This is a genomic window from Neoroseomonas eburnea (assembly GCF_018129005.1).
GTDB classification, from domain to species: Bacteria; Pseudomonadota; Alphaproteobacteria; order Acetobacterales; family Acetobacteraceae; genus Neoroseomonas; species Neoroseomonas eburnea.
Genome location: NZ_JAAEDL010000019.1, coordinates 56614 through 114284, shown reverse-complemented (window position 1 = coordinate 114284; position 57671 = coordinate 56614). Strand labels below are relative to the sequence as shown.

42 protein-coding genes and 1 tRNA gene (2 of these 43 only partly in view) are annotated in these 57671 nt (G+C 72.5%); 26 read left to right on the top strand and 17 right to left on the bottom strand.

Translation table 11 applies throughout. From position 1 onward, the window contains the following. The 6 genes from GXW74_RS18575 to GXW74_RS18550 all read right to left on the bottom strand — a co-directional run. On the bottom strand, nucleotides 1-196 hold part of the coding region annotated (locus GXW74_RS18575; protein ID WP_211848031.1) for a serine/threonine-protein kinase (this coding region is incomplete at its 3' end). Its footprint begins 1231 nt before the window's first position; 196 of 1427 annotated nt are visible. 123 nt (nucleotides 197-319) lie between these two features. Continuing rightward, entirely contained in the window at nucleotides 320-3319 is a 3000-nt protein-coding gene (locus GXW74_RS18570) for a CHAT domain-containing protein (protein WP_211848030.1), read from the bottom strand. Nucleotides 3320-3323: 4 nt separating this feature from the next. Continuing rightward, nucleotides 3324-14513 (bottom strand): two-partner secretion domain-containing protein, encoded by an 11190-nt coding sequence (locus GXW74_RS18565; protein ID WP_211848029.1) that lies wholly within the window; start codon nucleotides 14511-14513, stop codon nucleotides 3324-3326. A gap of 4 nt (nucleotides 14514-14517) precedes the next feature. Beyond that, entirely contained in the window at nucleotides 14518-16281 is a 1764-nt protein-coding gene (locus GXW74_RS18560) for a ShlB/FhaC/HecB family hemolysin secretion/activation protein (protein ID WP_211848028.1), read from the bottom strand. A gap of 182 nt (nucleotides 16282-16463) precedes the next feature. Further along, nucleotides 16464-17042: an OmpA family protein gene (locus tag GXW74_RS18555; RefSeq protein WP_211848027.1), complete on the bottom strand. Its 579-nt coding sequence runs from the start codon at nucleotides 17040-17042 to the stop codon at nucleotides 16464-16466. Between the two features lie 69 nt (nucleotides 17043-17111). Next, on the bottom strand, nucleotides 17112-20006 hold the full coding sequence (locus tag GXW74_RS18550) for an FAD-dependent oxidoreductase (protein ID WP_211848026.1): 2895 nt from the start codon (nucleotides 20004-20006) through the stop codon (nucleotides 17112-17114). Between the two features lie 250 nt (nucleotides 20007-20256). On the opposite strand from GXW74_RS18550, the gene GXW74_RS18545 reads away from it, so the two are divergent. Both GXW74_RS18545 and hydA read left to right on the top strand, forming a co-directional pair. Further along, nucleotides 20257-21618, top strand: a complete 1362-nt coding sequence (locus GXW74_RS18545; RefSeq protein WP_211848025.1) for a cytochrome P450 — start codon at nucleotides 20257-20259, stop codon at nucleotides 21616-21618. A 59-nt stretch (nucleotides 21619-21677) separates the two neighbouring features. Then, nucleotides 21678-23165 carry a dihydropyrimidinase gene (hydA, locus tag GXW74_RS18540; protein WP_211848024.1) on the top strand — a complete coding sequence of 496 codons (1488 nt, stop codon included), beginning with the start codon at nucleotides 21678-21680 and terminating at the stop codon, nucleotides 23163-23165. A gap of 4 nt (nucleotides 23166-23169) precedes the next feature. On the opposite strand, the gene GXW74_RS18535 is transcribed toward hydA, so the two are convergent. The 4 genes from GXW74_RS18535 to GXW74_RS18520 form a co-directional block, all read right to left on the bottom strand. Next, entirely contained in the window at nucleotides 23170-23967 is a 798-nt protein-coding gene (locus tag GXW74_RS18535) for a hypothetical protein (RefSeq protein WP_211848023.1), read from the bottom strand. 276 nt (nucleotides 23968-24243) lie between these two features. After that, nucleotides 24244-25041, bottom strand: coding sequence for an SDR family oxidoreductase (locus tag GXW74_RS18530; protein WP_338148271.1), 798 nt, complete (start codon nucleotides 25039-25041; stop codon nucleotides 24244-24246). Beyond that, nucleotides 25038-25724, bottom strand: coding sequence for an FkbM family methyltransferase (locus GXW74_RS18525; RefSeq protein WP_211848022.1), 687 nt, complete (start codon nucleotides 25722-25724; stop codon nucleotides 25038-25040). The genes GXW74_RS18530 and GXW74_RS18525 overlap by 4 nt, the downstream gene beginning before the upstream one ends. Before the next feature lie 82 nt (nucleotides 25725-25806). Next, nucleotides 25807-25882, bottom strand: a tRNA-His gene (locus tag GXW74_RS18520). Nucleotides 25883-26021: 139 nt separating this feature from the next. Between GXW74_RS18520 and GXW74_RS18515 the strand changes: the two genes are divergently transcribed. From GXW74_RS18515 to GXW74_RS18505, 3 genes are all read left to right on the top strand, one after another. Continuing rightward, on the top strand, nucleotides 26022-27245 hold the full coding sequence (locus GXW74_RS18515) for an MFS transporter (RefSeq protein ID WP_211848021.1): 1224 nt from the start codon (nucleotides 26022-26024) through the stop codon (nucleotides 27243-27245). Nucleotides 27246-27505: 260 nt separating this feature from the next. Next, on the top strand, nucleotides 27506-27949 hold the full coding sequence (locus tag GXW74_RS18510; protein ID WP_211848020.1) for a hypothetical protein: 444 nt from the start codon (nucleotides 27506-27508) through the stop codon (nucleotides 27947-27949). After that, entirely contained in the window at nucleotides 27946-28590 is a 645-nt protein-coding gene (locus tag GXW74_RS18505; RefSeq protein ID WP_211848019.1) for an aspartate/glutamate racemase family protein, read from the top strand. Before GXW74_RS18510 ends, GXW74_RS18505 begins: the two co-directional genes overlap by 4 nt. On the opposite strand, the gene GXW74_RS18500 is transcribed toward GXW74_RS18505, so the two are convergent. Further along, the gene (locus GXW74_RS18500; protein WP_211848018.1) at nucleotides 28591-29751 is read right to left on the bottom strand and encodes a M48 family metallopeptidase; all 1161 of its coding nucleotides are present in this window, start codon (nucleotides 29749-29751) and stop codon (nucleotides 28591-28593) included. A 12-nt stretch (nucleotides 29752-29763) separates the two neighbouring features. Next, nucleotides 29764-30327: a LemA family protein gene (locus tag GXW74_RS18495; RefSeq protein WP_211848017.1), complete on the bottom strand. Its 564-nt coding sequence runs from the start codon at nucleotides 30325-30327 to the stop codon at nucleotides 29764-29766. 422 nt (nucleotides 30328-30749) lie between these two features. On the opposite strand from GXW74_RS18495, the gene GXW74_RS18490 reads away from it, so the two are divergent. Genes GXW74_RS18490 through GXW74_RS18480 form a run of 3 tightly spaced genes read left to right on the top strand, consistent with a single transcriptional unit; the run spans nucleotide 30750 to nucleotide 33665 of the window. After that, nucleotides 30750-31232 (top strand): TadE/TadG family type IV pilus assembly protein, encoded by a 483-nt coding sequence (locus GXW74_RS18490; RefSeq protein ID WP_211848016.1) that lies wholly within the window; start codon nucleotides 30750-30752, stop codon nucleotides 31230-31232. Further along, nucleotides 31219-31872: a TadE/TadG family type IV pilus assembly protein gene (locus GXW74_RS18485; protein ID WP_211848015.1), complete on the top strand. Its 654-nt coding sequence runs from the start codon at nucleotides 31219-31221 to the stop codon at nucleotides 31870-31872. The genes GXW74_RS18490 and GXW74_RS18485 overlap by 14 nt, the downstream gene beginning before the upstream one ends. After that, entirely contained in the window at nucleotides 31869-33665 is a 1797-nt protein-coding gene (locus tag GXW74_RS18480; protein WP_211848014.1) for a pilus assembly protein TadG-related protein, read from the top strand. Before GXW74_RS18485 ends, GXW74_RS18480 begins: the two co-directional genes overlap by 4 nt. A gap of 210 nt (nucleotides 33666-33875) precedes the next feature. Here the strand turns inward: GXW74_RS18480 and GXW74_RS18475 are convergent, their stop codons facing one another. Together GXW74_RS18475 and GXW74_RS18470 are read right to left on the bottom strand one after the other, a co-directional pair. After that, nucleotides 33876-35222, bottom strand: a complete 1347-nt coding sequence (locus GXW74_RS18475) for an ATP-binding protein (RefSeq protein ID WP_338148270.1) — start codon at nucleotides 35220-35222, stop codon at nucleotides 33876-33878. Beyond that, nucleotides 35215-35931, bottom strand: coding sequence for a response regulator (locus tag GXW74_RS18470; protein ID WP_211848013.1), 717 nt, complete (start codon nucleotides 35929-35931; stop codon nucleotides 35215-35217). The genes GXW74_RS18475 and GXW74_RS18470 overlap by 8 nt, the downstream gene beginning before the upstream one ends. Before the next feature lie 214 nt (nucleotides 35932-36145). Here GXW74_RS18470 and GXW74_RS18465 point away from each other — a divergent pair, with 214 nt between their 5' ends. Genes GXW74_RS18465 through GXW74_RS18450 form a run of 4 tightly spaced genes read left to right on the top strand, consistent with a single transcriptional unit; the run spans nucleotide 36146 to nucleotide 39606 of the window. Continuing rightward, nucleotides 36146-36805, top strand: coding sequence for a DNA-3-methyladenine glycosylase family protein (locus GXW74_RS18465; RefSeq protein ID WP_211848012.1), 660 nt, complete (start codon nucleotides 36146-36148; stop codon nucleotides 36803-36805). A gap of 60 nt (nucleotides 36806-36865) precedes the next feature. Further along, entirely contained in the window at nucleotides 36866-38035 is a 1170-nt protein-coding gene (locus GXW74_RS18460) for a patatin-like phospholipase family protein (protein WP_211848011.1), read from the top strand. A gap of 27 nt (nucleotides 38036-38062) precedes the next feature. Further along, nucleotides 38063-38800, top strand: coding sequence for an acetoacetate decarboxylase (locus GXW74_RS18455; RefSeq protein WP_211848010.1), 738 nt, complete (start codon nucleotides 38063-38065; stop codon nucleotides 38798-38800). A gap of 26 nt (nucleotides 38801-38826) precedes the next feature. After that, nucleotides 38827-39606, top strand: coding sequence for a 3-hydroxybutyrate dehydrogenase (locus GXW74_RS18450; RefSeq protein WP_211848009.1), 780 nt, complete (start codon nucleotides 38827-38829; stop codon nucleotides 39604-39606). A 61-nt stretch (nucleotides 39607-39667) separates the two neighbouring features. On the opposite strand, the gene GXW74_RS18445 is transcribed toward GXW74_RS18450, so the two are convergent. Further along, entirely contained in the window at nucleotides 39668-40027 is a 360-nt protein-coding gene (locus GXW74_RS18445) for a nuclear transport factor 2 family protein (RefSeq protein WP_211848008.1), read from the bottom strand. Nucleotides 40028-40303: 276 nt separating this feature from the next. Between GXW74_RS18445 and GXW74_RS18440 the strand changes: the two genes are divergently transcribed. The 3 genes from GXW74_RS18440 to GXW74_RS18430 all read left to right on the top strand — a co-directional run bounded on the left by GXW74_RS18440 (nucleotide 40304) and on the right by GXW74_RS18430 (nucleotide 43117). Next, the gene (locus GXW74_RS18440; RefSeq protein WP_211848007.1) at nucleotides 40304-41455 is read left to right on the top strand and encodes an aminotransferase; all 1152 of its coding nucleotides are present in this window, start codon (nucleotides 40304-40306) and stop codon (nucleotides 41453-41455) included. Nucleotides 41456-41939: 484 nt separating this feature from the next. Beyond that, on the top strand, nucleotides 41940-42257 hold the full coding sequence (locus GXW74_RS18435; RefSeq protein ID WP_211848006.1) for a hypothetical protein: 318 nt from the start codon (nucleotides 41940-41942) through the stop codon (nucleotides 42255-42257). A gap of 50 nt (nucleotides 42258-42307) precedes the next feature. Then, nucleotides 42308-43117 (top strand): aspartate dehydrogenase, encoded by an 810-nt coding sequence (locus GXW74_RS18430; RefSeq protein WP_211848005.1) that lies wholly within the window; start codon nucleotides 42308-42310, stop codon nucleotides 43115-43117. A gap of 134 nt (nucleotides 43118-43251) precedes the next feature. Here the strand turns inward: GXW74_RS18430 and GXW74_RS18425 are convergent, their stop codons facing one another. Together GXW74_RS18425 and GXW74_RS18420 are read right to left on the bottom strand one after the other, a co-directional pair. Continuing rightward, entirely contained in the window at nucleotides 43252-44856 is a 1605-nt protein-coding gene (locus GXW74_RS18425) for an alkaline phosphatase D family protein (protein ID WP_211848004.1), read from the bottom strand. 147 nt (nucleotides 44857-45003) lie between these two features. After that, nucleotides 45004-46221 carry an acyltransferase family protein gene (locus GXW74_RS18420; protein ID WP_211848003.1) on the bottom strand — a complete coding sequence of 406 codons (1218 nt, stop codon included), beginning with the start codon at nucleotides 46219-46221 and terminating at the stop codon, nucleotides 45004-45006. A gap of 281 nt (nucleotides 46222-46502) precedes the next feature. Between GXW74_RS18420 and rpsB the strand changes: the two genes are divergently transcribed. The 11 genes from rpsB to lpxD all read left to right on the top strand — a co-directional run. Beyond that, on the top strand, nucleotides 46503-47303 hold the full coding sequence (gene rpsB, locus GXW74_RS18415; RefSeq protein WP_211848002.1) for a 30S ribosomal protein S2: 801 nt from the start codon (nucleotides 46503-46505) through the stop codon (nucleotides 47301-47303). Nucleotides 47304-47370: 67 nt separating this feature from the next. Continuing rightward, nucleotides 47371-48309: a translation elongation factor Ts gene (tsf, locus tag GXW74_RS18410; protein ID WP_211848001.1), complete on the top strand. Its 939-nt coding sequence runs from the start codon at nucleotides 47371-47373 to the stop codon at nucleotides 48307-48309. A 110-nt stretch (nucleotides 48310-48419) separates the two neighbouring features. Next, a complete protein-coding gene (gene pyrH, locus GXW74_RS18405; protein WP_211848000.1) occupies nucleotides 48420-49148 on the top strand; it encodes a UMP kinase in 729 nt (242 codons plus the stop codon). A gap of 13 nt (nucleotides 49149-49161) precedes the next feature. Then, nucleotides 49162-49728, top strand: coding sequence for a ribosome recycling factor (gene frr, locus GXW74_RS18400; RefSeq protein ID WP_211847999.1), 567 nt, complete (start codon nucleotides 49162-49164; stop codon nucleotides 49726-49728). 117 nt (nucleotides 49729-49845) lie between these two features. Beyond that, nucleotides 49846-50589 carry a polyprenyl diphosphate synthase gene (gene uppS, locus GXW74_RS18395; RefSeq protein WP_211847998.1) on the top strand — a complete coding sequence of 248 codons (744 nt, stop codon included), beginning with the start codon at nucleotides 49846-49848 and terminating at the stop codon, nucleotides 50587-50589. Beyond that, nucleotides 50505-51443 carry a phosphatidate cytidylyltransferase gene (locus GXW74_RS18390; protein ID WP_408903880.1) on the top strand — a complete coding sequence of 313 codons (939 nt, stop codon included), beginning with the start codon at nucleotides 50505-50507 and terminating at the stop codon, nucleotides 51441-51443. Before uppS ends, GXW74_RS18390 begins: the two co-directional genes overlap by 85 nt. Then, a complete protein-coding gene (dxr, locus tag GXW74_RS18385; protein ID WP_211847997.1) occupies nucleotides 51440-52621 on the top strand; it encodes a 1-deoxy-D-xylulose-5-phosphate reductoisomerase in 1182 nt (393 codons plus the stop codon). Before GXW74_RS18390 ends, dxr begins: the two co-directional genes overlap by 4 nt. A 31-nt stretch (nucleotides 52622-52652) precedes the next feature. Then, nucleotides 52653-53753, top strand: a complete 1101-nt coding sequence (gene rseP, locus GXW74_RS18380) for an RIP metalloprotease RseP (RefSeq protein WP_211847996.1) — start codon at nucleotides 52653-52655, stop codon at nucleotides 53751-53753. A gap of 408 nt (nucleotides 53754-54161) precedes the next feature. After that, complete coding sequence (bamA, locus tag GXW74_RS18375) at nucleotides 54162-56474, top strand: outer membrane protein assembly factor BamA (RefSeq protein WP_246523631.1); 2313 nt, start codon at nucleotides 54162-54164, stop codon at nucleotides 56472-56474. An 18-nt stretch (nucleotides 56475-56492) separates the two neighbouring features. Continuing rightward, the gene (locus GXW74_RS18370; protein ID WP_211847995.1) at nucleotides 56493-57278 is read left to right on the top strand and encodes an OmpH family outer membrane protein; all 786 of its coding nucleotides are present in this window, start codon (nucleotides 56493-56495) and stop codon (nucleotides 57276-57278) included. 3 nt (nucleotides 57279-57281) lie between these two features. Next, nucleotides 57282-57671: the start of a UDP-3-O-(3-hydroxymyristoyl)glucosamine N-acyltransferase gene (lpxD, locus tag GXW74_RS18365; protein ID WP_211847994.1), read on the top strand. It continues 633 nt past the right edge of the window; the window shows 390 of its 1023 coding nt (coding positions 1-390); its start codon is at nucleotides 57282-57284; its stop codon lies off the right edge, out of view.

Here is a 57671-nt window from a genome sequence, read left to right as displayed (position 1 = left end):
CGGCGGCCTGGGCTTCCCGCCGGAAGCGGGCATGCGCCTCCACCGCCTCGGGGTCGTTGGCCGAGGGGACCTTGACGACCTTGATGGCGACGCGCCGCTCGATGATGCGGTCCACCGCGTCGTAGACCGTGCCCATGGCGCCGGCGCCGAGCGTGCCGCGCACCTCGTACTTCTGGTTCAGCTCGGCTGGAAGCATGTGTCCCTGGGCTCTCCGGCGTCCGGCATGCGTATCCGCATTGGCATGCGGGCTGATGCTACAGCCTCATGGTGGAGATGTCGTCACCGGGCAGCATGACAAGCCGGGGACCTGTCCGCCGGATCACAGTCGCGCCGGTGCGGGGGCCTGCGCGCCGGCCCCGGCCGCGCTGCCGCTGCGCCGCCCGTCGCCGATCAGCACGAAGGGCGCCCAGTAGTAGGGGTGCGCGAAGGCGGCCGGCAGGTTCCGCCCGGCCTCGTCCAGGATCAGCATTTGCGCCCCGCGCAGCGAGGCCGCCGAACTCGCCCCGCCCTGCTGGCGCCGCAGCGTGTCGGCCACCGTCAGCGCCGCCGCCGCGTCGTCCACCGCCCAGTGGGTCACCATCAGCCCGCGCGCCCCGGCGTAGAAGAAGGCACGCGCCAGGCCGGACAGCGCCTCGCCGCCGCCCTCGCCGCCCGGCCCGCCGGTGTTGCAGGCGGACAGGATGACGAGGTCGGCGTCCATCTTGATGTCGAGCACCTCGCTCGCCTTGAGGAAGGCCGGGTCGGCCGAAGGCGCCCCTGCCGGCGGCGAGGCGACGATGGAGGGTTCCGTCAGGCAGGACAGTTCGCCCGGCAGCAGCGCGTGCGTCGCGAGATGGACGACGCGATACTGGTCGAGCCGTTGCCGCCGCATGTTGGGCAGGGTGAAATCCGCCCCGAGGATGGCGCGGTCCGGCGCCGCACCGAGCAGCGCGCGGGAGGCCGTCACCTCCGCCCGCGTGCCCGGCAGGCGTCCGAGTCCGGTCGCCAGCCGCGCGTCGCGCCCGCAGCGATCGGCGGGGAAGGAGCGCGCGAACTGCGCTCCGGAGGGCGGCACGAAATCGCCGAAGCCGACATAGGGCAGGGGGGCGGTCGAGCCCGTGCCCGCCGCGCGCAGCGTCACCAGCGTCTGCGGGCTCGGCACATGGACGATGGCGTGGCGGCGGATCAGCCAGGGCGCCGCCCCCAGCGCATCGCCCTGCACCGGCCCGGCCAGCAGCAGGCCGAAGGGCAGGGCGAGCAGCGGCCCGTCCGGCGCCACCACCAGAGTCTCCGCCCCATCCAGCGTGCCGGCGAGCGGCGCGATGAGCAGCCGGTGCAGCTCCTGCGCCGACTCGGCGTCGAAGCGCGGCACGCCGCCCGGGCCGATCTCGGAGGAGCGTCGAACCCGGCTGACCAGCGCGGCCACCGCTTCCTCCCCGACCGGGATGCGGCGCGCATCCACCCGCCCGTGGCGCACGGCGATGACGAAGCCCTGCTGCGGCCCCAGCAGCATGGTCACCAGCGCCTCGTTCGGCCCGAGGGCGCGGGCGACCGAATCGGCATCCACCGCGGCGAGCAGGAGCTGCCGGTAGCCCGGCGCGGCGGCGGCGACCTGGCTCTCGGCCTCCGCCCGGCGCTGCTGGGCGGCGGCGATGCGGTCGTCGAGGGCGGCATTCTGCGCGCCGGAGGCATCGCGCTCGGCGAACAGCTCGCGCAGCTCGCGGTCGGCGTCCTGCAGGCCGCGCACCGCGCCCTGCACCGCCTGGTTGCCTTCGGAGACGCCGAGCCGCGCCGAGGCCTGCTGCACGTAGCGCGCCGTGCTGCTGCGCTGGGCGAGCTGCGCGGCGCCGAACATCTCGGCCCGCAATGCCAGGGTCGCGCCGCCCCCGACGGCGGCCTCCTGGTCGAGCGCATCGAGGTAGGGGATCACCAGGCCGACGGGCAGGCCGATCTGCCGCGCGCGCAGGATGTCCGCGCCGGCGCGAAAGGCGCTGAGCGCCTCCGCCCGTCGCCCGGCACGCAGCCGCTGCTGGCCGGCGAGGAACAGCGTCACCGCCTCCGGCCGCTCGCCGGGGGCGGCGATGCCGAAGCGGCCGGCCGCGCGCTCCAGCAGCCCCGCGGCCGCGTCGCTGCGGCCAAGGCGGATGTCGGCGCCGGCCTCGGTGCGCAGCGAACGGCCGACCATCATGTTCGGCTCCAGCCCGGCGCGGCGCAGAACCTGCCGCGCCTCGGCCGCCAGCGCCGAGGCCTCCTGCCCCCGGCCGGCGCGGGAGAGCGCGACGGCGCGGTTGCGCTTGGCCTCCGCCAGGCCGAGCACGGCCGATTGCTGCAGCGGGTCGGCGAGCAGCTCGGAGGCATCCCCCTCCCGCGGGGCGGTCAGGTTCGGCACCAGGGCGATGTAGCCGGCCTCGGCCTGCTGCAGCAGATCGACCGCGGCGGCCGGCTCGCCGGCATTGAGCGCGTGCAGGCCGCGGTAGTGCAGCACGCGGGCCGCCGTCGCCGGGTCGGCCGCGCGCGGCGCGAGCGTGGCGGCACGGTCGAGCAGCATCTGCGCCTCGGCCAGCCGCTTCTGGTTGGAGAGGTTGACCGCGAGGTGCAGCATCGCCGTCGCGGCATTCGGGTTGTCGCGCCCGAGCACGCGTTCCTGCACCGCGAGCGCGGCGCGGTAGGCGTCCTCGGCGGCGGCGAAGTTCTCGGTCTGGTTGAGGTCGCGCCCGAGCGCCATGAGCTGTTCGTAGCGTCCGACATCGGAGGCGCCGAAGGCGCCGGCCGAAAGCCGGGCCACCGCGAGTTCCAGTGCCGCGGAGCGGCCGCCCGCGCCGCCGCCGCCGCTGCTCTGACCGGCGGCGAGGCGCTCGATCACCGGCATGGCGGTGGCGACGCCGTCCGCGACCACCGGGCCCGACGGGCCGGCGGCGACCACCGCGACATGCGGCCAGCCGCCGGCGCGGCGGGTGCAGGCCAGCAGCCTTGCGGAGGCGCCGCCGGCAATGGTGGTGCGCGTCGGCGGCCCGCAGGTCACTCGCTGTTCGAGCCAGGACCGCCACAGGCCGGAGGCGGCCAGCGCGTCGAGATCTGCTTCCGAGGCGCTGCCCTGAAGTTCCACCACGCGCGCCGCCGGCTGTGTCCAGCCGCCGCAGAAGACCTCCCGCGCGCGGAGCACGGCGCGGTCGGCGGGGGTGGCGCGGCCGGGCTGCACCTGGCAGGCCTCGTTGCGCGCGTCGGTCCCGGCGGGCTCGCCCGCCGTCGCGCTGGCCGAGCGCGTCACATAGGCGTCGGGCGACGGCTCCGTGCAGGCGGAAAGGCCGGCGAGCAGCAGGGCGGCGAGCGGCACGCGCACGGCGTCAGTAATCCTCTTCGGCGACGTTCGGGATCTGCACGTCGGGGTCGGTGATGCGGCCGCCGCCGAGGCGGATGTCCACCCGCTGCGGCGGCGCCTGCGGGATGGTGATGACCTGGCTCGGCACGATGCAGTTGATCGAGGAGACGACGCAGCCGTTGATCCGGTAGCGCGTCAGCGCGCCGGAGGCGGCCGGGCGCGTGCTGTCGGCGAAGCGCGCCGCGGCCGCGCCGCTCACCAGGTTGCCCGAGCTGTCGGCGATCGAGCCCAGGAGCTCCGCCGAGCCGCCCGTGCCATGGATGCCAAGCCGCCCGGCGGCGTGGATGGTGCCGGTCGCCGTGCCGCCATCCAGCAACAGGAAGACCGCGCTGCGGCCGGCATCGATGTCGAGCACCATCAGCCCCGCCGGCCCGCCGCTGGCGGGGCCGAAGCTGCCGGGCGCCTCGCTGCCGGGGATGCGCACCTGCGTCGCCTGCTGGCGCGGCTGCAGGCCGGGGATGTCGGGCTGCACCTGGGTGAGCGGGTCGGCATAGCCGCCGGAAGCGCGGGTATCGAACACCACGGCGGGCAGCACCCCGTCGCGCGGCACCACCGTGACGCGGTTGGTGGCGACGATGCCGCCCGGTGCGCTGAAGGCGACGGCGCGGCCGATGACGTAGCGCCCGCCATCGAGGTTCAGCGTGCCGGATGAATCGACGCCCAGCGTGCCCGTGGTCATGCTGCCGCCGCGGATGGAGATGGCCCCTCCCGTCAGGGTGATGCTGTCGCTCGAGACCAGGGTGTTGTCGGTCAGCACGATCGCGCCGCCCGTCTGCAGCAGGATGCTGGTCGGGTCGATCTGGAAGCCCTGCATCGTGATGCCCTGGCCCGCCGCCAGGCGCACCGCGGTGCCGGCGGTGATCTTGCCGCCGGTGAGCGTGGCCGCGGCCGGCGTTGTCAGGTCGAAGGCCGTGCCCGCCGTGGTCTGGCCCGAGATCGTCACCGGGCCGCCGGCCGCGAACGCAGCCTGGGCGCCGGCCACCGCCACCCCGGTATGGGAGAAGGCGCCGCCCGCGGCGAGCGCCAGCGCGCCCCCGGCCGACAGCGTGCCGGTGTTGACGAGGCCGCCGCCGGCAGTGAGGCGCAGATCGCCGCCCGCGGCGACCGTGCCGGTCTGCGAGATGCCGCCGCCGGCGCTGAGCAGGGCCGTGGCCGCCGAGACCACGCCGCCATGCAGCAGGCTGCCGCCATTGGCGGCGAGCGTGACCGCGCCCGCGGCCTGCACCGTGCCGTTCGCGACCAGGTCGCCCCCCGCCGTCGCGGAGAGATTGCCGCCTGCGACATGCGTGCCGCCGAGCGTCATCGTCGCGCCGGAGGCGAGCGTCATGGCGGCACCCGACCGGACTTCGCCGCTGCTGCGCAGCGTTCCGCCGGCGGTGACCTCGGCCGTCGTGCCGGCGCTGAGCCGGCCGGCGAGGCTGGCCGAGCCGCCGGCCAGGAGCCGCGCCGCCTGGGCGGCGGCCAGCGTCCCGGAGGCATCGAGCCCACCCGCGCCGCTCAGCACGAGGTCGCCGCCGGTGCTCTCGATGCGATTGCCGGCGGTGAGGATGCCTCCGGCCGTGAAGCGGGCGGTGCCGCCTGCCGTGACCTGCGCGGTGGTGCCGAGCGCGCCGCCGGCCGAGACGTCGATGGTGCCGCCGGCGGTCAGCGTGCCGGACAGGCTGAGGGCGCCGTTCGCCGCCCGCAGCGTCGCCACGCCGCCCGCGAGGAAGTCGCCGCTGGCCGTCAGGCCATTGCCGCCGGTCAGCACGAGGTCGCCCCCGGAACTCGTGATCCGGTTGCCGGCGGTCAGCACGCCGCCGGCCGAGAGCATCGCATCGTCGCCGGCGGTGATCTGCGCCGTCGTGCCGAGCGCGCCGCCGGCATGGGCCTCGAAGGCGCCGGCGCTGCCGATCGTGCCGCCCAGTGTCATCGCCGCGCCGGAGGAGAACTGAGCCGCGCCGCCGATGCTGCCGGTGCCGGTGAAGGAAAGCGTGCCGTTCGCCGCCAGCGTGGCCGTCCCGCTGGTGGTCAGCAGGCCGAGATAGGTCAGGTTGCCGCCGGCCGTCAGCGTCGCCGTGCCGGGCCCGCCGGTGACGGTGACGCTGCCGCCGGAAGCGACCGTCAGCCCCTGGTCGGTCGAGAAGGAAAGGCTGCCATTGGCCGAGACCGCCCCGCTGACCAGCAGCGGCAGGACCGTGTTCAGCGCCAGCACCGGGCCGCTCGCCACCAGGTCGCCGAGCTCGAGGATCTGGTTGTCCTCGGGCAGCGAGACCTGCCCGCCGTTCAGCGTGAAGAGGTCGGTGATGATCAGCGCGCCGGCCTGCTGGGTCACGGCGCCGGCGCTCTCGATCGCGACCGAATCCGCTCCCTGGATCAGGCCAGTCAGCGTCACCGCGGCGCCCTGCAGCAGGATCGCGGGCGCGGTCACGCCGCCCGCGGTCAGCCCGGCACCGGCGGTCAGCCGCACCGAAACCGGCGCGGTGATGCCGCTTGCCGCGAGCGCGCCCGCCGTGCCGAGCGCGACGGCCCCAGTCGCGCCGGTGGCCGGCAGCGTGCCGGCGGTGATGCCGGTCGCGGTGTCGTAGGCATTGCCGGCGAGGCCGAGCTGGAAATCGCCCTGCGCCGTGCCGGTGACGGCGGCGACGTCCACCGAGCCCGCGGTCTGCCGCACGCTGCCGCCGGCGATGCCGGGCGCGCCGGCGACCAGCTCCAGGGTGCCGACGCGGACCGAGGCGCCGTCCCGCAGCGGCACGTCGCCGGTGACCAGGATGTCCCCGGCGCTGCGCGTGCTGCCGTCCGAGCCGATGACGAGCCGCAGCGCGCCCGGTGCGTCGAGCGCCGCCCCGGCACCGCCGAGGCGTGCGATCTCCGTGCTGTCGAGCGCCAGCGTCCCGGCGCCGGCACCGCCGAGCGTCACGGTCCGGCCCGGTGTCTCGGGCAGGATGGCGATGGTCCCCGCCGGCGCGCGCACCGGCGCCTGGATGTCGAGATCGTCGGCCCGCAGCACGACGCGCGTCCCGGCAGCGGCGGAGACCGCGCCGCGCACTTCCATCAGGCCGGCGCCGCCGCGCAGCAGGACCTCGCCGCCGGCGGTCACGCCCTCGATCGCGGCGATCCGGTTGCCGGCCACGCCCGGGTCCAGCCGCACCGCGCCATTGGGGAACTGCGCGGAGAGCGCGGCGACGTCGAGCCGCGAGCCGGCCGCCTGGGTGAGCGCGCCGTCGCCGGCGAGCGTCAGCCGCCCGACGCGCGGCCCGTTGGCGCCGTCCACCAGGTCCACGGTACCGGTGATGTCGATCGAACCGGTGGTGCCGACCGCGCCGAGGCGGAGTTCCGCCGCCGGTGTGCCGGAGGGCAGGAAGGCAAGCTCCGCCTCGTCCAGCGTGATCCGCCCAGCGGTCGCGCTGCCCGCCGCGCCGCCGAGCACGTAGCCGATGCCCGCCCCGGTGCTGACCGGCAGCAGGGTGATGATGCCGCCTGGCGCGCGCAGCTCCGCGCCGATGGCGAGGTCGTCGGCGCGCAGCGTCAGCGTGCCGCCATTCGCCACCTGCAGCGCGCCGGTGACCCCGAGCGTCGCGCTGCCGCCGAAGCCGAGGCTGCGAACCGTGGCGCTGCCGCCGGCCGAAAGCCCCAGGCCGAGCGCCGTGCCGGCCGCATCGAGCCCGCCGCCGAGCGCGCCGATGGCGTTGCCCGCCTGGTCGAGGCTGACCGTCCCGCCGGCCAGCGCGGCGAGCCGCGCCGCGCTGATCGTGCCGCCGGTCTGCTGGATGTCTCCGCCGCTCGCCACGCCGCCGGCGAAGCCGCCGGTGCGCAGGATGATCTGCCCGTTCGCGCCGGCCGCGGACAGGTCCCGCGTCAGCGTCAGCGTCGGCGCCTCGAGCGTCAGGACGCGGTCCGTGCCGACCGAGAGCGGCAGGTCGATCGTCAGCGCCAGGGCGTTGCGCAGCGTGATGTCCCCGCCGGCGGAGAGCGCCGTCACGTCCTCGATCATGTTGCGCGCGGTGCCGTCGCCGTTGGCGCCGGCGAGGCGAAGCGAGCCCGCCGCCGTCGCCGCCAGCGCGGCGGCGGAAATGCCGGCGCCGCCCGCCTGCAGCAGGTCGCCCGTGGTCGCCTGCAGCGTCACCGTGCCGGTCGCCAGGATGTCGTTCAGCGTCAGGGCGGTGGCGGCGATGTCCACGTCGCCATCGACAGCGGTGCCGGTGCCGCCGGCGCCGACCGCGCGGGCGGTGAGCGCGCCGGTGTTGCGGAAGACCACGCCGTCCCGCGCCCGGGCCGAGAGCGTGCCGACGGCGTTGTCGCCGGACAGGCGGATTTCGCCCTCGTTCGCGGTGGCGGTGAGCGTCGTCCCGCGCACCGCCGCCTGGGCGGAGGTACCGCGCACGTCGCCCGCCGACGCGGTCAGGGTGACGGCGCCGGACGGCGCATCGATGGTGAACTGGCCGGGCGTCAGGCCGGCGGTGGACAGCGTGATGTCCGTCGCGCGGTAGGTGACGCCGCCGGCGGCGCTGGTGGTGCGCCGCACCTCCAGCGCACCCCCGGTCGCCACCGAGATCCCGCCAAGCGCCGCGGCCTCGACCACCGGCAGGCTGTTGCCGGCGAGGTCGATCTGCACCGTCCCGGCACCCTGCAGCGCGGTGACGGCGAGCGCGGCGGCGGAGAGGCTGCCGGCCGTCTGGGTGATGGTGCCCGTGCCGCCGGCCGTGAGCAGCAGTTCGAGACGCGCCGCATCGGCGGGGTCGAGCGTCCAGTCGCCGGAGAGGTTGATCGCCGGACCGGCCACCAGCAGCGTGCCGCCATGCGCATCGAGCAGGGCGAGCTCGGCCTCCGTCAGCCGCGCGGTGCCGGCTTCGGCCAGCGCGCCGCCGAGGCTGACACCGCGGGTGGAGCGGAGCTCGATCCGACCGGCAGCCCCCGCGCCGGTGTCGAGCGCGGCGCCGAGCGCGAAGTCCGGCGCCTGCAGCGCGATGGTGCCGCCCGCGCCGGTGACGATCGGCGCGGCGATGGTGAACAGCCCGCTGCCCGCATCGACGCCGGCCGAGGTCAGCCGCACCAGCGTACCGCCGGCGCGGATGCCCGCCGTCGCGTCGCCGAGGCCCTGGACGATGCTGCCGATACGGCTGGCGGCGGTGCCGATGGCGATGTTGCCGCTGGCATGGGCGCTGAGCTGCGCGACCGACAGCGCGAAGCCGTCGGCGACGATGTCGCCGCCGCTGCGCAGTTCGAGCGCCGTCGGCGCGCCGGGGCCGGTCAGGTCGAGATTGCCGCGCAGGGTGATGGTGCCGGAGCTCGTTCCGTCGAACGGCGCCAGGCCGCCGATGATCAGGCGGTCGGCGCTGACGCGCTCGATCGCCTCGGCGGTGATGGTGGTGGTGTCGAGCCCGCCGGTGCCGCCGAGCCCGATGCTGCCGCCGGCGGTGAAGGGCGCGAACTGCACCACGCCGCCGGGCGCCAGGAAGACGGTGCCGAGCAGCGCCGGCGCCACGCTGATGCCGTTCGAGAAGATGGCGATGCCGCCGCCGCCGGCCGCCGAGACCGGGGCCGCCACCTGCAGGTCGGCCAGGCTGTTGGAGATCAGGAAGGCGCCACCGCCGGTGGCGACGACGCTGTTCGCGCTGGCCGCGGAGACGCCGAAGCCGGCAGCGAGCCGGATGACCTCGTTCGCCCGCGACAGGGTGATGTCGCCGCCGGCCGAGACCGAAAGGTCCTGCGTGCGGATGATGCCGCCGCTCTGGGTGATGTCGCCGCTGGCGGGCGCGTCGAAGTCGGCGCCGGTGCGCAGCACGACATGGCCGCCGGCGGTGCTCGCGGTGACGTCGCCGGTCAGGTGGATGGTCGGCGCTTCCAGCACCACGCCGCCGTTGAAGAGCGCGGTGGAGCCTGCGGCCTCGACCGTCAGCGGGTCGGCATTGCGCAGCAGCAGCGTGGTGCCGCCCGAGGGGGCGTAGAGCGTTCCGACGCGGTTGAGATCGGCCGTGCCGGCCGCGCTGCCGCCGCCGTCGAGCAGCGCGCTGCCGGCCGCGGCGACGACCAGCCGGTCGGCCAGGATCGGCGCGCCGAGCGCCTGCAGGATGCTTCCGGTCGCCGAGGAGAGGTCGACCTCCGCCCCTGTCGCCGCGATGCCCGGGGCGGCGACGGTGTAGGTGCCGTCGGCACGGAAGACGAAGCGTTCGCCATCCGCGACCGCGCCCGAGAGCCGCGCGGTGGCGTTGAGCGCCCCCGGCGAGCCGAGCAGAACCGAGCCGGCATCGGCGATCAGCGCGAGCTGGTCCGCGCGGACCGCACCGGCCGCCGACTGCACGATGTCGCCGTCGGCCGCATGCAGCGTCACCAGCCCGTCCAGCGTCGTCAGGGTGAAGATGCCGTCGATCGCGATGGCTCCGCCCTGGAGCCGAACGGTGTTGACGCCGTCGATCGGGTTCGCTGCCCCCGCCACGGTGACCGTGCCCGCGCCGGCCTCGGCGCGGCCGATGACGAGGTTGCGCGCCACGAGGCCGTTCAGCGTGGCCTGCGAGAGGAACAGAGCGCCGGGATCGTCGAGGCCGATCGAGACGTCGCGCGCCAGGCTGCGCGGCGCCACCGTGATCGTCCCGTTGTAGGTCGGCGTCCCGAGCGGGTCGCCGGCGCCGACCCAGCCGCCCAGGGTCAGCCTGTCGGCGCGCAGCGTCAGCACGCCGTCCGCCGCGCTCGCCCAGGCGCCGAAGATGCCGTTCAGCGTGCCCGCCTGGATCGTCAGGTCCTCGGCGGAGAGGGTGACGGAACTGCCCTGCACGCCGGCGATATCCGCATCGAGGTCGCCCGGCAGCGGCACGGCGGCGGCGGCGGCGGTGGTCAGCGTACCTGCGGTGTCGAGCGCGAAGAGTCCGGTCGCCATCGCCGCGACCCTGCGCACCGCGTTGTCTCCGGCGGTGAGGTCCACATCCCCGGCGGCGCGGACGGCGAGCAGCTCGGCGACGATGCGCCCGGTTGCCTCCTGCGTGATGCCGGCGCCCGCGCCGAGGCGCACCTCGCTGACCGGCAGCGCCTGCTCGATACCGATCGTGCCGGCGATGGTCATGGCGCCGGGGGCCACCAGCCGGATGTCATCGAAGGCGAGGGAAGCGCCGGCATTGACGCGCAGCGTGCCGCCGCTCTCCACGGCGAGCGAACCGCTGGCGCCGGACCGCGCCAGCGCGCCGTCCAGCGCGAGGTCCCCCGCCGCGGCGAAGGTGAGTGTCCCGCCGACCGTGCTGGTGCCGAGCACCGCCACCTGGTTGCGGTCGGTGCCCGGGGCAAGCAGGGCATTTCCCGACGTCGTCACCTCCAGTCGGCCGGCCGTCATCGCGGCGCCGGCCGCGGCCTGGAAGATGTCGCCGGCCGTCGCCTCGAGCCGCACGGTCCCGGCGCCGGCGTTGATCGATGCGTCGAGCTCCAGCGTGCCGGCATCGACCGTGAGGGAGATGTCGGCATCGGCGCCGCCGGTCGCCGCGACGGGCGCGGCGAGGGTGAAGGCGCCTGCGCTGCGGAAGGCGAAGGATTCCGTGAAGGCGAGGCTGCCGAGCGCGCCGACCTGGTTCGGCGCGGCGCCGAGTGCGATCGCACCTTCCGCGTCGAGGTTCAGCAGGCTGGCGGTGATGATGCCGGCGGCGTTCTGCGTGATCGTGCTGGCGGACCCGCCGCCGGCCGCGCGCAGTTCCACCACGCCGCCCGCCGTCGGCGTGACCAGCGGCGCGAGCAGCAGCAGCCCGCGCGCCTCCAGCGTGAGGTTGGCCGCCGCGCCGGCCGCCTCGGCCGTCGTCGCGACGATCAGCCCGGTGGTCGTGGTGAAGGAGACATCGCCGGCGGCGGCGTAGAGCGAGCGCGCCCCGGCGGCGCCTGCCGGCGTGCCGCCATCGGCGAGGCGGAAGGCTCCCGTGCCGGCCAGGTCGATGCTGCCGGCCTGGGCGTGGGCGACGAGATCGGCGATGCCGCCGGAGGCGACGAGCCGCCCGTCCGCCCCTTGCGTGATCGCACCGGCGGAGCGCAGCTCGATCGTACGGCTCTCGTCACCATTCGCGGTGACCGAGGCGTTGCCGAGGGCGATCGCGCCGCCCGTCGTCTCCATCCGCACCGACGGCGCGGTGACGTCGGCCTGGAGCGTGATGCCGGCGGCGCTGATGAGCGTGAGCGCGGCGGTGGGCGCCAGCGCCTCGGCGACGGTCAGGCCCTGGGCCTCGATGGTGGCGAGGGGCTCGCCGGCCATGGTGGTGCGGCCGATGCGCAGCGTGCCGGCGGTGATCCCCTCGAGGTCCGCCGCGGCGAGTTCGAGCGTGTTCGCCGGGCTGCCGGCCGTGCCGATCTGCACGGCGAAGGCGGCGTCGCGCGGCCCGATCTCGACCGTGCCGGTGGCGCCGGCCGAGATGCTGCCGTCGGTGACGTCGAGCGCATTGACCCGCAGGCTGACGGTCTGGCCTGCGGCCGCGGTGATGCCGCCGGCGACCGTCAGGCTGTCGGCGATGACGCGCAAATCGCCCTGGGTGGCGACGATGCCGGGGAAGGTCGAGAGCGTCGTGATGGACGGGCCGGTCAGCGTGGTGGTCGAGCCTTCCGCCAGGGCCACGCCGAACGCGCTCGCCGCCGTGAAGGCGAAGGCGCCGCTGGCGCGCCCATCGATCAGCGCGATCTGGTTCGCGGCCGTGAGCGCGACCGAGCCGGCCGAGGAATCCGCCGCATCGGTGCTGCCGCGGATGGTCAGGAGCCCGTTGGCGCCGGTGCCGCCCGTGCCGCCGAGGGCGACCGCCGCGGTCTGCGTCACCGCGCCGCCGGCGAAGAGGCTCAGGTTGCGCGCCGTGATGGTGCCTTGGATCCCCAGGGCGCCGTCCGCGTCGTAGGTGGTGAGGATCGCGTCGTTGCGCGCGCCGCCTTCGCCTGCCGTGAGCGCGCCGCTGATGGTCAGCGACCGGCCGCGCAGCGCGAAGTCGCCATCCTGCGTGCTGCCGGCATCGAGCCGCAATGCGCCATTGTCGCCGGTCAGCGAAACCCCGCGGTTGGTGCCGGTGACGGCGACGGTCAGAGGCAGTTCCGTCGTCAGGTCGGCGCCCCCGCCGGCGGCGATGCGTGCCACCACCCCGCTCGTGCCCTGCGTGATGTCGCGGTTCGCCGACAGCGACACCGAGTCCGCGAGCAGCGTGCCCTGCAGCGAGATGCCCGGGTTGTTCTGGGCGGGGTTGCCGGCGACATCGGCCGTCAGCGTCGCCGCGCCGTGCACCGAGAGCGTCTGGCCGGCGCCGAGCGTCACCCGGTTGGTGCTGCGCGCGGTGAAGTCGCCATCCGCGGTGCCGCCGGTGCGCAGCGTGATGCGCCCATTGTCCCCGATGAGCGAGACGTTGCCGGTGCCGGTCACCGTCGCGGCGAGGTTCATCGAGGTGCCGGCGCCGTCGTGGTGGCGGATGACGGTGCCGCCGGCCTGGGCGATGCCGGTCGCCGCCGTGAGCGACATGCTGGTCGCGAAGGCATCGGCGTTGATGGCGATGGCGCCCGTCGCCGCGGCGATGGTCAGCGCCCCATCGACATCGACCGCGGCGCCGATCGTCACGTTGCGGCCGGCGTTCAGCGTCAGGCCGCCATTGGTCTTGTCGATCGCGTCGTCGACGATGATGTCGCGTGCCGCATCGAGGGTGACGGTGCCGGCGAAGCCTTCGATGGCGGCGGTCGAGATGCGCGTCCATTCGGTCGCCTCGCCGCCATCGGCGGTGACGCTGCCGGTGGCGGTGGTGATCTCGACCGTGATCGATTCGCCCGCGGGCAGGCCGCCGGGCGTGGCGGGCAATGCGGTGTCGCTGACGATGATGTTGTCCGGGTCGATCAGCAATTCGCCATTCGCGCCCGCCGGCGCGCGCAGGTCGACGGTGCCCTGCACCTCCAGCACGCCCTGGCCGGAAAGCTCGACGAATCCGCCATTGCCGCCGTCGGGGCCGCCGCGGGCAGAGAGCGCGCCGCGCATCTCCGTACGTTCGAGCGAGTTCAGCACCAGCATCCCGCCATCGCCGGTGCCGGTCGCGTCGGCGCGGATCTCGGCGCCGCTCTCGACGATGGTGCGCGCGGCCATGGTCTGGTTGCGCCCGCGCCCGGTGGTGCCGACCAGCACCTGCCCGCCGCCGGCGCCGCCCGAGGCATCCACCCGCGCCGTGCCGGCGACCGTGACCGTGCCGGTCGCCTGCAGCGAGACGCGACCGCCGCGTTCCCCGGCGCCGCCGGTCGCGGCCACCCGGCCTTCGACGCGCACGCCGCCGCCATCCGCGCGGATCGCCACCTCGCCGGTGCGCTCGCCCAGGCTCGGCGCCTCGATGCGGCCGGTCTGGCGCACCAGGTCCTCGACCAGGCCGGAGGCGGCATGCGCGCTGAGCAGCACCGAGCCGCCCGGCGCCTCGATGACGCCGCTGTTGGTGACCAGCGCCGTGCCGCCCTCGGGCGCCGTGCGCACCGCCTGGGTGACGTCGATCCCGATCAGCCCGTCGCCGGCGAGGTCGAGGACGAAGGTCTCCGCCGCGCCGAGCGCCACGCGCCCGAGCCGCGCGCGGATCACGCCGGAATTGGCGACGCCCGGAGCCACCAGTGCGGCGAGGCCGCGGTCGGCGACGGTGATGCTGCCGCGGTTCTCGACCCGCGCGCCGGGTCGCGGCGCGCCGTCGAACACCATCCGGCCCGCCATGAAATTCTCGTTGGTGATGTTGGCGGCCGAGGCGATCAGGCTGCCGACATCCACCTGTGCGCCGCCGGCGAACACCATCCCCGACTGGTTGACGATGGCGACGCCGCCATTGGCCTGCACGCGCCCGGCGATGACCGAGGGGTCCGGCCCGGTCACCCGGTTCAGCGTCCAGGACCCCTGGTTCGGCTGCACGAACTGCACCGTGTGCTGGCTGCCGACGTTGAACTGCTGCCAGTCGATCGCGGCCCGGTTGGTGCCCTGGGTGATCGTGGTCTGGCTGGTCGTCTGCGTGATGGCGGCCTGGCCGGCGACGACCTGCCCGCCGGTCGGGCCGGTGGTCGCCGCCGGCATGGTCTGCGCCAGGGCGGGGCCGGCGGCGATCGGCAGCAGCGCGGTGGTGGCGAGCAGCCAGGCGCGCTGCGGCGCGCGGCGCGCCGGCGTCCGGGCCGGGGCGGGAAGGGGGCGTTGTGCGGGGCGTGCCCTGCCGCGGGTCGCGACGCCTGTCATCGGGTCAGAACCTCACCAGCATGCGAAAGAAGGCCTGGGTGGCGCGCAGCGGGTCGGAGGCCACCCCCTCCGGCCGCGTCGTGAAGCGGCGCGCCACCTCGACGTCGAACTGCACCGTATCCGAGAAGACGGTGCGGAATCCGCCGCCCCAGGAGGAGAGCCGCCGGTCGGCGTCCGTGTCGAGGTTCTGGTACGCCCAGCCGAGGTCGCGGAAGACGTAGAGCTGCGTCGAGCCGCGGTTGTTGCCGAGCGCGGGTTCGGCCGGGATCTCGTAGGCGAGGTCGAGCTGGAGCTCGATCGCGTAGCCGTAGCCCCAATCCCCGGTGACCTGGCCCGAATAGTACCCGCGGCCGAGCCGCGAGCCGCCGAGGTAGTACTTCTCCGCCGGCGGCAGGATGTCGGAGGACCATTGCCCGGTCACATAGGCCTGCAGGTTCACCATCGCGCCGTCGAAGGGGGCGAAGATCGGCTGCACGCGCTGGTACTCGCCGGTCGTCTTGGTGAAGTCGAACTCGCTCGCGATGCGCGTCGCCTGCGGATCGTCGTTGGCGGTCGCGCCGAAGCTGTTCAGCCCCTGGTGGATGCGGATCGACGCCTGGTTCGTCGCCGGCGGCATGAAGGAGAGGATGCTGTCGAGCGCCTGCCCGTCGAAGCCGCCGCGCAGGGTGCGGATGCGGTCCTGGCCCGCCCGCGCGCGCGGCCCCGGCGTGTCGGCCGCGCCGGTGTAGATGGTGCTGTCGAAGGCGTCGAACTGCCCGACCGCCCAGAGATTCGCGGGGCGTGAGCGGATGATCGGATAGGTCGCGACGATGCCGGCGACCTGGGTTTCGCCCTCGTAGCCGATCTCGGCGAGCTGGCCGGAGGGCGTGGTGTTGCCGATGCCCGCATAGACGCGCACCCGCAGGCCGGAGCCGCCGATGAAGACCTCGGCGCTGGCCTGCGCGAAATACTGCGTGCCCTGCTCGGCGCCGAAGATCGACAGCTCCGTCCGCTCGCCGAACTCGGTGACGGAGTTGAGCCCGGCGACGAGCAGCGCCTCCCACGGGCCGGTGAGCCGGTAGCCGCGGTTGTCCAGGTTGAAGTACCCGCTGACCGCGGAGCGGCTGAGCTGCGCGATGAGGCGGAGCGCGCCCGGTTCCCCCTGGATCGGCTGCAGCACGCCGCGCACCTGCACCCCCGGCACGTCGGAGGCGAGCAGCAGGGCGCGCTCCACCGCCGCGGTCGAGACCGGGCGCTCGTTCTTCACGCGCTCGAGGAAGCGCAGCACCTGCGTCCCGGCGGGCCCGATCTCGCCGTCGAGGCGGACCTCGGCGACATAGCCCTCGGTGATCGAGAAGCGCGCCTCGTTGCGCCCGTCCGGCTGCGGCACCAGCGCGGCGGCGACGGAGACGAAGGGATAGCCGGCGCGGCGATAGGCGCCGAGCACGGCGAGCCGCGCCTCCTCGATCCGCGCGAGGCTGACCGTGCGGTTCTCGATCGGCGCGATGGCCGGGCGGAGCTGCGCGTCGGTGAGCGCGGTGTTGCCCTGGACGGCGGCGGTCGAGATCGCGACCTCGCGCGTCTCCCCCGGGCCGCGCCGCGCCTCGGGCGGCGGCGGTTGGGTGCGCGGGGCGAGGCTCGGCGCCTGTTGCGGGCCGATCCGGTCGATCAGGTCAGCCGGCGGCGGCGGCGGGCGCGGCAGGTTCGGCGGCAGTTGCGCCAAGGCGACCCCCGGCCCGAGCAGCAGCAGAGCGGCCAGCGACCGCAAGGAGAAGGTGATAACGGTCATCGCCTAGGCGGGTCGGAGGGATCTCATGCACCAACATATGAGAGACGCCTGCGAAAGAAACCTCACGTTCACCTCTAGGGCGACGAAAGGGTCGGAGCCGTAGCTCTCGCGCAACGGTCATGACGGAACCGCGTCAGGATCCGCCGCCGGCGTCACCCTTTTCCGGCCGGTGACCGCCAGTTTCAGTTGCCGAGATTGATGACCTGCACGCGGCGGTTGCGCGCTTCCGGCGTGCCGTCCGGCGTCCGAACCAGCAGCATGGTTTCGCCGAGGCCGAGCGTCTCCAGCCGTTCGGCAGGGATGCCGTAGCGCTGCGTCAGCAGGCCGCGCACCGCTTCCGCGCGGCGCTCCGACAGCGCCTGGTTGAGCGCGGCGCTGCCGACCGTGTCCGTGTGGCCCTCGATGCGGAAGCGCGAACGGGCGAGCTCGGGCGCGGTCAGCGCGCGGGCGAGGGAGGCGAGCAACACCTCGGCGTCGGGCGTCAGCGTCGCCGAGCCGGTGGCGAAGGTGATCAGGAGCGACACGGCCGGCATGCCCGGCGGTGCGGTCGTCGCGCTCTGCACGGGGCTGCGCGGATCGGCCGGCGTGACCGGGGTGACGGGCGCGGTGACGGCGTCCCCGCCCTGGCCCGGCACGCGGATGCCGCGCGTCAGGTTGCGCAGGATGGTGTCGGCGAGCGGGTCCCGCGCCGGCGCCTGCGCGTCCGCGGCACCGGCGGCGAGCGTCAGCAAGATGGCGGCGAGGGGAAGGGCTGTCCGCATCCGGTGGTCCTCCGTGCCGGTTCGTACGCAGTAGAGCACATCCTGTGCGTTGCGTGTCCGCTGTTCCATTCAACCGAAGCGGGCGATGGAGAAGGCCGGCGCCACGGCCTCCCGCCCCAGCACCGCATCGGCCGTCATGCGTCCCGCCACGGGGCCGAGGGTGAAGCCGGAGGAGGTCACGGCGGCGAAGAGTCCCGGGCAGCCGGGCGCCTCGCCGAGGATCGGCGCACGGTCGACATGCACGTTGATCCCGGTCCAGGCGCGCAGCACGGACAGCCCTGCGACGGCGGGCACGACGCGGCCCGCGACCCAGAGATTGCCCTCGATGCTTTCGCGCCGGTTGCGCGTGGCGCCGGTCGCGGGGTGGTGCTCGCCCGGCCAGCCACCGCCGATCAGCAGATGCCCCTGCGCCCCCTGCTTGAAGGAGAGGTGCCGCCCGGCATGAGCGACGAGGTGGGGGACGAAGGGCCCGGTGGGCTCGGTGGCGATGACCTGCTGCACCAGGCCGCCGACCGGCAGCCTCACGCCCGCCAGGGCCGCGACCTGGCCGGACCATGGTCCCGCCGCCACGACGATGCGCCCGGCGCGGATGGTGCCGGATTCGGTGGCGACGGCGAAGCCGCTGCCGTCGCGCGCGATGCCGGTGACCTGCACCCCGCCGGCGATGCGCCCGCCCGCGCGCTTCACGAGGCCGAGAAGCGCCGCGGTGCCGCGCAGCGGGTCGATCTGGCCCTCGGCGCGGCAGAAGGCCGCGCCGAGAAAGCGCGGCGCGAGGTAGGGCGCGAGGCCGCGCAGCTCGTTCGCGCCGACGACATGGCTTTCGATGCCGGCGCCGCGCTCCACCGCCGTCTTGCCGCGCAGCCATTCCATCTGCTCCGGCGTCTCGGCCAGCATCAGGCCGCCCTCGGTGCGGATGCCGCAGGATTCGCCGGCGTCGCGCGCGATCTCCTTCCACAGCGCTATGGAGCGCGGGCCGAGCGGCAGCGTCGCCGCCGCCGGGCGCGCCGTGCCGAGCGCCTCGGCCTTCTCGCCGAAGTCATAGGACAGGAGTTGCACATGCAGGCTGCCGGCATTCGCCGTGCTGGCGGCGAGGCCGGGTTCGGACCGGTCCGCCACCAGCACGTCCACGCCCTCGCGCGCCAGGCAGAGCGCGGTGGAAAGCCCGAGCACGCCGCCGCCGACGACCAGCACGTCGCAGCGCCGGTCCTCGGGGCGGAGCGGCGAGGCGGGGCCGCGCCATCGGGTCGGCGTGGGCGCATGGATGACGGGGGTTTCGCCCCATTCCGGCACCTCGCGCATCAGCGCGGCGGCAGGGATCGGCCGGACCGGCGCGCGCGGGGCGGCGAAGGCGGCCTCCTCGGCCGGCGCGCCGGCCAGGCGGGCGACGGTCGCGCCGCACATGCGCCCCTGGCAGCGGCCCATGCCGGCGCGGGTTGCCTTCTTCAGCGCGGCGAGGCTGCGCGCGCCGTCCGCCATCGCTTCGCGCAGCGCGGCGGCGGTCACCTCCTCGCAGCGGCAGATCGTGGTGGCGCCGGCGATGGAGGCGGCGTCGAAGGGCGGCACGGCGAAGATGCGCCACAGCGCACGCTGGAAGGCAAGGGCACGCGCCAGGTCGCGCCGGGCGGCGGCGTCCTGCGGGGCGGCCAGGCCGATCTCGCGTGCCGCCGCCAGTCCCGCCAGGCGCCCGCGCGCGAAGGCGACGCGCGATCCGCCGATCGCGGCGCCGTCGCCGATGGCGAAGACTCCAGGGATGCTGGTGCGACCTTCCTCGTCGGTGACGGTCTCCAGCCGTCCGATCTCCGCCCCCGGGCCATCGGTGACGAAACGCTGCGCGCAGCCGAGCGTGCGGGCGAGGCCGGTCTCCGGCTGGAACCCCATGTTCAGCGCGGCGACACCGGCCACGATGCGGCGTTCGCCGGCGGGCGTCGCGACGCGCAGCGCGGCGAAGCGGTCGGTGCCCTCGCAGGCGAGGATCGTGCTGCCCCACAGCACCGGCACGCCGGCACGCCGCAGGGTCGAGAGGTAGTGCAGCCCATCCCAGGCCAGGTCCGGCGAGGCACCGGCCAGCGCCAGCAGGTCGCGCCAGGCGCGCAGGCCCGGCTTCGGCGCGGCTTCCACCACCGCCGCCACCTGAACGCCGCCGGCCAGCAATTCACAGGCGAGCTGCAGGTTGAGCGGCCCGCTGCCGGCGATGACGATGCGCTCGGCCGGGCTCACGCGCTGCGCGCGCGCCAGGGTCTGCAGGGCGCCGGTCGTCATCACGCCGGGCAGGGTCCAGCCCGGCACCGGGACGGGGCGTTCATGCGCGCCGGGCGCCAGCACCAGGCGCTTCGGGCGGAAGGTGACGGCGGCGTTGCCGACCAGCGCGGCGATCTCATCCGGCGCGAAGCCGCCCCAGACGGTGGCACCCTGGTGGATGGCGATGCCCGCCGCGCGCGCTTCGGCGAACAGCACCGCGCCCCTGCGGAACTGTGCGTCCGGCGCGGTGCTGGCGTGGCTCGTCGCCAGCGGCTTGAGGTACTGGCCGCCGGGGTCCGCACGCTCGTCCAGCACCACCACCTGGGCGCCGGCGCCCGCCGCGGCGATCGCGGCGGACAGCCCGGCCGGGCCGGCGCCGACCACCAGCAGGTCGCAGGCGCGTTCGGCGATCTCCGCCGGCGGGTCGGCGAGCGGCGCGGCCACGACCGGCGGCGCGCCTGTCACCCGCATGTCCGCTTCCACCTTGGTGAGGCAGGCGCGCTGTCCCGACCTGCCGTCGACGGTGACGATGCAGTCCCAGCAGGCGCCCATGCCGCACCACAGGCCGCGCGGCTCGCCCTTCGCGGTGTGGCGGAAGGCGACGATGCCGGCGGCTGACAGCGCCGCGGCGATGCTCTCGCCGGGCAGCGCCTCGATCTCCTGCCCGTCGAAGGTGAAGCGGATCGGCGCGGCATTCGGCGTGATCGTCGGGGAGGAGAGACGCATGGCCTTGCGCGAAGGGGACAGGGCAGCCGATCTTCGCATGCGGTGCCCCCGCGTCCATCCCCGGATGTCGCGCGATGCTCGCGCGCATCGCCAGTCTCCCGGAGATTGGCCGGGTCACGGAGACCATGCCGGCGGCGGCGCGCCCGGCAGCGGCATCGAGGCCTCCGCAGGCACGCTTCGCCACGAGCGTGCGGCGCCACCGCCCGGCGGTGACAGGCCGGGGACGGCACGCTATGCCTCGGCCAGCAGCATGAGCGACGCGACCGCCGACTTCGTCCCGCCCATGCCCGCGCCGGCCTGGCGCGCGCCATCCGCGCTCACGGGGCTGTTGCGGGCGCGCCGCGACGTGCTCTCGATTTTCCCGGCCGATGCCTATCGCCGCCAGGTCTTCACCACGCGGCTGCCCGGCCGGCTGATCCTGGTCGCCAATGCGCCGGAGGTGGTGCGCGAGGTCTTCGTCGCCAGGCACGAGACCTATCAGCGCAAGTCCCGCTTCCTGGAGGACGCGCTGCGCCCGGTCGTCGGCGGGTCCTGCTTCATCGCCTGGGGCGACGACTGGGCCGAGAAGCGCGAGGCAGTGTCGCCGCCGCTGCACCCTTCGGGCCTCGCGCAGTTCCACCCCTGCTTCGTGCAGGCGGCGGAGGAGACCGCCGAGGACTTCGCCCGCGCGACCGGCCCGGTGGATGTCGCCGCCGCCTATGCCGCGGGCATCACCCGCGTGCTGCTGCTCGCCGTCTTCGGGCCGTCGGTGCCGCGCGAGGAGGCGGCGGTCATCGCCGAAACCTTCACCGCCTATCAGGACGCGGCGGAGGTGGTGGACCTGCTTGGCCTGATGGGCCTGCCGGACATGCTCGGCTGGCTGACGCGCCGGCGCGCCAACGGCCTGGCGCGGGAGCTGCGCGCCCGTGTCGCGCGGCTGCTGGAGGCCACGGGGCCGGAAGGTGGCACGCCGCTGCTGCGGGCCCTGCGCGCCGCCCGGCGCGAGGACGGCAGCAAGGTGCTGACCGGGGAACGGCTGCTCGACGAGGTGGTGATGTTCCTCCTCGCCGGGGCCGAGGGCGCGGCCATCACGCTGACCTGGACCTCGATGCTCGCCGCGCTGCATCCGGCGACGGCGGAGCGCATGGCCGGGGAACTCGCCGCGCTGCCGCCCGGGCCGCCGGACCACGCGGCGCTGCCGACGCTGGCCTACACCCGCGCGGTGATCCAGGAATCGATGCGGCTCTACCCGCCGGTCGCCGTCTTCGCGCGCCAGGCGGTGAAGCCCGACCGCATCCGCCGCTGGGACATCCGCAAGGACGACATCGTACTCGCCGTGCCCTGGCTGCTGCACCGGCACGAGAACCTGTGGGAGGCGCCGCACGCCTTCCGCCCGGAACGCTTCCTCGGCGATGCGGCGCGCCAGCGGCCGCGCTTCGCCTACCTGCCCTTCGGCATCGGGCCGCGGATCTGCGCCGGCGCGGCCTTCGGCATGGCGGAGGTGACGGTCTTCGCCGCCACCTTGTTCCGCCGCTTCCGCTTCGCCCTGGCGCCGGGCTTTACGCCGCAGCCGAACTGCCGCCTGGCGCTGCGGCCGAAGGGCGGCATGCGCCTGGTGATCACCCCCCGCTGACGCTGGACGACCCGGTCCCTGCGCCGCAATGTTGCGGCGCAGCGGATGGGAGACAGGCCATGGCGGAATACGACCTCGCGGTGCGCGGCGGCCAGGTGGCGACCGGCTTCGGCACGGTCCGCTGCGACATCGGCGTGAAGGATGGCCGCATCGTCGCGCTGGCCGAGCGCATCGCCGACGCCGCGCGGGTGATCGAGGCGGACGGCCTGCTCGTCCTGCCCGGCGGCGTCGACAGCCATTGCCACATCGAGGAACCCTCCCGCGGCGGCTATGTCGGCGCCGGCGAGGGCGAACCGCAGGTCACGGTGAACGAGGAGAGCTTCGCCACCGCCTCGGCCTCGGCCTTCGCCGGCGGCACCACCTCCGTCGTCTGCTTCATCCCGCAATGGAAGGGCTTCGGGATCTGGGAGCGCTACGTCGACTACCGGGCGCGCGCGGCGAAGGGGATGCTCGACCATTCCTTCCACCAGATCATCAGCGACCCGACCGACGCGGTGATGGAGGAAGAGGTGCCGCGCGTGGTCGCCGAGGGCGTGCGCAGCCTGAAGGTCTTCCTGACCTATGAGCCGCTGCACCTGTCGGATGCGCAGTTCCTGCGCGTGCTGACCAAGGCGCGCGAGCTCGGCTGCCTCGTCACCGTCCATTGCGAGAATTACGCCGCGATTTCGTGGCGCACGGCGGAGCTGCTGAAGCACGGCATGGCCGCGCCGAAATACCATGCCTGGTCGCGCCCGCCGATCGTCGAGCGCGAGGCGACGCACCGCGCCATCGCGCTCGCCGAACTGGTGGACCAGCCGATCCAGGTCTTCCACGTGAGCTGCGCCGAGGCGGCGGAGGAGATCGCCCGCGGCCAGGCGCGCGGCGTGAAGGTGTGGGGCGAGACCTGCCCGCAATACGTCGCCCTGACCGCCGCCGACATGGACCGGCCAGGCTTCGAGGGTGCGAAGTTCATGTGCAGCCCGTCCCCCCGCACGACGGAGGAGCACGCCCGCATCTGGGAGATGATCCGGCGCGGCACGCTCGATGTGGTGTCGTCGGACCATTGCGCGTTCTCCTACGAGGGCGACAAGGGCAAGCGGCAGAACGGCACCGGCGCGGTGTTCCGCGACATCCCCAACGGCATCCCGGGCTTCGCCGCGCGGCTGCCGATCATGTTCAGCGAGGGCGTCTCCAAGGGCCGCATCACGCTCGACGAGTTCGTCCGGCTGACCAGCACCAACCCGGCGCGGCTGATGGGCCTCGCGCCACGCAAGGGCATCATCGCTGTAGGTGCGGATGCGGACCTGGCGTTGTGGGACCCGAAGAAGAAGGTGACGATCACCAACGCGCTGATGCAGCACGCGATCGACTACACGCCGTACGAAGGGATGGAGGTCACCGGCTGGCCCGTCGCGACGATCCGGCGCGGCGAGGTGGTGATGCGCGACGGCAAGGTGCAGGCGGAGCCCGGCACCGGCCGCTTCCTGCCGCGCGGGCCCTACGACATGATCCGTCCGCGCGGCGTCGTGCCGGACGGCTTCGACCCGGCGCCGCCGGCCTCGCGGTAGGCGATCAGAGCGCTTCCATCACCTCCATCAGGCCGAGCGCCTCGACGTCATCCGGTGTCACGCCGGTGCGCGGCGCCTGGGCCAGCCAGCGAGCGACCTTGGCGCGGGAGTCCTCGACCAGCCGGCGGTGGCGCGGCGCGGCGCGCAGCGGCGCCGGCACCCGCATCGGCCCGCGGCCGGACCAAGCAAGGGTCGTGCCCCACTCCGCACGGCTGCGCGCCGGGCCGCCGGGACGCGGCGGGCAGTTCCCGGCCTGCCGGCGCCAGTAGTGATCGAGCCGCAGCCCGCCGCCATCGGCGAGCGGCGTCGCGCGGATGCTCAGCCAGGTCCCGCCCTCGCAGGGGCCGATCAGACGGTAGTGCAGCGTCTCCAGCGCCAGGATCCGTGCGGTACCTTCGTCGTCCTGGCCGATCACCGCCTGGATCTCCTGGTAGGTGCCGGTGCCGGTATTGCCCTCGAAGGCGGCGAGGACCACGTCGCGGCCGCGCATCTGCCGCACGGCGATGACGCGCGCATACCCGTACCAGGAGGGGAGGCGGAACTCTTCCGCCGGCGCGCCGGCGCCGGTGAAGCGCAGCGCGAGGCCCGGCCTTTCGCCACCGCTGCCCCAGCCCGAGTTGCTCGCCTCCAGCGTCACCGGCTCGGCGCCGGGCCGCAGGCGGACGGGGCGCGGTGTCGGCAGGCGTGGCGGGCGGCGCTGCGCGGCTTCGTCCTCCCTCGCCTCCGGCGCTGGCGTCTCCGCGCGGACGGGGCGGGTCGCGAGAAGGAAGGGCGAGGCGATCAGCGTGCGGCGCAGGATCATGATGCCGAGTACAGCGCGATCCGCGCCGCGCGGGGATGAAGGGCTTCGCGCCGGCGCCGGGGAGGCGGCTTCCGGCGGGCGGCGCTGGAGCGGAACCCGATCAGGTCGAATCACCTGATCGGGTAAGGATGCTCGCGAAAACAAGAGGCTGGAGCGGTTGCCGTGAGCCGAGGCGAACGGAAACCGCTCTAGGCATTCTCCCTTGGGCGCGACAGCCGCGAAATCTGCTCACGATCCCCAGTGACATGCGAATGGAACCCCTTCCGCGCCCGGGGGTCAGACGACCGGGCTCGCGCCGCCATCCACGTTGATGGCCGTGCCGGTGACGTAGCCGCCGGCGTCGGAGGCGAGCAGCAGGGCCATGGCGGCGAATTCCTCCGCCTTGCCGATCCGCCCGAGCGGCACCGCCTTGCCCTGCTCCGCCTTCCACTCCTCCCAGGAGATGTTGCGCTGGTCGGCCGCGTGCCGGCGGACCCACTGGTCGCTCTCGATGATGCCGACCAGCATCGCGTTCACCAGCACGTTGTGGGGGGCGAACTCGTTGGCCAGCGCCTTGGTCAGCGCCATGCCGGCGGCGCGGCTGACGCTGGTGGGCGTGGAGGTCGCCTTCGGTGCCTTGGCGCCGATGTTCAGCACGTTGATGATCCGCCCCCATCTGCGGTCCCGCATGCCCGGCAGGGCCAGCCGCGCCAGCCGGATGGCGGCGAAGAGCTTGAGGTCGAGGTCGTCCTGCCAGAGTTCGTCGCTCACCTCGAGGAAGGGGCCGCGCTGCGAGGTGCCTGCGTTGTTGACCAGGATGTCCACCCGGCCGAGCGCCCGCACGGTGCCGGTATAGGCCTGCGCGCAGCCTTCCGGCGTGCGGATGTCGCAGGCGATGGCGGCGACCCTGGCGGTGGGTGCGGCTTCGCGCACCTCCGCCTCGGCGCGGCCGAGCGCCTCCGCCCCGCGCGCGACCAGCGCGACATTGCCGCCCGCCTGGGCGAAGGCCTTCGCCATGGCGAGGCCGAGGCCCTTCGAGCCGCCGGTGATCAGTGCCGCGCGGCCGTTGAGCCGCATGTCAGGGATGACGCTCACTGGATGCCACCCGTATCGACGAGACGCTGGTTGATGAAGAGCGGGTTGGTCCGCCGCAGGACCGGGCGGCCTCCGCGCTGGAACTCCATCGCCTGCTCGTAGAACCGAAACAACAGGAAGCCGAAGTTCCTCAAGGTGTCTTCAAGGAGGCGAAACTGCACATGCGTCTTGTTGTAGGGATTCATCGCCGCCTCGACTTCGACGAAATCGACTTGGGGCAGCAGCGGGGAAAACCCGAGGAGGACATCGAGGTCATGGCCCTCGGTATCGATCTTCAGGAAGGATATCCGGGAGATCCCGAGCTCGGCGGCGACGATGTGCCCCGGGACGGCTCGGACCTCGATTCCGTCGGGGGATTCCGCTGTGTCGCCCGAGACGATACGGTTCATCGTCGATGCCCCGGCGGCGGTCATCTTCACGATGCCAGGAGCCGAGGAGAGCGCCAACTGATGCACGGCGATGTTCGGGTACTGCCCCGCCGCGATCCGCAGGCTTTCGAAGCTCTGCGGCACCGGCTCGAAGGCGTGGATGGTCGCCGCCGGGAACATGCCGGCATAGGCGGTGCAGCTCTGTCCCTTGTTTGCGCCGACGTCGAAGATGCACTGCGGCTGCCAGTCCGGCAGGAATTTCGCGATATCCCGGAATTCGGGGACCCATTTTGAAGGGGGAACTACCGCATTCACCTGCGCGTCCTCTGGCCTGCTTCCAGCGGGCAGGATGGCGGTTCCGAAGATCGCCGCAAGATGAATTCTACGGAAGGCAGGGTGGGGCGACCAACGGGACTCGAACCCGTGACATCCAGGACCACAACCTGGCGCTCTACCAACTGAGCTATGGCCGCCACCGGAGGCGCGGGGAATACGTCCGGCAGGGGCGCCCCGTCAACCGCGCGTGCGAATGCATGGCTGATCTGCATTCCCGCGCCGGTTGCCGGGACGCCGGGGTACCGACAAGTAGCGGGTCGAACACCGGAGCCCGCCATGAGCCTCCCTCCTGCCGCCGCCCGGGCGGTCCTGCCCGCCGGCCTCCTGATCGCCTGCGCCGTGGCCGGCGCCATGCTGGCCATGGGGCTGCGCCAATCCTTCGGCCTCTTCCTCGCGCCGATGACGGAGGCGCATGCCTGGTCGGCCTCGGGCTTCGCCTTCGCGATCGCGCTGCAGGTGCTGCTGAACGGCGTGACGCAGCCGATCATGGGCCAGTTCGCCGATCGCTTCGGCGGGCGAATCGTCATCATCGGCGGCGCGCTGGCCTATGCCGGCGGCATCCTCGGCATGGCGCTGTCGGGCGGGCTGCCGATCTTCACCTTTTTTGCCGGAGTCGTGATGGGGGCGGCGGTCTCTGCGGCCGGCATGCCGGTCATCATCGCCAGCCTCACGCGGCTGCTGCCCGAGAACATGCGCGGTCGCGCCGTCGGCCTCGGCACGGCGGGGTCGTCGGCGGGGCAGTTCCTGGTGGTGCCGCTGGCCGGGCTCGGCATTTCGGGCTTCGGCTGGCAGTGGGCGCTCATCGCCATGGCGGCGGCGGCGCTGCTGATGATCCCGCTCGCGCTGCCGCTGGCGGACCGGTCCCCGGCGGTGGCGGGGAGCGCGCAGAATTCGGAGACGGCGGGCGCCGCTCTGCGTCGCGCCTTCGGCGATTCCTCCTTCTGGTGCCTCTTCTTCGGCTTCTTCGTCTGCGGGCTGCACGTTTCCTTCCTGACCGTCCATCTGCCGGGCTTCGTGCATTCCTGCGGGCTGCCGCTCTATGTCGGCGCCGGGGCGATCTCGCTGATCGGGCTGTTCAACATCGCCGGCTCGCTGGCCTCGGGGGAACTGACCCAGCGGTGGAAGCGGCGCGAACTGCTGGTCGCGATCTACGCCGCCCGCGGCGTGCTGATGACCGGCTTCATGATGGTCGAGAAGACGACCGCGAGCGTCATGGTCTTCTCGGCGCTGATGGGCATCCTGTGGCTGTCCACCGTGCCGCCGACCGTCGCCCTGTGTGCCCGCAACTGGGGCACGCCCTGGCTCGCGACGATCTTCGGCCTGGTCTTCCTCGGTCACCAGATCGGCGGCTTCACCGGGGCCTATCTCGGCGGGCTCGTCTTCGACGCGACCGGTTCCTACGACCTGATGTGGAGCATCGGCATCGCCGCGGCGGCCTTCGCGGCGCTGGTCCACCTGCCGGTGCGCGACGGGCCGCGCACCGTGCCGGTCGCGGCCTGAGAGACCGTCTGGAGGGTCCGGCACCGGCCCGCACCCCCACCCGGCCTGCCATGTCGGTTTGCTGGAACGGGTGGCGAGATGGGGGTGCGGGCCGGTGCCGGACCCGGAAACGCGCCGCGGGGCGCGCTTCCAAGCGGGCTCTGAGCAGGTCCGCGCCGGGAGGCGGGTGGGAGGGCCATTGCCGCGCGCCTTCCGCGCCGCCTTGCCGGCACCGCCCCGGCCGGGCCATACCGGCGGCCCTGTGCGAGAAGGACAACACCATGCGCCGCTTCGCCCGCTGTCTCATCCTTGTCGCGCCGCTGCTCGCGACCGGCGCCGCCGCGCAGCAGCCCCTCGCGCCGCATGAATGGCTGTTCGGATCCTGGACCGGGGGGTTCTTCCCGCCGTCGGACACCGAGGGACCCCGCTGCACCGCGCAGCCCACGGTGATTTTCACGCGCGACCTGGTGCTGCGGACGGGCATTCTCGATCCACTCTACCGCCAGCGGGTGATCGAGACGGTCGCGACGCGCCAGGGCGGCGCCACCTTCCGCTTCCAGCCCGCCGGCCCGACCGGCAGGGGCCTGCCGTCGGATATCGGCTTCGGCTGCCCCGGCGGTCCCGACACGCTCGACGTGCAGCAGACCGGGCCGGACGAGATCACCTTCCCGAATTGCCGCGAGATGCCTGCCCCCTTCCGCCGCTGCGGGAGCCCGAACCGTTGAGCACGCCGAAGCGCATCGCGCTGATCCACGCCCTGCGCCATTCCCCGCCGCCGATCGAGGCCGCCTTCGCGCGCCTCTGGCCCGGCCAGGTGCTGATGAACCTGATGGACGACAGCCTCTCGGCCGACCTGGCGCGGGAAGGGGCGCTGACGCCGCGGATGACGGAGCGCTTCCTGACGCTGGCGCGTTACGCCGCCGGCACGGGGGCGGATGCCATCCTCTTCACCTGCTCGGCCTTCGGCCCCTGCATCGAGGCCTGCGCGGCGGATCTCGCGCCGATGCCGGTGCTGAAGCCGAACGAGGCGATGATCGAGGAAGCGGTGACCAAGGGAAAGCGGATCGGCCTGCTGGTCACCTTCCAGGGTACCATCCCCTCCATGACGCCGGAATTCCCCGCGGGCATCACCGTGGTGCCGAAGGTGGCGGAAGGCGGGCTTGCGGCGCTCGACGCCGGCGACCTCGCGACGCATGACCGGCTGGCGGCGGAGGCGGCGAAGGACCTTGCCGACTGCGACGCCATCGCGCTCGGCCAGTTCAGCCTGGCGCGGGCGAAGGCGATGGTCGAACGGGCCACGGGCAAGCCTGTGCTGACCACGCCGGACAGCGCCGTGCTCAAGCTGAAGCGGCTGCTCGGCGGGTAGTCAGCGCCGCGGGCCCCAGGGGGAGGGGGCGGGGCCGCCGCCATCCCCCGCGCCGTGCGCAGGGCCTTGCCACCAGGGTGTGCCCGACGCCGCGGCGCCGGGCGCGATCCGGACCGTCCCGTCGGCGGCGTCCTGCTGTGCCCAGGGCGGCGTTTCCTGGTCCTCCAGCGCGGCGGGCCGCGCCATCGGCCCGGGGTCCCGGCCGCCGGCGAACTTCACCAGAGCCGCGACGCGGTCGCCGATCGGCGGATGCGTCGCCATCAGGGACGACAAGGCGCTGTCGCCCGCATCCTCGAGGAACAGCGCCCGCACCTGGGGCGAGACCTCGGGCATGTCGGCATTGCCTTCGACCTTGCGCAGCGCGGTGATCATCGCATCGGGGTCGGAGGTCAGCTCGACCGCCCCCGCATCGGCGAGGAATTCGCGATTGCGCGACAGCGCCATGCGCAGCACGGTCGCGAGCCCCCAGGCCAGGGCGATCATCAGGACGCCGATCAGCGCGGCGAAGCCGCCGTTGCGGGAACCGGTGCGGACCCGCCAGCCGCCGCCGTCGTCATGCCCGGCCCGCGCCACGCGGCGCGTGCGCGTCATCATGTCGAAGCCGAGCGAGATGATGCCGACGAAGACCGCCGCAACCAGGCCGAGCCGCGCATCCCCGTTGCGGATATGCGCGAGCTCGTGCGCCAGCACCGCCGCGAGTTCCCTGTCGTCCAGCGCCTCCATCAGGCCGCGCGTGACGGTGACCGATCCGGTATCCCGCGACAGCCCGGCGGCATAGGCGTTCATCGCCTGCGTCTCGATCACCGCGAGGCGCGGCATCCTCATCCCGCGCGAGATGCAGAGGTTCTCGAGCAGGTTCCACAGCCGCGGCTCCTCGGCCCGCGTCACCGGATGCGCCCCGGTCGCCCAGTCGAGGATCCGGTTGTGCGCGGCCCAGGCGATGGCGAACCAGACGACCGCGACGCCCCAGCCCATGACGTAGAGCGCGGGAAGGTTGCGCAGCGCATTGCCGAAGGCACGGCCGAGGTCATGCTGCTCGGTGCCGAAGATCAGCCCGATGCCGAGCATGGTGAGCGCGAGCAGCATCGGGAAGCCGGCCAGCAGCAGGATCGACCGCCAGGCCGTGTTCCAGGCGTGCGTGCGCAGGCCGAAGGCCTGCATGGCGGGGCCCTCCTAGAAGCGCACCTGCGGCGTGGCCTGCACCGCGGCGCGCTCGGCCTCCGGGATCTCGAAGAAGCCGCGCTGCTGGAAGCCGAGCGAGCGGGCGAAGAAGACCGCCGGGACGCTTTCCGTCATCGCATTGTATTCGGCGACGGACGAATTGTAGAAGCGGCGCGCCGCGGCGATCTTGTTCTCGATGTCCGACAGCTCGCCCTGCAGCGACATGAAGTTCTGGTTGGCCTTGAGATCCGGGTAGGCCTCCGACAGCGCGAAGAGCCGGCCGAGCGCAGCGCCCAGCGCGCCTTCCGCCGGCCCGGCCGCGGCGGGCCCCTGCGCCTGGGCGGTGACCGCGGCGTTGCGCGCCTGGATCACGGCATCGAGCGTCGTCTTCTCGTGCGCGGCATAGCCCTTGACCGTCTCGACCAGGTTGGGGATCAGGTCGTGGCGCTGCTTGAGCTGCACATCGACATCCGACCAGGACTGCCCGGTCACCTGCCGCAGCGTGACGAGCCGATTGTAGATGATCACCAGCCAGATGATCAGCACCACGATGATGCCGAGGATCACCCATTCCATGCGGCTCGGTCCTTCCCTGTCGCGTGCGGGACTGTAACGGTGGCGTGCGGCAGCGCCAGTCCCCGGGACGGCTGGGCAGCCCGGAGCGGGGCGGGTCGGTGCGCAGGCTCACATCCGGCGCGCGAAGCAAGATCGCCCGCGTGCCTGGAACCTGCGGCATTTTCCGGCACGCCGTCGTCCCGACGAGCGCACTCGGGGTGGCTTTCCCAGGGATTTCCGGCCCTTGCATCACGGGCGTCACCCGGTGTCGAAAATTATCACGAAATTGTGTAGTCTCTTTACGGAACGATCGGCATCTTATTCGTGATACGCGTTAACAGAAGATGAAAGCTGCGTACAACCTGGGCGTGTTTTTGGGACAACCGTAAATGTATGCACTCTCCTTCCGGCGCACATGGCCTGTGCTGCGACAGCGTCGAGGGATGGCGGCCACGGAATTCGCGCTGATTGCGGTTCCATTCTTCTTCATGGTCATGGCCTGCATGGAAACCGCCTGGCAGCTTGCCACCGGTGCCGCGCTCGACCACGCCGCGCTGCGCGCCAGCCGCTACGGCATCACCGGCGACAATGCCCCGCCGGGCCGGGTGACGGAAGGGCAGGAGAACGTGCCGGTCTGCCGTTCCGACAACATCCGCTGGATGATCGTCCGCGCGACCAACGGCATGATCAAGGACAATTCGGACCTGACGGTCGTCACCGAAGCCTGGGGCGGGGTGAGCGGCGCCGGCGGCGGTTCCGGCGCCGAGGGCGCGGGCAGTGGCGGGCAGATCGTCTCCTACACCATCACCTACGACCAGCCCTTCATCAGCGGCGGCATCGCCGCGAGCTTCTGGGGCGGCAATTCCATCCGCCACCGGGCCTTCCTCATGGTCAAGAACGAGCCCTTCGAGAATGAGACCTGCTAGCGCCCGCCTGCGCGACCGGCGCGGCATCGCCGCGCTCGAGACGGCGCTGGTCGCGCCGCTCTTCCTCTTCGTCGCGCTCTGCACCACCGACCTGATCCGGCTGTTCCGCGCCCAGCTTCGCGTCGAGGCGGTGGCGGTGCAGATCGGCCAGATCGTCTCCCAGTGCCGTTCCATCACCGATGGCAGCACGTTGGTCTCCGGCAACCAGACGGACACTTCCGACATCGGGCAGTTCTGGGGGCATGCCGTGCGCATCGCCGGCGGCGTGGTCGACGTGAACAGCGCGACCGGCGGGGCCGTCATCATCACCGCGGTCGGCCGCAACACCAGCGGCGGCACCACGACGAACCGCGCGATGTGGCGGCGGCGGACCGGCAACACCAACGTCACGAGCAGCCTCGGCACGACGGTGCCGGGCACCGCCACGATCTCGAACAGCTTCATCGTGCCCCAGAACCAGACCGTCTTCGTCACCGAGGTCTTCGCCGTGATCGAGCCCTGGGTGCTCGGGGCGGGGCTGATCGGCACGGTGGTGCCGTCGATGCTGAACGGCACCACGCTCTTCCTTTCGCGCGCGCCGGACCCGGTCTCGCTGCAGACCGCACCGCGCGTCTCCCTCACTCCGGAGTGCACGGCATGATCGGTTCCCGTCGCCGCCGTGGCGCGGTCGCGGCGCTCAGCGCCGTCATCATGGTCGTCGTCGTCGGTTTCGCCGGCCTGGCGGTGGACCTGACGCGCATCTGGCTGCTCAGCGCGCGGCTCAAGACCGCGGTGGACGCCGCGAGCCTTGTCGCCGCCCGGCAGATGACGAGCGACACGCGCGATGCCGACACTCGCAGGCTGTTCTGGGCCAACTACACCATGAACGGCCGGTCGATCGACTATCTGCGCGCGACGGTGGACGAGGAGAACATGCCGAGGATCGCCACCGTCGGCACCACGCAGGTCCGCGTGACCGCCCAGGCCACCATTCAGACGACGCTGTTCAGCATCATCAGCCGGCAGAACACGCTGCTGGAGGAAACCTCGGTCGCCGAGCGCGAAGGCACCGGGCTCGAGCTCGCGATCGTGATCGACCAGACCTCCTCCATGCGGACCGTGGTGAACGGCCAGACCAAGCTCGAGGCCGCGCAGGACGCGGCCCGCACCATGCTCGGCATTCTCTACGGCAACGAGGACACCAAGCGGAACATGTGGGTGTCCGTGGTGCCCTTCGCCCGGACGATCAATATCGGCAGGGCGAATTCGCTCATGCTCGACACGGTGGGCATGCCATCCGGGTGGGATGTCAACAACTGGTCGGGCTGCGTCGAGGCCCGCCGCAACGGGGCGGACCTCACCGATGTCGGTCCGAACACCGCGGAGACCCGGTTCCGCCCCTATTTCTGGCCCAGCACCTTCCGCCAGGTCGGCTGGGTCAGCAACGACACCGGCCTGGGCAGCAGTGCCGTCGGCTACAATGCCTGCAGCAGCACCAACGCCTATCCGGCCGTCACCGTGAACATTCCGGGCGTCGGCAATCGCAGCGTCCGCTATTGCCGGGGCGACAACGACTGGAGCAACGCCAACCTGTCGACGAATTCGGGCAACGACAACTGGAACCCGATGTACGACTACCTGATGACCTACGGAGGCTTCACGGGCGTCGGCTACAGCGCGACCTCCGCGGCCGGCCCGAACATGCTCTGCGCCATGACGCCCATCACCCCGCTGACGGCGAGCCGGGCGGCGGTGCAGGCGGCCGTGGATGCCATCGAGGCCCCGACGAGGAGCGGCGGCACCACCGTGCCTGTCGGCATGCAGGGGGCCTGGTACACGCTCAGCCCCAACTGGCAGGGCCAATGGACCGGCATCGCGACAAGCGACGAGCACGGCGCGCTGCCGCTCGCCTACGGAACCCGCAACATGAACAAGGCGGTCGTGATCCTGACCGACGGCGACAGCAACTGGCAGGCGCCCTATGGCTGCAGCAGCACGAGCTGCACCCAATCCGGCACTGCCTATACCGTGCGCGCCTCGGCTTCGCCGTCCGGCACCAGCTACTGGTTCCGCGAACTCATGTACAGCGCCTATGGACGGCGCACCGACTACAACACCAATACCCGGAACGTCATCCGGGACAGCAACAACGTTCCCATCGGCACGACTGACGCGACGGACATCGCTGCGGCAAACAGCAGCAGCCAGCAGCAGGCCAATGCCGATGCGCAGCTTGAGGACCGCTTCCGGCAGATCTGCACGGCGATGAAGAATGAGGGCATCCGCATCTACGTCATCGGCTTCGAGGTGACCGAGGGCAGCTCCCTCGACGACTTGCTGGCCGAATGCGCGACCAGCGCGGCCACCTATGTTCGTGCACCCACGCCCGAAGACCTGCAGAGGGCTTTCACGGAAGTCGCCAACCAGCTCACCAGCCTGCGCCTCGTCGAATAATGCCAGCGGCACGAGGCCGTGCCTCGTGCCGAGGCCGCGACGGGCACCCGGTCACCTTGCCGTGCAACGTTGACCGGGGATCCGGAATGCGGCCCGCCCGTGGTCCGGCGAAGCCAAGCAAACCGGAGGTTCGCGCCCGGCGTCCGAGGGCAGGAAAAGCCTCATACCAGCGGCTGCGAAGAGCGGCCGTTGGTACAGCGCGCGTCCGCCTCACGCCGGCAGGCTGGCCACCGCCGTCAGCCCGCCGGTCGGCCGGTTCTTCAGCACCACATCCCCGCCATGCGCGCGCAGGATGTTGCGCGCGATGGTCAGGCCGAGCCCCGTGCCGCCGGTTTCCCGGTTGCGGCTCGCCTCCAGTCGCCGGAAGGGCGTGAACACCGCCTCCAGCTCGCTCTCGGGGATGCCTGGCCCGTCATCCTCGACCGAGAGCCGCACCACGCCGCCCTCCGGCCGCGCCAGCCGCAGCCGCGCCGCGCCGCCATAGCTCAGCGCATTGCTGACCAGGTTCGCGATCGCCCGCTTCAGCGCCACCGGCCGCGCGCGCAGCGTCAACCGTTCCGGCCCCTCGTAGCAGATCGCCTCGGCCAGCTCGGGCCGCGCATCCGTCGCCTCGTCCGCCACGGTGCGGCACAGCGCGGCAAGATCGATGGGCGATGCCGGCTCGGCCGCCGCATCGTCCCGCGCGAAGGCGAGCGTCGCGCCGATCATCTGCTCCATCTCGTCGAGGTCGGCGAGCATCTTCCGCCGCTGCTCGTCGTCGTCCATGAATTCCGCGCGCAGCCGCAGGCGGGTGATGGGGGTACGCAGGTCATGGCCGATCGCCGCCAGCATCTGGGTGCGGTCGGCGACGAAGCGGCGGATGCGCTCGGCCATCCGGTTGAAGGCATGCGCGGCGATGGCGACCTCGGAGGGGCCGTTCTCGGCCAGCGGCGGCGCATTGACGTCGCGGCCGAGCCGGTCGGCCGCCTCGGCCAGCAGCCGCACCGGCCGCGTCAGCCGCTTCACCGCCCACAGGATCAGCAGCACGGCGGCGACCGTCATCACCACGAAGGCGGCGAGGAAGGTCGTCGAATGCCACGGCCGCGGCGGCGGCATGTCGACCCTGATGTTGAGCCATTCGCCATCCGGCAGCCGCAGCGCGGCCTGGAAGCCGCCCGGCCGCGCCGGGCCCAGCCGCACCTCGCGCGGGCGCAGCCGCGGCGGCCCGGAATTGATCAGGTCGAGCCGGAACAGCCGCACCAGGTCCGGCGGCGGCGGCGGCGAGCCTTGCCGCACCGCGGGCTGCGCCGACAGCTCGATGGCGAGTCCCTCGGGCAGGTCGAGGTCCGCGAGCATCTGCTCCCGCCGGTCCGCCGGCGCCAGCACGGCGGTGCGCCAGGCGCCGAGGGCGCGCCCGGCGATCGCCCGCGCATGGATGAAGCGCTGCAGGTCCACCCGGTCCAGCGCATGGATGGTCAGCCCCGCCGCCTGCACCAGCATCAGCGCGAGGATCAGCCAGAAGGCGGTCCTTCCGCCGAGGCTGGCGGGCAGGGCGATGCGGCGGCGCGGTTCAGCCACGCTCGACCGTCGCCGCCAGCACGTAGCCGCCGCCGCGCACCGTCTTGATCAGGGTCGGGTTGCGCCCGTCGTCCTCCAGCTTGCGCCGCAGGCGGGAGACGGCGACGTCGATCGCCCGGTCGAAGGGCCCGGCCTGCCGGCCGCGCAGCAGGTCCATCAGCATGTCGCGCGTCAGCACGCGGTTCGGGCGTTCGACCAGCACGAGCAGCAGCTCGTACTCTCCGCCGGTCAGCGGCACCTCGGCGCCGTCAGGGTTGAGCAGCCGCCGCCGCCCGGGTTCGAGGGTCCAGCCGGCGAAGCGGATGACCTTGGCGGGCGGCTCCTTGGCCGTGCCCTCGCCATTCGCGCGGCGCAGCACGGCGCGGATGCGGGCCAGCAGCTCGCGCGGGTTGAAGGGCTTCGCCACGTAGTCGTCGGCGCCGAGTTCGAGGCCGACGATGCGGTCCGTCTCCTCCCCCATCGCGGTCAGGATCACGATCGGCACCTCGGACTGGGAGCGCAGCCAGCGGGCGAAGTCGAGGCCGGGCTCCCCGGGCATCATGAGGTCCAGCACCACCAGGTGGTAGCGGCCGAGCGGCCAGGCCTTCCTGGCCTCCCGCGCGTCGCGCGCGGCGGTGACGCGCATGCCCTGCTTCTCCAGGAAGCGGGAGAGCAGGTCGCGGATCTCGCGGTCGTCATCGACGACGAGGATGTGCGGGGCAGGTTCCATGGCACTGTTACAATAGCGCTGCGCGGCCCGGGTTCAGCAGGTGGCCTTGTTTCTTCTTGTATCTCCGGTCGGATGCGTTGCCCGGCGTTGCAATCCGGCGCGGGGCGGGGCTTCGTGGGGCGCGATGGCCACACCACCTCAGGGCGCAGGGAACGCCGCCCGTCACTTCCCCCCCGGGCGCCGCTCCAGAGAGGCGGCGGGGGTCGACTCCCCCTTGCCCACGGCCCCCGCCGCCTCCCCCAGACCGCCCGCCTGGGCGGAGGAGGGGATCGCGGCCCTCGGCCGCGCCGATCCCGATTTCGCCCGCATCCTGCCGGCCGCCGGCCCGCTGCCCTGGCGTCGCAGGGACCCCGGCTTCGCCGGCCTGCTGCGCACGATCTGCGGCCAGATGATCAGCAACCAGGCGGCCGCGGCCATCTGGGGCCGGCTTGCCGCCCTGCCCGGCGTGCTGGAACCGGCCGGCCTGCTGGCCCTGACGGATGAGGCGCTGCGCGGCGCCGGCCTTTCCCGCCCCAAGGTGCTGCATGTGCGGGCGCTGGCAAGGGCGGTGGCCGAAGGCAGTCTCGACCTGGCCGCGCTGCGCGAGGCGCCGGACGAGGAGGCGGTGGCGGCGATCGCCGCCATTCCCGGCCTCGGGCCCTGGACGGCGCAGGTCCATCTGCTCTTCGGCTTCGAACGGCCGGATGTCTTCCCGGCGGGGGATGTCGCCCTCGCGGCCGGCCTGACGCACCTCAAATCCCTGCCGGAACGCCCGAAGCCGAAAGTCCTGGCCGGGATGGCGCTGGCCTGGTCGCCCTGGCGTTCGCTCGCGGCGCGGCTCCTCTGGCACCACTGGCGCCACGCGACGGGCCGCCCGGCCGGAGAGGCGCCATAGGGCGGCAGCAGGCGAATTGTCATGCCGCATGGCCGATGGCTGGCTATGCTGCAAGGCACCATGCTCAGGAAGACCCACCGCGGCATCGGTCGGCCGCCATACGAATCCGTGGCCCTGGTGCTGCAGGGCGGCGGTGCGCTCGGCGCCTACCAGGCGGGCGTCTTCCAGGCGCTGCACGAGGCCGGGATCGAGCCGGACTGGCTGGCCGGCATCTCGATCGGCGCCATCAATGCCGCGATCATCGCCGGCAACCCGCCCGAGCAGCGGGTCGAGGCGCTGAGCAGCTTCTGGCACCGCGTGACCGCGCCCTTCGGCGGTGCGGCCGGCGGGATCTGGGAGAAGACGCCGGATTTTCCCGCCCATGGCACGGACTGGCGGCGCTGGGTGAACGCCGCGCATGCCACCGCGGCGCTGTTGCAGGGCGCGCCGGGCTTCTTCTCCCCCCGCATGCCGCCGCCCTACCTGCAGCCGCCCGGCTCCACCGAGGCCACGAGCTACTATGACACTTCCGCGCTGAAGGCGACGCTCGAGGCGCATATCGATTTCGCGCGCATCAATGCCGGGCCGACGCGGCTCAGCCTCGGCACCGTCAACGTGCGCAGCGGCAATTTCGTCTATTTCGACAGCACCAGCGACGTGATCCGGCCCGAGCACGTCATGGCGAGCGGCGCCCTGCCGCCCGGCTTCCCGGCAGTGGAGATCGACGGCGAGCACTACTGGGATGGCGGCCTGGTCTCCAACACGCCGCTGCACTGGGTGACGCAGGCCCTGCCGGCGCGCGACACGCTCACCTTCCAGGTCGATCTCTGGAGCGCGCGGGGCGAGGTGCCGAGGGACCTCCCGGAAGTCGCGATGCGGCAGAAGGAGATCCAGTATTCCAGCCGCACCCGCATGAACACCGACCAGTTCGAGCATCTCCAGCGCCTGCGCGCGGCGCTGCGCACGCTGCTGGGCAAGGTGCCGGCGGAGCTGCTGGAGACGGAGGAAGGGCGGATGCTCTCCGCCGCGGCGACCGAGAAGGTGTACCGCATCGTCCACCTGATCTACCGCTCGCGCCACTACGAGTGCGATTCCAAGGACTATGAATTCTCCCGCCGCTCCATGCGCGAGCATTGGCAGGCCGGCCATCAGGACGCGGTGCGCACGCTGCGCGATCCCGCGGCGCTGCAACGACCCTCCACGGCGCGCTGCGTCGAGACCTTCGACGTGGCGCGCAGCCGAAGCGCCTGAACCTTCGAGCCGCCGCAGGAGCCGCCGATGACCGAGGACGAGATCCGCAGGACCGCCTTCGCGATGCCCGTCACGAGCCCGGCCTATCCCTGCGGTCCGTACCGCTTCGTGAACCGCGAGTTCCTCATCATCACCTACCGCACCGAGATGGAGAAGCTGCGCGCCGTGGTGCCCGCGCCGCTCGAGGTGACGGAGCCGCTGGTGAAGTACGAATTCATCCGCATGCCGGATTCGACCGGCTTCGGCGACTACACCGAGACCGGCCAGGTCATCCCGGTGAGCTTCCAGGGCCGCAAGGGCGGCTACACCCACTGCATGTTCCTCAACGACCATCCGCCGATCGCCGGCGGGCGGGAGCTCTGGGGCTTCCCGAAGAAGCTCGCGAGCCCGACGCTGAAGGCCGAGATCGACACGCTGGTCGGCACGCTCGACTACGGGCCGGTGCGCGTCGCCACCGCCACCATGGGCTACAAGCACCGGGAGGCCGACCACGCGGCGGTGCTCGCCTCCCTCGCCACGCCGAACTTCCTGCTCAAGATCATCCCGCATGTGGATGGCACGGCGCGGATCTGCGAGCTGGTCGAATACCACCTCCAGGACGTGACGCTGAAGGGTGCCTGGACAGGGCCGGCGGCGCTGTCGCTGATGCCGCACGCCCTGGCGCCGGTGGCGGAGCTGCCGGTGCTGGAAGTGATGTCGGCGACGCACCTGGTCGCGGACCTCACGCTCGGCCTCGGCAGCGTCGTGCACGACTACCTCGCCTGACACCCCCCCCGAACGGAGCACAGGGCATGCGTCTCAAGGACAAGGTCGCGATCGTCACCGGATCGGCGAGCGGCATCGGCAAGGAAATCGCCAAGACCTTCGTGCGGGAAGGGGCGAAGGTGGTGATCGCCGATCTCAACCTCGATGCCGCCGGTGCGACGGCGCAGGAGCTTGGCGGCGACGGCGTCGCGCTCGCCGTCGCAATGGACGTGACGAACGAGGCCGCGGTCGATGCCGGCGTGGCGGAGACGGTGAAGACCTTCGGCGGCGTGGACATCCTGGTCAGCAATGCCGGCATCCAGATCGTGGCACCGGTCGACCAGTTCGACTTCGCGAAGTGGAAGCTGATGATGGCGATCCATCTCGACGGCGCCTTCCTGACCACCCGCGCCTGCCTGCGCGAGATGTACAGGCAGGGCCGCGGCGGGTCGATCGTCTACACCGGCTCGGTGCATTCGAAGGAAGCCTCCAAGCTCAAGGCGCCCTACGTCACGGCGAAGCACGGGCTGCTCGGCCTGTGCAAGGTGGTGGCCAAGGAAGGCGCCGCGCACAACGTCGTCGCCAATGTCGTCTGCCCCGGCTTCGTCCGCACGCCGCTGGTCGACAAGCAGATCCCCGAGCAGGCCAAGGAGCTCGGCATCTCCGAGGAGGAGGTGGTGAAGAAGGTGATGCTCGGCGAGACCGTGGATGGCGAGTTCACCACGGTGGAGGATGTCGCCGAGGCGACGCTGTTCTTCGCCTCCTTCGGATCGAAGGCGCTGACCGGGCAGTCGCTGGTGGTCAGCCACGGCTGGTTCATGGAGTGATCGTCGTGCCGGGAGGGCATCGCCTCTCCCGGCATGCCGTTCCGGAGTGGCTGCGGCCCTGTCAGGTCAGGCGGGGGCCGCTCTTGAACCAGGCCTTCAGGATCCTGCCGCCCTCGACCTGGTAGATGGCGATCACCTCGACCTCGCCGGGCCCGTCGGGAAAGGATCGTGTCACGCGCTCCCGGTCGACGACGAGGTTGCCGACCGAGAAGCGGGCCAGGAGCTCTCCGAACAGGTGGGGTTCCTCAAAGCGCGCGACGTGGCGGCGCCGCACCTCCGCCGCGCCGCGGGCGAGAAGCGTGTCGGGGAACGCGTAGTATTCGCAGTCATCCGCCCACCACCGCATGAAGGCCTCGATATCCTTCGCGTTGTAGGCATCGAGCTGCATCCGCACGGGCAGTTCCGCTTCGGCGTCGGTCATGGCTTTCGGTGGCTCCTGAATGCGGAAAGCCTCCGCAACTTCCGTCGCGGAGGCTTCATCGGCTGATCGAGACGGTTGCCGGATCTAGATGAGGATCATTCCCATCACCCTCGCGACCGCACCGCGACCTGCGCGCCGAAGCCTCCATGGCAAGGGCGACGTCGGTCCCGGCGATGCGCGATCATGGTCATCTCGGCGCCGAGCTTCGAGCCGATGGCGTGAACCCGTCAAGCAGGGCTGGACTTCGGGCGGCCATGCTGGAAGGGTCCGCGCCCCATGCCTTTGCTCTCCCCGCGCATCCGCGAGACCCAGAACCCGCCCATTCCCGCCGTCCGCGCCTGGGCGGCGCGCTATGATGGCGCTGCCGGGCCGATCCTCGACCTGACCCAGGCGGTCCCCGGCTACCCGCCGCACCCGGATCTGCTGGCGAAGCTCGCCGGGGCCGCCGGCGGCCGCGCCGCCGCGACCTATGGCCCGATCGACGGCGAACCGGCGCTGCGCGAGGCACTCGCCGCCGACATCTCGGCCTTCTATGGCGCGCGCGTGCCGACCGAGGCGGTGGCGATCACCTCCGGTGGGAACCTCGCCTTCACCATGGCGATGGCGGTGCTCGCCGGGGCCGGCGAGGCGGTGATGCTGCCCGCCCCCTGGTACTTCAACCATCGCATGGCGCTGACGGCGCTCGGCATTCCCTGCGTGCCGCTGGAATGCCGTGCCGAGGACGGCTTCATCCCCGACCCCGACCGCGCCGAGGCGCTGATGGCCGGCGTGCGCGCCATTGTGCTGGTCACCCCCAACAACCCCACCGGCGCGGTCTATCCGCCCGGGGTCATCGCCCGCTTCGCCGCGCTTGCCCGCAAGCACGATGCCTGGCTGGTGATCGACGAGACCTATCGCGACTTCCTGGCCCCGTCGCAGTCACCGCCGCATGGGCTGTTCGCCGACCGCGACTGGGGGGAAGGCTTCATCCACCTCTATTCCTTCTCCAAGGCCTATTGCGTGCCGGGCCACCGCGTCGCGGCCATCGCGTCGGGTGCGGATTTTCGCAGCGAGCTGATGAAGGCGCTCGATACCATGCAGATCTGCGCCCCGCGGGCGGCGCAGACCGCGCTTGCCTGGGGAGTGGAGGCGCTGCGCGACTGGCGACTGGCCAATCGCGACCTGATGGCCGCGCGCGGCGAGGCCTTCCGCCGCGCCGCCGCGCAACTGCCCGGCTGGCGGCTCGACGCGCTCGGCGCCTATTTCGCCTATCTCCGCCTGCCGGAGGATGCACCGGAGGCGGTGGCGACGGCCGAGCGCCTGGTGGTGGAGCGCGGCCTGCTCGGCCTGCCGGGTCCCTTCTTCGGGCCGGGGCAGGAGAGGCATCTGCGCCTCGCCTTCGCCAATGCGTCCGAGGAGGTCATCGCGCAGGTGCCGTCGCGGTTGTGAGAGCCCGGTTGGAAACGCGCCTCGCGGCGCGCTTCCGGATCGGTGCCAGACTTTCCAAACGGCCTCCAAGACCAGCGGCCGCTACTTGCGAGCGCTGGCATCGGTCTTTGCGTGCCCTCAGGCGCCGGGCGCAAACCCCCGGCTTGCTTGGCTTCGCCGGACTGCCGGCGGGCCGCATTCCGGATCCCCGGTCACGTTGCAAGCCAACGTGACCGGGTGCCCGTCGCGGGCTCGGCACGAGTCATGAACTCGCACCGCTGGCATAAAGCGCCGAGGCGCCGCGCCGCATCGGTGCGCGGCGGCGGGGCCACGCCGGTAACCGCGGCACCTGCGCCTTCGTGTTGCGCACATGCTCGGATGATCGGCGGGCCGTCCTGAACCGGGCCTTCGGTGGCGATCCTCCGGTCGCATCGCCGCCCGCTGCCCGATACAAGAAGGACCAGCGCGCGGCGGCCGGGTCGCGCCGAAGCCGGGAGGGCGTGGCATGCTGGAACTGATCGCGTTGATCGGGGCGGCGATCCTGATCGTCTGGATGCCGATCGAGACGCGCAAGGTCGCGGGCGGCTGGGTGCGCCCGAAGCACAAGGGCACGCCCGAGGAGTTCCGCCGGCAGTACCGCCGCCAGCTCACCATGTTCTTCTGGATCGGCCTGGTCCTGGGCCTCGGGAATTTCGGGCTCGCCGCGCTGCCGGACCAGGACGACGCGCGGCGCATCGTCAGGGCGGTGGTCGGCGCGCTGTGGCTCGGTGTCGCCATCTCCGGGGCCTTGTCGCGGCGGCGGCTCGACGCCGCACCGGCCTGACTTCCCGCCCGCCCTGTGCTACCGCCCGCCTTCATCAGGCGGAGGGGCGCATGGCGCAGGCACTGACGGTCGGCATTGCGGGGCTCGGGGCGATCGGGCTGCATCTCGCGCGCACGCTGGATGCCGGGGTGGAAGGGCTTCGCCTCGCCGCGGTCAGCGCGCGCGACCTGAAGAAGGCGCAGGCCAAGATCGCCGGCTTCAGGGCGTCCCCGATGCTCGTCTCCAATGCCGAGCTCGCGGCCTGCGACATCGTGGTCGAGGCCGCCCCCGCCGCCGTCTTCGAGGAGATCGCCGCCGCCGCGATCGAGGCCGGACGCATCTTCGTCCCGTCCAGCGTCGGCGCGCTGCTGCCGCGGATGCACCTGGTCGGGCTTGCGAAGCAGACCGGCGCCCGGATCATCGTGCCGACCGGCGCGCTGCTCGGCCTCGATGCCGTCCGTGCCGCCGCGGAGGGCGAGGTGGAGAGCGTCACCATCGAGACGCGCAAGCCGCCGCGCGGGCTGGAAGGCGCGCCCTACCTGAAGCTGCACGGCATCGACGTCGGCGCCATCACCACTGCGACGCGCGTCTTCAAGGGCAATGCCTTCGACGCGGCGCAGGGCTTCCCCGCCAACGTCAACGTCGCCGCCGCGCTGGCGCTGGCCGGCATCGGGCCGGAACGCACCATGGTCGAGATCTGGGCCGACCCCGGCGTGACGCGGAACACCCACACCATCCGCGTCGAGGCCGCCGCCGCCCGGCTGACCATGACGATCGAGAACGTGCCCTCGGAAGAAAACCCGCGGACCGGGAAGATCACGCCGCTGTCGATCGTGGCGTGCCTTCGGGGGCTGACCAGCACGCTGAAGGTGGGGTCGTAGGCGGGGGGAGAAGGGAACTTCTCCCCCCGAACCCCCCTCAACCTTCTTTGGCACCTGGGAACTGACTTCGGCCGTCAGTTCCCAAAAGCCAAAGAAGGGAGGGGGTTCGGGGGAGGTTCTCCTCCCCCGGTCTTCTATCCCTGCTGCACCCCTGCGCGCCCTGCCTCGATCACCAGCTTCGCCGCCGTCTGCCGTGGCGCCTCCGCCCGCGTCACGAAGGGCAGTGCCACGAACTCCGTCGTCATGCGTGACGCCTCGGCCTCGCTGACGCAGTAGCCCCGTCGTGCGTGGAACAGCGCGATATCCGGGTTGCGGCGCAGGATCTCCTCGCCGGCGGGCGTCATTTCCGCGCCGTCGCCCTCGCTGGTGATGGAGGTCGCGGTGAACTCCGTCGCCACGGGTGCGCTGCCGGCATCCTCCGGCCGCTGCCGGATCGTCGACGCCAGCGCGACATGCACGTCGCCGGACAGTACCACCGGGTTCGGCGTGCGCCGCTCCGCGAGCCCATCCAGCAGCCGCTGCCGCGCCGCCGGGTAGGCGTCCCACTTGTCCATCGAGATGCCGCCACCGCGCAATTCGCGCCGCATCATCGGCACCTGTTGCGCGAGGATGTTCCACCGCGCCGGGCTATCCGTCAGCCCCTCCAGCAGCCAGCTTTCCTGGGCGGCGCCCAGCATCTGCGCCTCCGGCCGGAACACCTCCGGACAGGCCGGCTTCGCGCCGTCGCCGCAGGGCTGGTCGTCGCGGAACTGGCGGGTGTCGAGGACGTGCACCCGCGCCATCGTCCCGAAATCGAGCCGCCGATAGGCGGTGATGTCCGGCCCGCGCGGGATGGCGGCGCGGCGGACCGGCATGTGCTCGTACCAGGCCTGGAAGGCGGCGGCCTTGCGCAGCACGAAGACCTCCGGCGGCACGGAGACGGGGAAGCGGCCGCGGCCGTTCTCCTCGCTGATCTCGCCGGCCCAGTTGTTGTCCACCTCGTGGTCGTCGTAGCTGACGAGGAAGGGATGCGCCGCATGCGCCGCCTGGAGGTCGGGGTCGGCGCGGTACTGCGCATACCGCAGCCGGTAGTCGGGGAGGGACATGATCTCCTCCCCCAGGTGCTGTCGCACGCGCGGCCCCCAGCCCGGCTGGCCCGGTGCCCGGCCGCGGTATTCGTAGATGTAGTCCCCATAGTGGAAGACGAAGTCGAGTTCCTGCTCCGCAGCGACATGCGCCCAGGCGGTGAAGTGGCCGTGCTCATAGTGCTGGCAGCCGGCGGTGACGAAGCGCAGCCGGGCAGGGGCGGCGCCGGCGGCCGGCGCGGTGCGGGCCCGGCCGACGCGGCTGACCTCCGTCCCGGCGCGGAAGCGGTAGAAGAACGGCCGGCCCGGCGCCAGGCCGGCGACCTCGACATGGACGGCGTGGGCGAGCTCCGGCCGGGCAATCGCCGTGCCGCTGGCGGCGATGCGCATGAAGCGCTCGTCCTCCGCCACTTCCCAGCCGACCTGCAGGGCGGCGTGCGCCATGCCGCCATCGGGCTGCAGCGGCTCCGGCGCCAGGCGCGTCCACAGGACGAAGCCATCCGGTGCCGGGTCTCCGCTCGCCACGCCGAGGGTGAAGGGATAGCCGCGGAAGGCCGGCTGGTCCTGGGCGCGGCCGGCGGCCGGCGCCAGCGCGGCGAGGGCGGCGAGCCCGGTGGCGCCGCGCAGCATGTGCCGGCGGGACAGGTCGAGGATATGTCGGGCGATGGTGTCCATGGCTTCGCTTGATGGCGCCGGGCGGAAGCGCCGTCACGGCCCCGCACGGCATCTTCACGAAAGAATCTCCGTGCCCGCTGCCGGTACGGCGAGCGCCAGGATCTCGGCGCCCGGCACCGGGGCGCCGTTCCGCCGCCGCGGACGGTCTCAGCCTGGGGTCGCGCTGCGCAGGCCCTCGATCGGCAAACCGCCGGATGCCTTGGGGCGCGGCTTGAGGAATCGCGTCTCGAACCACCGATGCGAGGCCCAGGCGAGCGGCACCACGATCGCCATGGCGAGCAGGAAGAGAAGGATGCGCCCCCCAGTTCCTCTCAGGGGCAGGCCCAGCGCGGGGGAATGCAGCATCATCATCACGGGCAGATGAAACAGGTAGCCGCCGTAGGACACCCGGCCGATGGCCTGGAGCGTGGCGCTGCGGCACGGCAGCAATGCCCAGCGACGGCCGGTGAGGATCGCGAGGATCACTGCCGCCGCGGCGGTGGTGGGGATGTAGTAGGCCGTCGCCTCGCGCCCCTCGCCGAACATGATGCCGGAGACGATGTTGCGCAGCGCCTCGATCCCCGGCCCGGACCGTGCCAGCCCGATCGCGAGGAAGGCGCCGACATGGAGCGTGGCGGCCGCCGCCGCGAGGAGCAGGACGCGCTCGGCGATCCAGGGGCGCAGGCGGATCGCGTCGCGGAACAGGGCGATGATGGCGCCGGCGGCGAAGGCGTCGAAATGGCCGGGGGCGAAGGCATAGGCGGCGAAGGCCGCGCGCCCGGGACCCCATCCTGCGTCCAGGGCGAGGGCGGCGGCACCAAGGCGGATCAGCGGGGCCACCAGCATCAGCGCGACCAGCGCGGCGACGATGGCGCGACGGGTGCCGAGCAGCATGATCAGCGGCAGCACCAGGTAGAACTGCTGTTCGATGGACAGGGTCCACAGATGGCTGAAGCCGGTCCATCCCGTCGCGTCGGAGTACTCCGTCAGGATCATGCGCATGTTGAAGCTGAAGGTCGCGAGCCAGGGCAGGTCGGCGAGCGCGACCGTGTGGCCGGTGGCGATCAGCCAGACCGTGGCGACCGCGAGATAGGCGAAATAGACCGGCCAGATCCGCCGCGCGCGCCGCAGGGTGAAGTCCCGCCAGGCCAGGTAGGGAGTCGCGGCCGGCCGCTGGCTGAGCCAGGATGTCGTCACGGCGAAGCCGGAGATGACATAGAAGACCCAGACACCCATCCAGCCGAAGGGCAGGATGCCGGCGTGGAAGGCGACGACGGCCGTCATCGCGAGGCCCCGCAGGGCGTCGATCTCGGGCACATAGGCGGCTTCCCGCGCCGGCGGCGCCGATGCCGGCCGGGGCGGCGGGTTGTCCGGCGTGCTGTCCATGCCGCCTGCCTAGGGTGAGCGCCGCCTCCGCGGCCAACCGGCGACGAACAAAGTTTTCGGCCGACCCCGGCCGGGCGAGGGAGGGGCGAGCCCGGCCGCGGCCTGCCGGCCCCTTGCCTCGGTCCTCGCCCTGGGGCATATCCCGCCCGCCGGTCGGGGGCGACCCCGCCCGGCAAATCCGCACGCGGCGCGCCCTTTCTGATCCCAGGCAGGGTCCGGTCCCCGGCAACGGGGGATGCGCCGCGGAGGCTCAACCGGACTACAGGAAGGAGAATCGCCCCATGGCGATGCGCGAAGTCACGCTGCGTGCCCTGCTCGAGGCGGGCGTCCATTTCGGCCACCATACGCGCCGCTGGAACCCCCGCATGGCCCCCTACATCTTCGGGGTGCGCAACCAGGTCCACATCCTGGACCTGCAGCAGACCGTCCCGATGATGGAGCGCGCGCTGCGCGCCGTGCGCGACACCGTCGCCGCCGGCGGCCGCGTCCTGTTCGTCGGCACCAAGAAGGCGGCGGCCGACTACGTGGCGGAAGCCGCGACGCGCTGCGGCCAGTATTACGTCAACCACCGCTGGCTCGGCGGCATGCTGACCAACTGGAAGACGATCACGGGCTCGATCAAGCGCCTGAAGCAGATGGACGAGCGTCTGGGTGGCGACACCGCCGGCCTGACGAAGAAGGAAGTCCTGATGCTGACGCGCGACAAGGAGAAGCTCGAGCGCGCGCTGGGCGGCATCAAGGAGATGGGCGGCCTGCCCGACATCATCTTCGTGATCGACACGGTGAAGGAGAAGCTGGCGATCGAGGAGGCCAACAAGCTCGGCATCCCCGTCATCGCCGTGGTCGACTCCAACGCCGACCCCGCGGGCGTGACCTACCCGATCCCGGGCAATGACGACGCGATCCGCGCCATCACGCTGTACTGCGACATGGTCGCCTCCGCGGTGCTGGACGGCATCTCGGCCGAGCTCCAGGCCTCCGGCGTCGATGTGGGCGCGGCCGAGGAACTGGTGCCCGAGGTCCTGCCGGAAGCCCTGCCGGAAGCCCCGGTCGAGGCCGCGCCCGAAGCGCCGCAGGCCTGAGCCTGTCCTGCCGGGGCCCGCGCGGCCCCGGTTCCTTCTCCTCCACTGGCAACCACGGAGCATTCCGATGGCCGAGATCACTGCGGCGATGGTCCGCGACCTGCGCGAGAAGACCGGCGCGGGCATGATGGACTGCAAGAAGGCGCTGGTTGAAGCGGCCGGCGATATGGAGGCCGCGATCGACTGGCTGCGCAAGAAGGGCCTCTCGGCCGCGGCCAAGAAGTCCGGCCGAGTCGCCGCCGAGGGCCTGATCGGCGTCGCCTCCGCCCCGCGCACCGCCGCGATGGTCGAGGTCAACGCCGAGACCGACTTCGTCGCCCGCAACGAGCTGTTCCAGAACTTCGTCGCGACCGTGGCGGAGCTGGTGCTGACCGTCGGCGACGATGTCGAGAAGCTGAAGAACGCCCGCTGGCCCGGCTCGATGGACCTGGTCGAGGGCGGCACGACGCGCCGCACGGTCGCCGAGCAGCTCACCCACCTGATCGCCACCATCGGCGAGAACATGACGATCCGCCGGGCGAAGCGCCTGCATGTGAACGAAGGCGCGGTGGCGACCTACGTCCACTCCGCGGTGAAGCCTGGCCTCGGCAAGATCGGCGTGCTCGTCGCGCTCGAGGGCTCCTCCGAGGCCTCGGTCATGGAGACGCTCGGCCGCCAGATCGGCATGCATGTCGCCGCCGCCCGCCCCGAGGCGCTGGACGTCTCGGTGGTCGATCCCGCCGCGCTCGACCGCGAGAAGGCCGTGCTGACCGAGCAGGCGAAGGCTTCCGGCAAGCCGGACGCGGTCATCCAGAAGATGGTCGAGGGCCGCATCCGCAAGTACTACGAGGAAGTGGTGCTGCTCGAGCAGGTCTGGGTGCATGACGGCGAGAGCCGCGTGAAGGAAGTGGTCAAGAAGGCGGGCGCGAACCTCGCCGGCTTCGCCCGCTTCCAGCTCGGCGAGGGCATCGAGAAGCAGGTCTCCGACTTCGCGGCCGAGGTCGCCGCGGCCGCCGGCCAGGGCTGAAGCCTTTCGGGACGGGTCATCCCGCCCGAAGCGCCTTATTGTCGCCTCCCGGGCGCGGCCAGTATGGTGCCGCGCCCGTCACATCCAGCCTGGAAACGCGATCCCCGCGCATGAGCGAGAAGCCCATCTACAAGCGCGTCCTGCTCAAGGTGTCCGGGGAGGCCCTGATGGGCAGCCGGGACTACGGCCTCGACACCGCCGTCTGCCGCCGGATCGCGGAGGATGTGAAAGGCGTGGTGGATCTCGACGTCGAGGTCTGCCTCGTGATCGGCGGAGGGAACATCTTCCGCGGCGTCGCCGGCGCCGCGACGGGGATGGACCGTGCCCAGGCCGATTCGATCGGCATGCTCGCCACCGTGATGAACGCGCTGGCCATGCAGTCGGCGCTCGAGAAGGTCGGTGTCTCGACCCGGGTGCAGAGCGCCATCCCGATGACCTCGGTCTGCGAGCCCTTCATCCGCCGCCGCGCCGTGCGGCACATGGAAAAGGGCCGCGTCGTGATATTCGCCGCCGGCACGGGCAACCCCTTCTTCACCACCGACACCGCGGCCGCCCTGCGCGCGGCCGAGATGGGCTGCGACGCGATGCTCAAGGGCACGCAGGTGGACGGCGTCTATTCGGCCGACCCGCGCAAGAACCCCAACGCCGAACGCTACGTCACGCTGACCTATCTCGACATGCTGGCGCGCGACCTCGCGGTGATGGACGCTGCCGCGATCAGCCTGGCGCGCGAGAACAGGCTGCCGATCGTCGTCTTCAACATCCACGAGCCCGGCGCCTTCACCGCGGTGATGAAGGGCGAGGGCCGCTTCACCACCGTCCACGAAGACCAGCAGTGAAGGGGAGGGGCCCATGGCCGCCGACTTCAAGGCCCTGAAGCAGGACCTGACGCGCCGCATGGATGGCGCGATGGAAACACTGAAGAAGGAATTCGCCGGCCTGCGCACCGGCCGCGCGAGCCCCGCCCTGCTCGAACCCATCCGGGTCGAGGCCTATGGCTCGGTCACGCCGCTGAACCAGGTGGCGAACATCTCGGTCGCCGGCCCGGGCCTGCTGTCCGTGCAGGTTTGGGACAAGGCGCTGTCCAAGGCGGTCGAGAGCGCGATCCGCGAGGCCAATCTCGGCCTCAATCCGCAGGCCGAGGGACAGGTCATCCGCGTGCCGCTGCCGCCGCTGACGGCCGAGCGCCGCAACGAGCTCGCCAAGGCCGCCGCGCGCTACGCCGAGCAGACCCGCGTTGCGATCCGCGGTGTGCGCCGCGACGGCATGGAGCAGGTCAAGGGCTGGGACAAGAAGCACGAGGTCAGCGAGGACGAGGCCAAGCGCGCCGAGGACGAGATCCAGAAGCTCACGGACCAGTACGTGAAGCAGGTGGACGCCGTGCTCGCCGAGAAGGAAAAGGATATCCGCACGGTCTGAGGCCGCTGCGGACCGCGGGGGGCGTATCCGGGCGCGGCTTCGGCCCCGCCAGGCAGGATCGGAGGTCAGCTTGCAGGGGTGCCCGGTGGAGGCCTGGCGGTCGAGGACGGAAGCGGCATGAGCGCCGCACCCGAGCCCGCACGCCTGCCCGCTTCCCCTGCCGAGGGGCCGCTGCACATCGCGATCATCATGGACGGCAACCGCCGCTGGGCGCAGCGGCGCGGCCTGCCGGTGGCGCTCGGCCACAAGGCCGGGGCCGAGGCCGTGCGCCGTGCCGTGGAGGCGGCGGGCGAACTCGGCGTTTCCTGGCTGACGCTGTTCGCCTTCTCCTCCGAGAACTGGCGCCGTCCCATCGAGGAGGTGTCGGCCTTGACCGGCCTGCTGCGGCTCTACCTCCGGGTCGAGGTGGCGAATCTGGTCAAGGAAGGCGTCCGCCTGCGCGTCATCGGCGACTTCGAGCGCTTCGGCCCGGAGATGGTCCGCGCCATACGCGCGGCGGAGGAGGAGACCGCCGGCGGCACGCGGCTGAACCTCAATGTCGCGCTCTCCTACGGCGCGCGGGACGAGATCGTGGCGGCCGCGCGCGCCGCGGCGCGGGCGGTGGCTGAAGGCCGCCTTAAGCCGGAGGCGCTCGACGAGGCGACCTTCGGCGGCCTGCTGCACACGGCGGGCATGCCGGACCCCGACCTCATCATCCGCACCTCCGGCGAGCAGCGGCTGTCGAACTTCCTGCTCTGGCAGGCCGCCTATGCCGAGTTCGTCTTCCAGGACGTGCTGTGGCCGGACTACGGCGCCGAGCACCTGGCGGCGGCGGTGGCGGATTTCCGCGGCCGCGAGCGCCGCTTCGGGGCGCGGCCCTGAGCGAGGCCGCCCTGCCGGGCGCCGGGCCCAAGCGTTGGCGGGACCTGCGCAAACGCTTCCTCTCCGCCCTGGTGCTGGGGCCGGCGGCGCTCGCCTGCGTCTGGCTCGGGGCGGAGCCGTGGACGATGCTGATCGCCATCGCGGTCGCCCTGCTGACCTGGGAATGGGTGCATCTCTGCGGCCTCAGCACGCGGGCGCTGCCCGGCATGGCGGTGCCCGTGGCCGTGCTTGCCTCGGGCGTCCTGGCGGTGGCCGGGCATGTGCGCGCGGGCCTGGCCGCGCTGCTGGTCGGCTGGGGGCTGACCTGGTGGGCGGCGGCGCGCATGCGCGGGCCGGACCGGCCGGGCCAGCCGGCGGGGTGGCTGGCGGCGGGCGTGCTCTACATCGGCATCGCCGGCATCGCGCTGATCGAGCTGCGGCACGACAACCAGGCCGGGCGGGCCAATGTGCTGTTCCTGTTGCTGGTGGTCTGGGCGTCCGACATCGGCGCCTATATGGCCGGGCGTACCTTCGGCGGGCCGAAGCTCGCACCGGCCGTCTCGCCCAACAAGACCTGGTCCGGCGCGGTGGGCGGACTCGCGGCGGCGATCCTGGTCGGCGTCGCGGTGGCGGCGGCACTCGCCCCCGGCGGCGCATCCCGCGCGGCGGCGGTCGCCGCCATGCTGGGGGTCATGGCGCAGGCCGGTGACCTTCTGGAATCCTGGATCAAGCGCCGTTTCGACGTGAAGGACACCTCGAGCCTGATCCCCGGCCATGGCGGGCTGCTCGACCGGCTGGACGGCGTGATCGCGGCGGCGCCGGTCGCGGCCCTGCTTGCCTTTGTGCTCGGACAGGGCCAACCCCTCTGGCGATGAGCCGCAGCGTCACCATCCTCGGCAGCACGGGTTCGGTCGGGTGCAGCACCGTCGCGCTGATCGCGGAAGCGCCGCCGGGCGCCTACCGGATCGAGGCGCTGGTCGCCAATCGTGACGCGGTCGGGCTGGCGGCTCAGGCGCGGCGGCTCGGCGCGCGGCTGGCGGTGGTGGCGGATCACGGCTGCTACGGCGCCCTGAAGGACGCCCTGGCCGGATCGGGCGTCGAGGCGGCGGCGGGGCCGGAGGCGGTGGTCGCGGCCGCGGCGCGGCCGGTGGACTGGACCATGGCGGCGATCGTCGGCGCCGCGGGGCTGCCGGCGACGCTCGCCGCCCTCGCGCGCGGCGGGGTGCTGGCGCTGGCCAACAAGGAAAGCCTGGTCTGCGCCGGGCAGATCGTGCTCGCCACCGCGCGCGCCGCCGGCGCCACGCTGCTGCCGGTCGATTCCGAGCACAATGCCATCTTCCAGGCCCTCGCCTCCCGCGGTGCCGGGGCGGATCCCTACGCGACGGTCGAGAAGATCGTGCTGACCGCCTCCGGCGGTCCCTTCCGCACCATGTCGCTGGCCGACATGGCCGGCGTAACCCCGGACGCCGCGGTGAAGCACCCCGTCTGGTCCATGGGGGCAAAGATCTCGATCGATTCCGCCACCATGATGAACAAGGGGCTGGAACTGATCGAGGCCGTCCGCCTCTTCCCCGTGCCGGAGGAGCGCGTCGAGGTGCTCGTCCACCCCCAGTCCACCGTGCACGGGCTGGTGCAGTACGCGGACGGGTCGGTGATGGCGCAGCTCGGCACGCCGGACATGCGTACGCCGATCGCCCATGCCCTGGCCTGGCCGGCGCGCATGGCGGCCTCGGTGCCGCGGCTGGACCTCGTCGGCCTCGGGCGGCTCGACTTCTTCGCCCCCGACCCGGTGCGCTTCCCGGCGCTGCGGTTGGCGCGGGAGGCCTTGCGGGCGGGGGGTGGGGCGACCACCATATTGAATGCCGCGAACGAGACGGCGGTCGGGATGTTCCTCGACCGGCGCCTCGGCTTCCTGGAGATCGCCGCGGTCGTCGAGGAAACCCTGGCGCGGCTCGGTGCGCCGGCGGCGGAGGATCTCGCGGCCATCCTGGCGCTCGACGGCGCGGCACGAGACGAGGCGGCGAGGATCGCCGCGGAACGGGCGGCCGCCTGACGGCGCGCTGCCCCATCTGGAACGGACCCCCATGGATCTCCTGCCCGACCCCTTCCGCACCATCCTCGCCTTCCTGGTGGTGCTCGGGGTGCTCATCTTCGTGCATGAACTCGGCCACTATCTCGCGGCGCGCTGGCGCGGCGTGCATGTGGAGCGCTTCTCGATCGGCTTCGGCCGCGCGATCGCGTCCTGGCACGACAGGCGGGGCTGCGAATGGCGCATCGGCTGGATGCCGCTCGGCGGCTACGTGAAGATGCACGGGATGGAGCATGCCGGCGACGCGGCACCCGAACCCGGCACCTACCGGCCGGGCGAGGCCTTCCACGAAAAGAGCGTCGGCGACCGGGCGATCGTCGTCTTCGCCGGCCCGGCCTTCAATTTCCTGCTGGCGGCGGTGCTGTTTGCCCTTGTCTTCGCGACCTACGGGCGGCCGATGGGCTCGACGGCGGTGCAGACGGTGGTGGCCGGGTCCGCCGCGGAGCGGGCGGGCATCCTCCCCGGGGATCGGATCATCGGCCTGGACGGGGAGCCGGTGGCGCGGTTCGAGGAGTTGCAGCGCCACATCCAGTCGCGTGCGAACCAGCCGGTCGAGGTGCTGCTGCGGCGCGGCGAGGCCGAGGTGAAGGTCATCGCCACGCCGGCCGTGCGGCCGGATGACGGGCGCGGCATGCTCGGCATCACCGGCGGGGCGATCGAGCGCGAGCGCCTCGACCCGGTGAGCGCGGTGGTCGCCGGCACCTGGCACATGGTGTCGGTCTCTGGCCAGACGCTGCAGGGGGTGTGGCAGATGATCTCCGGCGCCCGCGGCGCGGAGGAAATCGGCGGCCCGCTGCGCATCGCGCAATTGTCGGGCGAGGTCGCGGAGATGGGGGTGGTCTCGCTCATCACCTTCATCGCGCTGCTGTCGGTGAACCTCGCGCTGATCAACCTGTTCCCCATCCCGATCCTGGATGGCGGGCATCTGGTCTTCTATGCGGCGGAGGCGATTCGCGGCCGGCCGCTGACCGCGCAGGCGCAGGAATATGCGTTCCGCGGCGGGTTCGCGCTGCTGGTGACGCTGATGCTGCTGGCGACCTGGAACGACCTGACGCAGCTCGGCATCGTCCGCTGGGTGGCCTCGCTCGTGGGTTGACGGCGGCGGCCCGCGGCTTGCCAGCGGGGAATCACCCGTCGCCGTCGGTCGGGGGGAGCAGCGCCGAGTTCGGCCGAGCGCAACCGCCGATGCGTGCTGCCTGCATGCCGTCGGGCGGGGTGGGCGGCCGGCGCCAAGCCCATGAGGAATCGACGAAAACCCGCCGCAAGGCATGCCTTGGGGCGGGGCCGCGAGGTGCGGGTGGCGGCGGCGCCCCGCCGGTGTCCCGCATGACGCCAGCGCGGCCTGATCGGCGCCGCCCGGCGTCTGGGGGCGTCATCGGCGACCCTCCCTCGGCGACCTTCCGGACGTGGCTGGCTGCCGCGGGGCGCTCCGGGGGTGGCGGGGGGTGGTCGGCTCGGTTAGTGTGCGGCCCCCTCGTCAGCCCCAAGATCAGGTATCGATTCGTTGTCCAGGCTGCGCACCCTCCTGCTCGTCCTCGCCGCCCTCGTGCTGGCAGTCCCGTCCTCGGCGCAGGCGCCAGGCCGCGTGGCCTCCATCGAGGTGCAGGGCAACCAGCGTATCGAGGCCGATACCATCCGGTCCTACATGCTGGTGCAGCCGGGCGAACCGGCCGATCCCGACCGGCTCGACCGCAGCTTGCGGGCGCTCTTCGCGACCGGGCTGTTCCGCGATGTCGAGGTCCGGCCCGAAGGCAACCGCGTGGTCGTGCGGGTGGTCGAGAACCCGCTCGTCAACCGCGTTGGCTTCGAAGGCAACCGCCGCGTCACCAGCGACGTGTTGCGCGGCGAGGTGCAGCTTCGTCCGCGCGCCGTCTTCACGCCAGCGGCAGCGCAGGCCGACCGACAGCGGATCCTCGAGATCTACGCCCGCCGCGGTCGCTTCGGCGCAACCGTGGAGCCCAAGATCATCGAGCTCGACCAGAACCGCGTCGATGTCGTCTTCGAGATCAATGAGGGTGAGGTCGCGCTGGTCGCGCGCATCAACTTCGTCGGCAACGAGAGCTATTCGGACGGACGGCTGAAGGAGATCGTGGCGACGCGCGAGCAGGCCTGGTACCGGCTGCTGTCGAGCAGCGACACCTACGACCCGGACCGCCTCGCCTTCGACCGTGAGCTGCTGCGCCGCTTCTACCTGCGCCAGGGCTATGCCGACGTGCAGATCACCGGCGCGACGGCGGAACTCGCCCCCGACCGCAGCGGCTTCTTCATCACCTACACCATCGACGAAGGGCCGCGGTACCGCATCGGCAGCATCGACGTGACCAGCACGCTGCGCGGCCTCGACCCGGCGACGGTGCGCGGCGAGATCCCGGTTTCGGTCGGCGACTGGTACGACGGCGACGCGGTGGAGCGCGCCGACAACGAGCTGACCGATCTGCTCGGGACGCGCGGCTTCCCCTTCGCCAGTGTGGAGCCGCGCGTCGTGCGGAACCGGGACGCGCGCACCGTCGACCTGACCTTCGAGATCAGCGAGGGGCCGCGCGCCTTCGTCGAGCGCATCGAGATCACCGGCAACACGCGCACCCAGGACCGCGTGATCCGCCGGGAGTTCCGCCTCGCGGAAGGCGACCCGCTGGTGGTCCAGCAGGTGCGGCGGTCGCGCGACCGCATCCGCAGCCTCGGCTTCTTCTCAGACGTGCAGATCAACACCCAGCCGGGCTCGGCCCCCGACAGGACGATCCTGAACACCCAGGTGACGGAGCGGGCCACCGGCGAGTTCACCCTCGGCGGCGGCTACTCGACCGATGCCGGCTTCCTCGCCGACATCGGCCTGCGCGAGCGCAACCTGCTCGGCACCGGCGTCGATGCGCGCGTCAACCTGACCCTCGCGCAGTACCGCAGCCAGGTGGACATCTCGGTGACCGACCCGCAGTTCCTCGAACGCAACCTCGCCGCCGGCGCGGACGTGTTCCTGGTGCAGCGCGACCTCACCGATACCTCGGGCTACAGCGAACGCCGCGCCGGCTTCGCGCTGCGCATGGGCTACGAGATCAACGAGCACCTGCGCCAGTCCTGGTCCTACTCGCTGGTCGACCGCGAACTCTACGACGTGGACGAGAACGCCTCCCGCTTCGTGCGGGAGCAGGAAGGCCGGACCCTGCTGAGCCAGGTGTCCACGACGCTGACCTATGATCGCCGCGACAGCCGCATCGAGCCGCGGCGCGGCTATGTCGCGCGCGTCGGCGCCGACTTCGCCGGCATCGGCGGCGATGTCCACTACGTGCGCCTGCGCGCCGACGGGCAGTACTACATTCCCTTCGAGCGCATGCTCGGCGACCCGGACTACGTGCTGGTGCTGGCGGCCGGCGGCGGCTACCTCGAGCCCTATAACGACAACGACACCCGCATCGTCGACCGCTTCTTCCTCGGCGGCGAGAACCTGCGCGGCTTCGCCCTCGGCGGCGCCGGCCCGCGCGACATCTCGACCAATGACAGCCTCGGCGGGCAGGTGATGTGGACGAGCTCGGCGGAATTCCGCTTCCCGCTGCCGGTGCCGAGCGAACTCGGCTTCATCGGGCGTGCCTTCGTCGACGTGGGCTCGCTCTCAGGCCTTCCGTCGAGCGTGAACAATTCCGGCTGTCCCACGACAGTACCGGACTGCGTGCGCGACGATTCCTCGCCGCGTGTCGGCGCCGGCGTCGGCATCTCGTGGCGCAGCCCGATCGGGCTGATCAACATCGACCTCGCCCAGGCGCTGGTGAAGAAGTCCTACGACGAGACGCAGGTCTTCCGCCTTGGCTTCGGCACCCGTTTCTGATCCAGGAAGTTGCCTGACATGATCCGTTTTGCTCCGGCCGCCCTCGCGGTGGCCCTCGTCGCCTTTCCTGCGGCAGCACAGCAGGGGCAGTGGTTCGTCCCCGGCCAGCAGGGCCAGGGCGGCCAGGCGCAGGGACAGGCGCAGCGGCCGGCCCAGGCGCCGGCGCGGCCCGGACAGGCGCCGGGACAACGCCCGGCACAGGCTCCGCCTCCGCTGGCGCCGGGCCAGCCGCCGCCGGCCCCCGTGATCGGCATCGTCGATGTGCCGGAGATCCAGCGCGTCTCGACCGCCTTCACCCAGGTGCGCGAAGCGATCGAGCAGCGCCGCGGCCGGCTGAACGAGGACCTGCAGCAGGAGCAGCAGCGCTGGCGCGACGAGCAGCAGCGCCTCGCGACCGATCGCGCCACGCTGACGCCCGAGCAGCTTCGGACGCGCGAGCGTGAACTCCAGGACCGCATCACAGACAGCCAGCGCGTGCTGCGCGAGCGCGCCCGCGACATCGAGCAGCTCGCGCAGACCGCGCTGCGCGAGATCGAGCAGGCGCTCGGCGTCGTCATCCGCCAGGTGGCGAGCAGCCGCAGCGTGAACATCGTGCTGCCGCGCCCGCTGGTGATCTTCAACGAGCCCCCCTTCGACCTGACGGAGGAGGTGGCGGCGCAGCTCAACCGCATGATCCCGAGCGTCAACCTGCCGGCCGAGACGGCCGGCGCGGCGCCGGCCGCGCAGCAACCGGCACAGCAGCGCCCCGCCCAGCCGCCGCGGCAGGGCGCCGCGCAGCCGCAGGGCCAGCAGCGGCGGAACTGAGCCGTGGGGGCGGATCCGCGCTTTTTCCCGGCCCGCGGGGCCCTCGGCCTGGCGGCCATCGCGGCTGCCGCCGGGGCCCGCTTCGGCGGCGATGGCACAAGGCTTTTCACCGATGTCGCGCCGCTCGCGGATGCCGGGCCGGATGAGGTCGCCTATCTCGAAGGACGCCGTCACGCCGCCGCGCTGAAGACGACGCGCGCCGGCGCCGTGCTGGTTTCGCCGGATGTCGAGGCGGAGGTGCCCGAAGGCTGCGTCGCGCTGGTCTGCGAGGCGCCGCAGCTTGCCTTCGCGCGCGTCGCGGCGCTGTTCCATCCGCGGCCGGCGCCGGTCCCGGGCATCCATCCCACGGCGGCGATCGCCGCCGACGCGACGGTCGGGGAGGGGTGCGAAATC

What these genes read in the sequence shown, in the direction of transcription:
- GXW74_RS18565 (WP_211848029.1), bottom strand. Translation starts at nt 14,513, where the DNA reads ATGACAGGCGTCGCGACCCGCGGCAGGGCACGCCCCGCACAACGCCCC.
- GXW74_RS18560 (WP_211848028.1), bottom strand. Translation starts at nt 16,281, where the DNA reads ATGACCGTTATCACCTTCTCCTTGCGGTCGCTGGCCGCTCTGCTGCTG.
- GXW74_RS18555 (WP_211848027.1), bottom strand. Translation starts at nt 17,042, where the DNA reads ATGCGGACAGCCCTTCCCCTCGCCGCCATCTTGCTGACGCTCGCCGCC.
- GXW74_RS18550 (WP_211848026.1), bottom strand. Translation starts at nt 20,006, where the DNA reads ATGCGTCTCTCCTCCCCGACGATCACGCCGAATGCCGCGCCGATCCGC.
- GXW74_RS18545 (WP_211848025.1), top strand. Translation starts at nt 20,257, where the DNA reads ATGAGCGACGCGACCGCCGACTTCGTCCCGCCCATGCCCGCGCCGGCC.
- hydA (WP_211848024.1), top strand. Translation starts at nt 21,678, where the DNA reads ATGGCGGAATACGACCTCGCGGTGCGCGGCGGCCAGGTGGCGACCGGC.
- GXW74_RS18535 (WP_211848023.1), bottom strand. Translation starts at nt 23,967, where the DNA reads ATGATCCTGCGCCGCACGCTGATCGCCTCGCCCTTCCTTCTCGCGACC.
- GXW74_RS18515 (WP_211848021.1), top strand. Translation starts at nt 26,022, where the DNA reads ATGAGCCTCCCTCCTGCCGCCGCCCGGGCGGTCCTGCCCGCCGGCCTC.
- GXW74_RS18510 (WP_211848020.1), top strand. Translation starts at nt 27,506, where the DNA reads ATGCGCCGCTTCGCCCGCTGTCTCATCCTTGTCGCGCCGCTGCTCGCG.
- GXW74_RS18500 (WP_211848018.1), bottom strand. Translation starts at nt 29,751, where the DNA reads ATGCAGGCCTTCGGCCTGCGCACGCACGCCTGGAACACGGCCTGGCGG.
- GXW74_RS18495 (WP_211848017.1), bottom strand. Translation starts at nt 30,327, where the DNA reads ATGGAATGGGTGATCCTCGGCATCATCGTGGTGCTGATCATCTGGCTG.
- GXW74_RS18490 (WP_211848016.1), top strand. Translation starts at nt 30,750, where the DNA reads ATGGCGGCCACGGAATTCGCGCTGATTGCGGTTCCATTCTTCTTCATG.
- GXW74_RS18485 (WP_211848015.1), top strand. Translation starts at nt 31,219, where the DNA reads ATGAGACCTGCTAGCGCCCGCCTGCGCGACCGGCGCGGCATCGCCGCG.
- GXW74_RS18480 (WP_211848014.1), top strand. Translation starts at nt 31,869, where the DNA reads ATGATCGGTTCCCGTCGCCGCCGTGGCGCGGTCGCGGCGCTCAGCGCC.
- GXW74_RS18470 (WP_211848013.1), bottom strand. Translation starts at nt 35,931, where the DNA reads ATGGAACCTGCCCCGCACATCCTCGTCGTCGATGACGACCGCGAGATC.
- GXW74_RS18460 (WP_211848011.1), top strand. Translation starts at nt 36,866, where the DNA reads ATGCTCAGGAAGACCCACCGCGGCATCGGTCGGCCGCCATACGAATCC.
- GXW74_RS18455 (WP_211848010.1), top strand. Translation starts at nt 38,063, where the DNA reads ATGACCGAGGACGAGATCCGCAGGACCGCCTTCGCGATGCCCGTCACG.
- GXW74_RS18450 (WP_211848009.1), top strand. Translation starts at nt 38,827, where the DNA reads ATGCGTCTCAAGGACAAGGTCGCGATCGTCACCGGATCGGCGAGCGGC.
- GXW74_RS18445 (WP_211848008.1), bottom strand. Translation starts at nt 40,027, where the DNA reads ATGACCGACGCCGAAGCGGAACTGCCCGTGCGGATGCAGCTCGATGCC.
- GXW74_RS18440 (WP_211848007.1), top strand. Translation starts at nt 40,304, where the DNA reads ATGCCTTTGCTCTCCCCGCGCATCCGCGAGACCCAGAACCCGCCCATT.
- GXW74_RS18435 (WP_211848006.1), top strand. Translation starts at nt 41,940, where the DNA reads ATGCTGGAACTGATCGCGTTGATCGGGGCGGCGATCCTGATCGTCTGG.
- GXW74_RS18430 (WP_211848005.1), top strand. Translation starts at nt 42,308, where the DNA reads ATGGCGCAGGCACTGACGGTCGGCATTGCGGGGCTCGGGGCGATCGGG.
- GXW74_RS18425 (WP_211848004.1), bottom strand. Translation starts at nt 44,856, where the DNA reads ATGGACACCATCGCCCGACATATCCTCGACCTGTCCCGCCGGCACATG.
- GXW74_RS18420 (WP_211848003.1), bottom strand. Translation starts at nt 46,221, where the DNA reads ATGGACAGCACGCCGGACAACCCGCCGCCCCGGCCGGCATCGGCGCCG.
- rpsB (WP_211848002.1), top strand. Translation starts at nt 46,503, where the DNA reads ATGGCGATGCGCGAAGTCACGCTGCGTGCCCTGCTCGAGGCGGGCGTC.
- tsf (WP_211848001.1), top strand. Translation starts at nt 47,371, where the DNA reads ATGGCCGAGATCACTGCGGCGATGGTCCGCGACCTGCGCGAGAAGACC.
- pyrH (WP_211848000.1), top strand. Translation starts at nt 48,420, where the DNA reads ATGAGCGAGAAGCCCATCTACAAGCGCGTCCTGCTCAAGGTGTCCGGG.
- frr (WP_211847999.1), top strand. Translation starts at nt 49,162, where the DNA reads ATGGCCGCCGACTTCAAGGCCCTGAAGCAGGACCTGACGCGCCGCATG.
- uppS (WP_211847998.1), top strand. Translation starts at nt 49,846, where the DNA reads ATGAGCGCCGCACCCGAGCCCGCACGCCTGCCCGCTTCCCCTGCCGAG.
- dxr (WP_211847997.1), top strand. Translation starts at nt 51,440, where the DNA reads ATGAGCCGCAGCGTCACCATCCTCGGCAGCACGGGTTCGGTCGGGTGC.
- rseP (WP_211847996.1), top strand. Translation starts at nt 52,653, where the DNA reads ATGGATCTCCTGCCCGACCCCTTCCGCACCATCCTCGCCTTCCTGGTG.
- GXW74_RS18370 (WP_211847995.1), top strand. Translation starts at nt 56,493, where the DNA reads ATGATCCGTTTTGCTCCGGCCGCCCTCGCGGTGGCCCTCGTCGCCTTT.